Genomic DNA, 57,671 nt, shown 5'->3' with positions numbered 1-57,671 from the left:
GACGGACCGGACCTCGCGCACGCAGCGTCCACCTCTGAAGGCCTCGAAGCGATCTGGAACGAGCAGGGCTCTGACGCCTACCGTGCGCTGTTCCACGTGGGCATGGAGCCGGTCGGTATCGTACGCGCCATCGAGGCGCGGAGGGCGGCCCGCGACGCTCTCACAGCTCTGCCGCTCTCCCGTTCTACCAGGGGGCATGGGCGCCTGCTGCAGTACGCCCCGGAACTTATTCACTGGGCAGCCTGCCGGATCCTCCCGCGTGAGGAACTACACGACCCCACCTCGGATTTCCCCTGGGACGAGTTGATTCGTTCAGAGGTAGGAACTGCCGCCATCGCGGCGGCTGAGCAACTGGTCGAGCGCTACCGGCGGCTTGAGCCCGGTCAGCACATGTACTGCATGAAAGCCCCGCTGCTTGCCCTCTGGCGTCAGCTCGTGCATTGACGCCAGGAACGCCGGACATCTCACGGCCGCCGGATTCTCCAGTCCGGCCCGTGGGACGTCCACGGCGGGACCGACAAAGGCGAGTAGCGAACGGCATCTTCTGCCCGGAAGACAGCGAATCGTCCCTCTACTTCGTTGCGCAGCAACTGCCAATCCTGGGCTGCCGATTCCGGTGCGATTTCAGCCCTCAGCCGGGGCAGGCCAGAATCACCCGACCTCAGTGCCACTTCTTCGTCAACACTGCTCACGATCCACTGTGACGCGCGAACAGCACGCAGCAGAGACCTATGGCTGTAGACGTATCCCAATGCGGCCAGCCAGCGATGGATTTGTATAATCCGCAAAGACCCAGAGCAGGAATGGAGGGTCAGCCGCGTCACCTGCTCCAGGGTGCGCGGGCCGGGGAGCGGGCCGTGCCGGAACAACCCGTACCGGCCGGCGCCTGCCCAGCAGAACCTGCGGTCGGCCGCCAGCGCTGTCACTGCGGAAGTCACCGGGATGTCCCGGTTGAACCTGCGCTCCACCATGACTTTCAGCTGGTCGACCGGTCTCGGTGAGCTGGCCACGCATGCCACGGCGTACAGCAGGTCCTGCTGCCGTCTTCCGGCCGGACCTCGGCAGGCGCATTCGTCGGCCTCCCACACGCTGAGCGGAGCCGCACACCAACGGCAACAGCCTGCACCCGCCCGGCCCCCCGGACGCTGCCAGCCACAGTTCCTCGGAGAGCCGCCGCCAACTGTCGTACCGGCTTGCCCGAGCCCGATGACCGTCATTCACGGGTCCAGTCGACACCGATCGGCCGACCGATTCCGGTCGGAACGGGATCGGTCACGTCGAAGAAGTCGATGACGTCCTGGGCATCGATGCGTTTCAGGTTCCTGCCGGCCATAGCCTCCAACACATCGTGCGCCTTGCGCAGAACGTCACGTGGTTTCCGCAGGGATCGGTTGAACAGGCAGCTCACCGCCTCCTCGGTGAACGGATAGAGTTCGTCGCCCCATACCCGGGTCGCCTCCGGCTTGGTCTCCGCGCGCAGGTAGGGGCGCAAGAGTTGTGCGGCCTGTGCGGTATCACGCAACGGTGGCAGCTTGACGGTGCTTCCCGCGTTCTGCTCGGTGAGTGCGAACGACGGCAGGTCGGCGAGTTGCCAGGGATTTTCGAGGGTGATGGCCGCTCTGGGGTGCATGGTTACAACCATGGTGACCATATCGGCCATGGGCATCGTCTCGACAATCAGATCCCGGAATCGCTCAACTTCCAGCTCACGCTTAGCCTTCGCTGTACCGCTGTTCGCCAAGTCCTCCAACTGGTCACAGAAGACCAGTACGTGCTTCATTCCCGCTGCGGCGGCGAAGAGTAGGAAAGTAGCCATCTGCACGGCACCACTACGCGAACGTGTTGTCGGTGTAATTCCTGTCACATATTCCTCGGCTGCTGTTGAATCACTCTCGCACAGTGCGGCGATGAGCTTTTCGTCAGGCGGCCCGAGGGTGCGGCCGAGAAGCGACCGGTGCCCGGCGGACACGGCATCGGCTAGCTTCTTTGCGTCGCTGATTCCAGTGGTATCCACGATTCTTTCCCGGATTCTTCCGGCTAGCGTCATCCCGTCCGCAGCGCGAACCTTGATCGCGTTCTCCACTGCAGCAAAGAAAGCGGCCGAAAGCGTACGCACTTGCACTGTGTCGAATCCGGTCAGCAGACAACAGATCGGTACTTCAGCGGCGTCAACCTCGTCCAGCCCGGCCGACAGATAGACCTCTTTGCCAAAGTCGTCATTGATCCTGGTAGCCATGTGCTGCATGAGAACAGACTTGCCAAATCCGCGAGCGTCAGAGTCACCGTTGACAACGCCCTCCGACCACAAGTATCCGAATTTTAGTCCGCTGTAAGACATGCCAAGTACGAACTTCTCGACAACTTGCCTCAATTGTTCGGAATGTACATCTGGTTCGTATAGGAGCCCGTTCTCACGCGCCTCGTTTCCTCCGAAACGGGCCACTCCGGTGGCCGGGAAGGGGTTGCGTCTAAGCTCCCATTCACGCTTGATCCAGAGAACTGGCGAGACGAGACCACCGGTGTACGTCATGCGTTCATCCCATCAGGACTGTTCTCTTCATTGATCCGCATGACGTGGTAGACGCGGCAGCGGCCCGAACCTATCGGCAGGACAAGTGGGCGTGCGGAGCCAGGGGTACGCCCGTACGACGCCGCATCAAGGTGAACTCTGAACCCCAAGCCCGGCATCTCGCCGCGTGCCGCTGAAGCAAGTGCTGCGTCGAAGACGCTGTCGCTGATACGCCGTTCCCAGCAGACCGCCGCTCTGATGCGCCACACAGGCCGGTACATCTCCTGTCCGGCGGCCCCCCGCTCCGCCTTCCAAATGCGGGGTAGGGCATCCATCGCGATGCGGTGGTCCTCTGGGGTGGTCGCACGCCGGAAGCTTGTTGCCGGGCCCGACCCGGTCACCGTCGAGGTGGCCCACAGGCGGAGCGAGGACGGACCAGGTGCGTAGTAGCTGAAGTTGGCGAGTCCCAGGAACCTGGTCCATCTGCGCAGCACTTCATGGCTGATGTAGTCCAGCCGGCACCCAGCCGCGCCGAACGCCAACCTCACAGCGGCCTCTTCGCACAACGTCACCAGGCGTCGGCGGCGCTGTGCTGCGGACGGCTGCGCCACGGTGTGTGGCGTCCTCAGCTCGCTCCGCGCCCGCGTAGCCCCCATTTGCTGTCCCGGAATGGATCGGGCGGCGGCTCTGCTCAGAGCCTGTGACACATATGTGCGCAGCTCCGTGTCGATCACCTGCTCCGGTGCCGACCAGCCCAGTCCTCCTTCGTGAACTGCTGCAGCGACATTCATGACAAAGGCATCGAGGTAGGAGTCGTATTTTCTATATTCCTCGCCGTCCGTCCGTTCGCTGCGCAGCAGGGGAATGGTGAATTGATCATCCTGGCTGTCCGGGCGGGCTCCCACCAACCGCAGATATCCGTCGAACTGCGGATGAGCCTGAATCAGAGCACCCGCGAGGGCATTGAACCCCTCCGACTCACTGTGCTTGATGAGTTCCGTCCATTCATGACCTTCCGGAGTCATGGAGAAAGTGACCGAGCTGTGGGCCACTGCGGACGTGCGCGTGGACGGCAAGATGTGCCGCTCGATCCAGCCCAGTCGCATCAACTCCTTCAGCGCATCAACGGTGTTGTGCACGTATTCTCGCGGATCTGCCTCTCTGGCCTGCCACTTGGTCTCATCGTATGCACCTGTCGTGTCCTGTTCCAGGGCGTGACGGGCAGCTCGTCTCACAATGGCGACCCGGATCTGCTCGAACGTGCTTCCCTCCGCCACCGCCCTGGCGGCCGTCTCCACGTAGATCAGCTCCTGCAGTCGGGGAATCCCGACCCCTCCCACACTCATTCTTTCCCGCTCCTTTCGCCGTTCCTACGCAGGCCGCGTTTTCCGTGGCTCTCATAGTCCATGAGAGATCCGTATTGCTCTCATGGGCCATGAGAGCAACCAGAAAATACAGAATGCCCCAGTTGCCATTTTTCGGGGCCGCGCGCCACCTCGCCTCCATACAGTTCACCCCAATCCGCTCCCTGGAGGCCACTCCAGTGGAACGAAGTTTTGAATTTGAATGATGCATTCGATAGGAGGTGCCGCAGGCCCGCACGCATCGCAGCATCCGCCAATTCCTGGGCGGGTCCACAGGCCGGACGCAGTTCGCCCCGGCAATCGCCCCCATAGCACCGTGCCCGGCGAGCGCTCCGGCCCACTCGGCTGGCCCACCGCATTCCGGGCGACCATGCTTCACACACCACGAAGGAAAACAAATGACCATCACGGAAACCATGTCCGTCGCTGACGGCAGCATCTTTGTAGAACTTCCGGTCGGCTTCGACCAGGGATGGAACCGGCTTCCAGGAATCTGTGTCGACGGTCGCCGGATTACCATCAACCCTGCGGAGTACTTCTTCCGATTCGAATCGCATAGCTGGCTCGTCGCCGACTGGGATCTGGTGAAGTCGGAACTTCTCTCTGTGGAGGAGACCACCGAAAGGTCGGTCGAGCAGAAGGCGCTCGAATTCATCAGGCGCCACGCGGCTCCCACCCGGGACGCGGCACGGGTACTCTCAACGGCCCACGAGGTCTACAGCTACCTGTTCCGCGGGGAACATCTCACCGGCCTCGGTCTGCCCGGCGTCACGGCCGATCATCTGCGGATGCTCCGCGAGGCCGCGACGCTCATGGCTCTCAACAAGGTCGAACTCGACGGGCACATCTCGAATGTCGGGCCGTGCTGGTTCTTTCCCGCGGCAACGTCGGTGGTCTTCGGACTGGATGACGAAGTTGCTGCCTTGCTCGACGAGGTCTACCACGGAGCCTGGTTCAATGAGCACCGCCGTATCGAGTCGATCAAGGCTCATGCTGCATTGGGCGGTCGGCTGGTTCACGGCTGCCAGTCGGTACCCGACCAATCCGGGGGTGTGGTTGCCCCCTACGGCGCATCGATGTCGATTTTCCGCGACGATCTGACTGCGTTCAAGAGCGGCTGGCTGGCTCAGGTTTACAGCCACCGGATCGCAGCTGGCTGATCTCCGCGCGGGACTCACCGGTAGTCCCGCAACCGGAGTCCCGCCCCTCCTGCTCTATGGGTCCGCCCGAGGCGATCTTCTTCGGGCGGACCCACCTCCTCCTCACAGGCGCCGCACCTTTATTCACGGCGCATTGCCGTCCCTGGAGTCGCTCATGATCACGCTGACCTCTCCCTGGCACGCCTACGCTGCCCAGTCCCCTCGCGAACATGACGGACCGCTTTCCCCGCCCACTCGCTTCGAGTGGGGCACTCACCAGCAGACAGGCCCGGGAACCGAGGCGTTTGGCCGGGACCTGTGTCGCAGGACCGTGCTCGAGCTCGGCTGCGGAACCGGCCATAACGCTGCGCATCTCGCCGATCAGAAGGGCGCCCACGTCACCGCCGTCGACGTGATCGACCTCCAGATTCGCCGAGCCCGGAACTACTACGAGCACCTCTCACGCCTCACTCTGCTCACCTGTGATGCGATGCGTTTCCTCCGATGCGGAACCGACGTCTACGACGCGGTCTACTCGGTGTTCGGCGCCGTGGGCCTGATCGACCCGGCCGTTCTCCTGCCAGCCATTCACGCACGTCTGAACCGCCACCGGCCGTTGGTCTTCTCTGTACCGCACCCTGCCCGAACAGCCCGCAGGCCGGTCTCCCATCTGCCGCAGACTGGCTTTCTCACTCTCCCTGACGGCACCTGCAGGGCACTGCCGCGTTGGGAGCTTGATGTCCCCAAGTGGACAGCTGTGCTTGCCAGAGCGGGCTTTCGTCTCTGCCGTAGCTGGGAACTCCACAACCCTGCCAAGCCAGGCATCCCGACTACGCTCCTGATCAGCGCCCGTAGGCTCTGAACTCAATTCGTCTCGCACAGCATCTCCTCGCCCACCCAGGCCGCTGCTGCGAGTGATGGGTTTGTTGAGCCCCGGAGCTAGTCCGTTGCAGGCCGCCCGCCAAGCAAGCCCCAGATGCTTAACCGTGTCTTGTGTAGCGGCGTCCTACGGTGAAGCGTGCACGAAACAGAAGAGAGAGGGTGACCTACGCTTCCGAAGCTCAAGCACTCTTGGTGATCTTCGGGGTTCGCGGCCGCAGCGGACACGATCATGGGCTGGGAGCCCGGCCAGTCGGCCGGGGTGCGTCGCCGGTACCAACACATGACCAGCCACGTCCTCAAAGACACAGCTGCCAAGGTCTGCGGACGGCTCTGGACCCCGGCGGACCTGCGGCCTCCCGCCGACTGATCTCCGCAACTGCAACGCACGTAACGTCGAAGGGCCCCGCAGCAAGCTGCGGGGCCCTTCGACGTATTGCCCGGTGAGAGCAATGGCGGAGGATACGAGATTCGAACTCGTGAGGGGTTGCCCCCAACACGCTTTCCAAATGTTCGTATGGGGGTCCGGCGCAGGCCGTGGGTGTCCTGACCTGCCACGGAGTTGGGCAGCGGCCGAGCGATGGACACTGCTGTACGGGGATGAATGAGACCGGAGTCCGGTCAGTTGTTGCCCGTCACCATGGCTCTGCCGAAGTGGTGGTCGATGGCGGCCGGCTGACTCCGGCGGCTGAGGCGATGTCCCGGACGGTGGTACGGACCCGGCCGCGTTCGGCGCCAGGCACCGCTCGGCCACCGGCCGGCAGATCCGCCCAGGGCGCGGCTCCGCAAGTGCCATTGACTCTTGCGGGCGCCGCCCCCACCCTCCCGGCATGACCGCATCTCATCAGGCCCCATTCGCCCCGTGCGCCGGCGAGAGCTGGCGCTCGCCGTGGGAGATGTACGCGACACTGCGCGACGCGCACCCCCTCCACCACGTCGCCGACGGCGACTACTGGGTCCTTTCCCGCTACGCGGACGTGCTCGCCGCCGCCCGCGACACCGACCGCTACTCCTCCGCCGACGGCCTGACCATCACCTACGGCGAGCGCGAACGCCTCGGCATCACTGACGTCGCCCCGATGGTGATGCTGGACCCACCCGAGCACACCGCCTTCCACCAGCTGATCACCCGCGGCTATACCCCGCGCCGGGTCGCCGCCATCGAGCCGCACGTCCGTGCCTTCGTCCGGGCCCGCCTGGACCGCATCGCCGATCTCGGCGGCAACTGCGACATCATCGCCGAACTCTTCAAACCGTTGCCCAGCTACATCGTCGGCCGCTATCTCGGCGTCCCCGAACACGACCGCGCCCACTTCGACGGCTGGACCCACGCCATCGTCGAGGCCAACGCGCTGGGCGACCCTCTCACCGCCGCCGAAGCCGTCACCAGCCTCTTCGGCTACTTCACCGAGCTGATCGAACGCCGCCGCACCGAACCCGCCGACGACACCGTCTCCGACCTGGTCGGCCTGATGCCGTCGGACGACGCCGGCACCCTGCTGCGCATCCTCGGCTTCGCCTTCACCATGGTCGCCGGCGGCAACGACACCACCACCGGCCTGCTCGGCGGCGCCGCCGAACTCCTTACCGCCCACCCCGGCCAACGCCGCGCCCTCCTGGACACCCCCGCCCTGCTCCCCTCCGCCATCGAGGAATTCCTCCGGCTGACCTCCCCCGTCCAGTGCCTGGCCCGCACCGTCTCCGAAGACACCACCCTCCACGGCCGAACCGTCCCCGCTGGCCGCAAGGTTCTTCTCCTTTACGCAGCCGCCAACCGCGACCCACGCGCCTTCGGCCCCACCGCCCACCACCCGGACCTCACCCGCGAGGGCCCCCAGCACCTCGCCTTCACCCACGGCCCACACCACTGCCTGGGCGCCTCCGCGGCCCGCCTGGTCTCCCGAACGGCCCTGGAGGAACTCCTGGCGCGCTTCCCGGACTTCGAGGTCGACGCAGCAGCGGGCACCTTCGCCGACGGCAACTACGTCCGGCGGTACGCGTCCCTGTCGTTCGCTGCGACCGGGACCTGAGCGGTTTCGTACGGATCAACGGGTGACGATGCTCGGCGCTGGTCCGGTAGCCGGGTCACGTCGCCGTCACCCGGCCCGCGCTCTTCGTGCCGCACTGCTGCGGTCTGCTGCCCGGGACGACGATCGCCCACTTCGGTTGGATCGCCCCGGCGATGACCCGAACCGCACCACCGCGACGCTCATAGTCCGCGATCTGTCGGGGTACGGGCCTGCTGGTTGCAGCCCGGCATGATCCAAACGAGAGGCCCTAGTTCTCCCGATCCACCAAGAAAGGGCCGCTCCCGCCGAGTGCTGGCCGCTGGCCGGCGGGGCGAGCGATGTTCCGTCGCGTGCACCAGTGGAACACCCACCCGAAAGACAAGGGTTCAACCCTGGAGATCGCAAGGTCCAGGTCTTCTGTCATCGCTCTTCTGGTCCGTGCGAGCTCCGCCGAAGAGAGCCCTCGTGCTTCCTCTTCAGTCAGCATCTGTCCAGCGTCTCAGAGGGGACGGCGCGTCTATGTCTGCTCGTATCACCGCCATCCGCGAGGGTGGCGCGCTCATCCGCTGGCGCAGGCCAACCCGGCCACGCCGACCACCAGGTCGTCCACGACCACATCGAGCGGTGCGGCAAGCACTCGGTAGATCCGTCGCGGACGGCGGAGCCGGCCAGGGACTGCTGGTTCGAATGACCGGTCGGAGCGGAGTGTTGGCCGTCTCGAATCGATCTTCGCGAAGAGTTCATCTTTGTGCACAACCTTTCGCGGTCGCCCCAGGTCTGGTCTGTCGGATCAGCAGACCCACAGACCAGACTTGGGAAACACATGCGTATTCGTGCCACTGTTGCCGCGGTCTCCGGAGCCCTGGCCCTGTCCGCCCTCTCCGTGCCGGTCTCTCAGGCGAGCAGCCCTTCGTTCGCGCTGACGCGGGCGGCCGCCACCCCGGTGATCAGCAAGGTCGTTGTCAACAGTGGAAAGCCGATCGTGCTCGGTACCACTGCCACCAAGAAGGTGACAGTCTCGGTCACCGCGTCCCACTCCTCGGGCATCGAGGACGCTCTTTCCTACATATGGAGGGGCCGCGACAGCAACCCGAACCTGTACGACTTCGGGTTCCACCCGGACGGGAAAAGGGCCAAGTGCAAGGCCGCGAACACCACAACCTCGACCTGCACCCTCACCATCACGGTCGATCCCGGATACCTGTGGAACACCAACGCCACGACCTGGCGGGTCTACGCCGGCGCATGGGGCAAGGACGGGGCCTTCACCGAGAAGGACACGTTCTCCTCGGTCAGGTTCCAGCGGCTGTCGCGGCTGACGGTCAACGCCTCCCCGGAGCCCGTGAAGAAGGGCAGCACCATCACGGTCACGGGCAAGCTGGACCGGGCCAACTGGGACACCCGTAAGTACGCGGGCTACGCGTCCCAGTCGGTCAAACTCCAGTTCCGGAAGAAGAACAGCAGCGCATACACCACCGTCAAAACGGTGAAGGGCTCCAACACTGGCACGCTGAAGACCACGGTCAAGGCGGTGGAGGACGGCTACTGGCGCTGGAGCTTCGCGGGTACGGCCTCGACTCCCGCCGTCAACGCCACCGGTGATTTCGTCGACGTGAAGTAGTCCCGCGGCGCGCGGTAGCGAGAGAACCGACGGGCCCGGCAGGCCGGGCCCGTCGGCGTTTCCGCGAGGGGCGTTTTCGTCGAAGAAGCGCTGGCGCGCTCGGGATCCTAGATCACCAGTTCGGAAGATCGCGTACGCAGATGGTGCCTGGCCTGCGAAGTCGCTGACCTGCGCTGTTGTGCGAGATTCCCCGTGACTTTCTCTGGTCACCGCGACGTGCCCTCTCTTCGGGCGCGCGAGGGGCACGACAAAGGGGCCTGACGAGCAGAGGCGTGCGGGCAGCCACACGCCTGCCGGCTGATCTGCTCGCAGACCGCAGCAGCGCGTTGTGGGCAGAGTCCGGTCAAGTCGAGAGCCGTCCACTTTCAGCAAGACGACGGCATGGGCCCGAGCCCTTTTCACGGCCGTGGGGCCCACGGTGCCGGCACAGCGGTCGCGCAACCTCACGCTGATCTTGCCTGTCAAGCGGGCCGCTGCCTCTGCGGCGCTGGGCTGCCCGCCGTGGGAGCTGGGCCGTGCGCAGAGTGTGGCCAGCTGATGCTCAGGCGTGGGGCGCGACGCGGCCATGTTCTGCGGTGTGTGCCATGCGCTCTTGAACGGCCGGCAGACGACAACTGAGACCACGCACGTCGAAGGGCCCCACCGCGAGCGGTGGGGCCCTTCGACGTATTGCCCGGTGAGAGCAATGGCGGAGGATACGAGATTCGAACTCGTGAGGGGTTGCCCCCAACACGCTTTCCAAATGTTCGTACGGGGGTCCGGCGGGGGTCGGGGGTGTCCTGACCTGCAGCGGAGTGTCCGGTGCGGCCCCGTCCGGACGGGGCCGGACGGGGGTGAATGAGACCAGAACTGAGACCGGGATGGGAGCGCACCAGGGGATAAGGTTCACCCTGCTGATTGCGCGTCAGGCACTCTGCGCCTGTGGACGCCGTAGACGTTGGGGCGGCCGGCCGTGATCAGGGGGCCAGCCTTTTCTCGGTCTGCGGATGCACGGACGTAGATAGACTTGAGGAAGAAATGATCTCTGCCTCGCAGCCAAGAATTTCTGGGCGTGAGTGCTCAGCCTCGACTGTGGGCGCCCCGACTAGGGCTGTTCGTCTTCCTCCGGCTCTTGTTCCGTGTCCAGCCGTCGCCACAGCCGTTCCGCAATCTCTACCAGCGTCCCCTCCTCAGGAACCCGCCACTGCTTGGGTCCTTGGACAGCACTCCACTGTTCCCGCCATTCGGCCTGCTGCCAGATGTGGTTCACCAGTCCACTCGGCGAGTAGGGACGGCCATCCGCCTCCCAGAGGATTGGCCCCTTACGGTCGTTGACCCAGGTACCCCGACGTCGGCGCGGATCCTGGTCGAGCCAGGCGCCGATGGCCCGCTCTTCGGTGTCACTGGGGGCGTAGACAAGCGGGGTGCCGTCAGAGAGGAGATCGTGGTCCACGAGGAGGTGAATCGTCGGAGGACGTTTCGTACGCTTTTTGCCCGCTGCTGTCACGAACGCCGAGAGATCAGGAGAATCACTGCCGGCGTCGAGCGTCAGCAAGACTGCCTGGACCAGCTGCCTGGATTTCTCCTCGCTGGCGAAAGTGCTGGTGATATAGCTCTTGTTGGTGAAGAGCTTGTCGACCATGTCGATCAGGCTGGCCAGGACGCGTCGCACTTGGTGGGGAACATCTTGCAGAAGAGCTTCCCAATCGCTGTCGGGCTCCTGCAGCGCCTCGCTATCGATTCGCTGAAATACAATATGGGCAGCCAACAGAGCCCCGCTATCCGCGATAGAAGCCGCCCTCCCCGACATTTCTGAACGGAGCTTCGTGAGCTCATCCCGGATTGCTCGCAGGACCTGTACAGAACGCCAAATCTGGTACGCGCTCGCCTGTTGACCGAATAGGCGGGTATAGGCGCCGTCAGCGCCTTCCTTCCATAGCGCCTCAGTGGATCCCTTGACTCGGACCGCGAAGGTTGGATCCTGATATGCACATGCGAGGGCGGTGGCCGCTTCAGTGACCGAGCAGCCAGAATCGGGAGCCGGATCCATTTCTCCGCGTCGGAATACGTATTCCTTGTCGAGTGATAGCTTGAAGTCCTTCTGGATCTCGCTCTGGACCGGGTCGATGGCAATGAAGTCCCGACGCTCCATATGGTTCTGCGTGTTGGTGGCCTTGGTGATACTTTGCGCGAATCCCTCAGGCGTCCCCTGCACCGAGATGATCCGCACGGAGACGTAGGCGTCGGCTACCGCGTCCGGATCCTTTTCAAAGGCCCGGTTAGCTGAGGTGACGGTCTGTGCCCCGTTCACGACGCTCGCGTTGCGGAGAGTCAGGGAGATCGGCGCGCCAGTCGCACGCTTTGCGAAGAACTCTCGTTCGATGGTGTCGCACTGCACCGTGATGCCGTTGTGGCGGTAGAGGAAACCGTCGGGGTCCTCCAACATGCTGTCGACCAAAGTCTTGTTGACGCCCGTGAGCCCCAGCGACTTGCGGACGTTGCGGTCGTAGAGGCGCTCGCCGTTGACTGCATACCACTGGGCAAGCTCCGCGGCGCAAACCTCACCAACGATGGCCTGATAGGGGGTCTCGCGGTCGTGCCAGCCCTCGGTCATCTTCGCCGTCAGAGTGATGGGTTCTGGCTGCAGATCGTCCCGAATGGCGCGGTGAAAATCAACCTGGTCCACCACTCGGTATTCGACGGTGCGGCCGAGACCGCCGAATTCACGGGCTGCCTCATCCAGAATGTTGCGCGTCTCGGGTGAAAGCCGATCGCCTCCCATGAGAGCAACGACCAGATGAACCTTGCAGGTGGGAAGCTTGAGAACGCCATGTACTCGGTCCCCGAGCAGTCGCAGGCGCTCGTTGAAGTGATCGAAATCCCGGTTATCAAGTTTCTTAAGGCCGTGGATGAGCTTAAGTGCCGCCTCGGTATCGAATCCTGCTGTCCCCGAGTTCTTCCATTTGGCTTGGATTAGCCATAGTTCGGTTCCGGAAGCGGAGAAGGCTACAGAGTCGATTCCGAAGTCATCCCTGCCATCGATTACCCCAGCGGCTGCCTCGTCTGAGGGGCAGTCGGTCAGAATACGAGCTGCTCTCGCCGACAAAGCCCGAGAGAGAAGGGCGGTCTCACGCTCAGTAGGATCCTTCTTCTCGAAGTCATCCATGGAAATTCGGTCAGCGAACTCCCTTAGTAGGGCTTCACGAACCTGCCGCACCTCCAGCGGCATCCCCTGCGTCTTCCCCATCCTCGCCCCCGCTACCCCTCTGGTCTCGCTCTGGCCGCCCAGCGTACCTAGGCGATGCAGAGCGTGTGGGTGAAGCGTGTGGCGCCCAGTGTCGCAGGGCTTCGACAACGTCGGTGCTCGTGGCCGTTGGCAGCAGGTTCATGGGGCCCGAACCTAAGCATGGCTGCGCGGTGCCGCGGCTGATCGGTTCAACGACAGCTCGCGTAGACCCGTCAGGACTCGCCCGATAAGCATCCGCGCGGCCTGCTGGCCGCTGAAGCCTGGTTCACCTGGGTGCTGTCGGGGCGAGCGGGGACCTCCGCCCAGATGATCTTTCCGGGGTTTGGCCGGGTACGGGAGTAGCCTCAACGGCTGGGCATGGTCTGGATGAGGGTGAGTCTGCGGTCCCCAGGTGGTGCTGGCGTCATGGGCGCGAGGTGTCGGCGGTCGCGGGTTGGGGTCGCTGACTGCGAGGATGATGCCGCCGTCGGTGGCCCGCTCAGCTCGAACACGGACTACCACGACTGGAAGAGGCTGCTGGAGGACGCTGGGGTGCGTGACGCGCGGCTGCAGGACGCCTGTCACACAGCTGCTACCGGTCCTCATGCTGCTCGGCATCCCGGACCGCGTGATCGACCAGATCATGGGCTGAGAGGCAGGCACGTCCTCACGGATGCGTGCCTGGTACCTGCACGCCAGCGCCGGCATGGCAGAGCCCCACGCTGTGAGGCAGTGGCCGCTTTGGGCTGTGCCCGCCGTCGACCCGATGTTTCGGAGCGACCGGGTTGCTGGCTCTGGGACTTGCAGCCGTGGACCACGCAGTCAGCCTATGGCGCGCGGCTGGCCGCCGAAACGAAAACGGCGTCGTGGTTATGACGGCACATAGGTGGTGAGCTGGCAGCGCTCGGCGAACTGCCAGGGCGTCTTCGCTGCGGTGGTGAAGGCGGCGGGGCCTTCTTGGAGGTGGGTGAGGACGCCGAGGAGGAGGGTGTGGGAGACGGCCAGGAGAGGGCCGTGGCGTTGGGCGGTGTGGTGGAGGAAGGCGGCGCAGTGACGGGCGCGGGTGTGGAGGTCGGTGAGGCTTTCGCCGTCTTCGCAGCGTAGGGAGGGGTTGGCGAGGCGGCGGGCTCGCCAGGCGCGGTAGGTCGGCGGGTAGGTCTCGGCGGCGCGGCCGAGGACGATGCTCGGGGCGCGCCATTCGGCGAGAAGACCGGAGGTGGCCACGATCGGCAGGCCCGTGAAGTATGAGACGAGGGTGGCGGTCTGGCGGGCACGGGGGATCGGGCTGGTGACGATCGCGGTGATGCCTTCGGGAAGGGGGAGGGAGCGGCGTACCTGGTCGCGGCCTTCCTGCGTGAGGGTGGCCTCGTACGGGGCGTGGTAGCCGGGGCGGTGGCCTTCGTAGGCGCCGTGGCGCATGAGCCAGATGTCAGGCAAGGATCCAGCCTCCGTCGACGCGCAGGGTCTGGCCGGTGATGAAGCCGGCGTCCTCGGTGACGAGGAAGGCGACGGCCGCGGCGACATCGTCCGGGCGGCCTCTCCGCTGGACACATTGGCGGGCGAGCTGGCGGACGGTCATGGCTTGTGGGTCGTCGACGACGGTGTCCTCGGCGGGGACGCGGATGGAACCCGGGGCGACGCAGTTGGCGGTGATGCCGACGGGGCCGAGTTCGCGGGCGAGGGCGCGGGTGAGTCCTTCGAGGCCGGCCTTGGCGCTGATGTAGCCGGCGAGGTCGTGGCGGCCCGCGGTGGCGAGGACGGAGCCGATGGTGATGATCCGGCCCCAGCCGACGGCCGTCATGGCGGGGGTGAGTTCGTGGGCGAGGAGGTAGTGGCTGGTCAGGTTGGTGGCCAGGGCGTTGTTCCAGTGGGTCGGCGTCGTCTCCGGCCACGGGCGGCGGGGGTAGGCGCCGGCGTTGCTGACCAGGATGTCGACCGTGCCGAGTGCGTCGTGGGCTTGGTGGCAGAGGGCGCGTACGGCCTCGTCCTCGCGGAGGTCGGCTTCCAAGGGGACGGCGGTGCCTCCGCTGTCGGTGATGTGGGCGGTGAGTTCGGCTGCGGCCTGGTCGTCATCGAGGTGCGCGAGGGCGACGGTGGCGCCGTCGGCGGCGAGGCGGCGGGCGATGGCCGAGCCGAGGCCGCCGGTGGCTCCGGTGACCAGGGCGGTGCGGCCGTTCAGGGGGCCGGGCATGGCGACTCCAGCGGGCAGAAGTAGGTGATGGGGTCGAAGGCAGGGCTCATGGTCTCGGCGAGCCGGGCGAGGAGGACGAGCCGGTCCTTGGGGGCCAGGTCGGCCAGGTTGTAGACGCCGAGGATGCGCATGGCCAGGTAGGGGCGGAGCAGGTTCGCCAGGTTCGCGCCGGGCCAGAGGCGGTCGGCGACCGGCTGTACGAGCTGGTTCCAGTACGCGGTCAAGGCGGTTCGTCGGGGAGCCGAGAGGCGCGGGGTGTAGTCGATGTGGATGGTGCTTGTGGTGTGGTCGATGTCCGCTCGCCGGAGCTCGGGGGCGTTGGCCGGGATGTGGGCGAAGGTGGCGGGGTGGTCGGCGAAGGCGGTCGGGTTGTACGTGGGGACGAGCCAGCCGCCGAGGGTGGAGGCGTACCAGAGGAAGTTGGCGAACTCGCCGGGGATGCTGTTCAGCCCTGCGGTGTCGTAGTCGAACCAGGCGAGCGGGTGTGCGAGGTTGACGTCGGTGGGGTCGCCCTGGGTGAGGGCGGCCCAGACCGGTTCGGCCTTGGCGAAATGGGCGCGGAGCCAGCGAAGGGTGGCCGCCCAGTCCAGGTGGTGCCGACGGCCGTTGATGTTCAGGGTGTACGTGTCGAGGCGGGAGACCGGGACGTCAATGAGTCCGTCGGCGATCAGGAAGTCCTTGCCGGTGTAGTACGTGTCGAGTCGGCCGCCGGGTGCCGCGCGGTCCCAGTACAGCTTGCGGACGACGTGCGCCGGATCGGTCGGCCAGGCCGTGGCGAGGATGACCTCGCGGTATGCGGCTGTGAGCCGGTCCATGTAGGTGTGGAGGTCACTGCTTGGCTCGTCCGCGTTGAGGAGGTCGAGCAGGAGGCCCTTGTCGGTTCCGTCGGCAAGGCGTTCGTACGCGAGGAGGTGCCCGCCCGGGACGCGCAGGTGGGCGTGGAGGGCGGGTACGCGGTAGTGCTGGGCCAGGCGGGTGTGACCGCGGATCTCCTCGCGGGCCTCGACCGCATCGCGGGTGTACTTCAGGAGCAGCGGGCGGCCCAGGAGGTCGACGGGGCAGAGCAGGTTGCGGGTGAAACGTCGTACTGGACCGAGCCGGAGGGGAGGCCGGATGGTCATGGCCTCACCCCGTCGAGGAGTTCCAGGCCGACCTGGGCCAGTGCGGTGGGCGGGAAGGCATCCATGTGCACGTCCGTGTCCGGGGCGATGGCGTCGCGAACGGGGCAGAGGTCGCCCTGGTGCATGCGGTTGGACAGGTCGGTGGCGACGGCGTGATGGTGCGGCAGGCCGGTGCGCCACTTGCTGTGGCTGTGGCGTGCGTACAGGCCGATGACCGGCGGGCTGCCCCCGCTCCGGCCGCACGCCATCGCGGCGAGGTGGGTGAGGCCGGTGTCGTTGCCGACGATCAGGTGGCAGTGCGGGAAGAGGTCGGCGAGGTGGTCGGCCGGCATTCCATCAAGGCGGAGCACTTGTACGTGACGCTTGGGAGCCTCTGCGGTGATGCGGAGGCCGTCGCCCGGGTTGCCGCCGATGAGCAGCAACCGGGCCTGGGTCTGGTGGGCCTCGGCGATGTGCTCGGCGAGGGTGAGGTAGCGCTGGGCGGTGTAGTCCTTGCGCTCTGGCCAGCTGGTGGCGGTGATGGCGGCGATGTTCAGGTCGCCCAGCCAGCCCACCGAGCGCAGCTCCTCCACGAGGTTGTTCGGCTTGGTTGCGAGGATGGGAGCGAAGGGGGCCGTGGCGGGCAGGCGGATGCCGAGGCGACGCTCCATCGCCAGGTAGTGACGGGCAGGCAGGTCCGGGTGGGCACGGCCGTCGGTCGACCAGCAGGGCGGGACGGCCGGGTCGAGCACCAGGCTCACCGCTGCCATCGAGCCCTGTGCCTCGACCCCTGCGCGGTCTCCGATCACGGCCCGCCAGCCGCTGGGCACGGTGGTCTGGGGGCGCGGGATCAGCCCGGTGCGGGCGATCAGCCCCGCGTACGGCCCCGCCGCCCGGACGGCCACGCGAACCGAGCGCAGCCGCAGCCAGTCGAGGACCGCGCGGACCCCCGAGAGCGCGAGAAGGGTGTCGCCGAGCTTCCCCTCGAAAGCCACCACAACCTCGCCACACCCGCTCAGGCGGTGGACGAGCTCGGTGGAGGCGGCGAGCGGGAGCGGTGCGCCGATGGGAATGCCGTCCCGGTCGTACCCGAGTGGGGTGGTGTGGACGGCCTCGGCAGGGACGACCAGGGAACCGGGGTGGAACCGGATCCCCGCCGGGGCGACCGTGGTCATGCCGGGCCCTCGATCGTGGTGAGCGAGACCAGCGGCAGACCGAGGTCGGTGAGCAGGTCGCGGGCTCCGCGGGTGGTGTCCTCCACCAGGCAGGCCGCCGCCAGCGGGACGGCGCCGGCCTCGCGGAGGCGGCGGGTGAGGTCGGCCAGGGTCCGGCCAGTGGTGATCTCGTCGTCGACGATGACGATCTGCTGGCCGGGGGCGATGCCGTACGCGAAGACGTCGGTGCGCATCGCGTGGGGCTCGCTGAAGCGGACCGCGCCGTCGAGGGGGAGATGGAGCTTCCAGGCGATCTTGTACGGGAGGCGGGCGGCGCCGGCGAGAGAGACGGTCGGCAGGATGCCGCCGGCGTCCAGGCCGAGGAGGAAGTCCACGGAGTCGAGTCCCTCCGGCACCTGCTCCTGGAGCAGACGCCACAGGTCGGCCCCGGTGTGGGCCAGGGTGTCGGGGTGGACCGGGTGCTCCAGGCCGTCGAGGGAGTGGACGACGCGCTCGCGGCGGCTCGTGGCTCCGACGCTGAGACGTTCGACGATCCGGGCGGAGAAGGACGGCGCGGCGATGGTTTCGGGCATGGCGAAGCTCCTGTCGGATAAAAGAAGGAGAGAGAGGAGAGGGAGGCCGTTCAGGCGGCGAGCTGGGCGGCGTACCAGGTGAGAAGCTGATCGACGGCCGTGGTGACGGGCTTGAGAACGATCTCGGCGTTGCCGTCGTGCCAGGCACTGGCGATCTCGGCCAGGGAGGGCACCGACACAGCGGGCAGGCCCGGCATGCGGGAGGCTGCGGAGAGGATCCGGTCGGGACCGGACTCCCACTGGTTGTGCTCACGCAGGAGGAGGCGGCAGGCGAGCACGAGGTGCTTGTAGAGCTGCCGCAGGGTGGTCGGATCCGCATCAGCGCGCAGGCGGCGCATGGTCAGGATGACCTGCGGGAGTTCGCGGACGGCGGCGAACGCGAGCTCGTCTCGGCCGATCGTCGGCAGTTCGAGGCCGGGCGCGGTGTGCAGGACGGGGCTGCCCTGCTGGAGCTGGTGGAGGACGAATGCCAGGCGCGGGGTGAGGCGTCGGGCGGTCAGTTCACCAGGCGTGACGAGGGTGGGGCCGAGGGAGGCCGCACCGCCCAGGGCAGTGCGGTACTGCTCCAGGGCCTCGTGGACCCGCCCGATGGCCTCGTGTTCGGCGATCACCAGAAGGTCCAGGTCGGACCAGCCAGCGATCCAGCTGCCCTCGCCGGGGCTGCCGGTCAGGGCGACGAGCCGGACGCCAGGGCCGTATACCCGTACCGCATCCGTGAAGTCGGCCGTCGCCGAGGCGACGGCGGCCGGCAGGCCCAGCCCGTACGGGGTGGCCACGCGCAGCGCCGCAGTGACGGGCGGGGCGGCAATGCGCCGGAGGCGGGCGCGGAGGGCGGCGATGCTTCCCGTGTTGTCGATGACGTGGTCGGCGAGCGCAGCGACCTGATGGGCGCCACGACTCATCTTGATCTCGTCCTTCGCAGCGACGGCCTGGGCCGATGTCCCGGACCGCTCGACACGTACGGCAAAGGAGGCATCCAGATAGACGATCTGGAGCGTGTCGCCCATGAGCTGCTTGAGCTCGGCGATCGACGCGTCGTCGTGGACGGACTCGATAGTGAACAGCCGCATGTCGACGTGAGCGTCCGCGAAGCGGTTCAGCTCGCCGAGCAGCAGTTCGGCCTGCCGACGGGCCGACAGCGCGTACGGGTCCGCGAGGCCCTCCCGGTGAGCCGCCTGCCGCAGCAGGAAGCCGATCTTGAGGCGCTGGGCGCCGCACGTGCGCTGGACGAACTCGGCACTGGTGCTTTTACCGCACTCGCTCAGCCCACCGAAGGCGAGGACCCGGCGTAGGTGCCGGGTCGGCTTGACCTCCGTTGGGGCGGCGTCGTCCCGGCCGTAGAGCTTGAAGCGGGCTGGTACGGGAAGCCGACGGCGGCCGGCCACGACATCGGCGACCAGCGCGTCGAGGGCGGCGCACAGCTCCTCCCGCTGGCCGTGGAGGGCGGGGACGCGCCGGAGGGCCAGCTCGTCCCGGGCCGCCGCCCGCTCGCTGTGCCAGATCCGCAGCGTCAGGACCGACAGGCGGTCGACGACGGAGGCGAGCGTCTCGGTGTGCAGCGGCGCGTCGGCGCGGCCCGCGTCCGCCAGCGAGCCGAGGACCTCGTCGGCCCGCTCGGCGAGCGCGTTGCGCTCGGCGTTGAGCTGGTCGATCTCCCGCTTGCAGTCGGCGACCTGGGCGGCGGACAGTAAGGCGCCGCGCACCCGGTCCTCGGTGTTCCACAGGCGTCCGTTGACGGTGTGGAGCCGGGTGACGGTGTCGTCCAGGCGGTGCCGGTCCTTGTCCTGGAGAGTGGCGATGGCGCGGACCAGACCCGGCGGCAGGGCAAGGGGCGGGGAGTTCTGGGTCATCGGGGACTCCCGTCGGTGAGTCGTGGAAGGCCGACATGGCTGAGTACGTCGGCGTGGACGTCGTCCAGCGAGCGGCCCTCGCAGTCCACGACCGCGGTGTATGCGCCGTGGTCGACCTGGTGAAGCAGGACCGCGTGCAGCGTCTTCTGATAGGCCGGGTACACCCCGGTCCAGGGACGGCCCTCGCGAGCCCTGGTGATGACGTAGCTGCGTTCGGCGTCGAGGGACGGGAGCAGGAGGATCGCAGTCTCCGATGCGATGACCCGCGAACCAGCGATGCCCGTCACGGTCTTGAACGCCTCGCCGACCGTCAGCCCGTCCTTGACCACGCACGTCGCAGTGGCCACGGCGAGGAGCATGGGCAGGCCCCGGTCCAGCAGGCCAGTACGCCCGGCCTCGCGGGCGGCAGCCCGCTTGGCGTGACCGGCGAGCAGCATCTCGGTCAGCTCGACCGTCGTGGACATCTCGAACCACCACCGGGCGTAGTCGCCGGCCGCCACCCGCGACCACGGCTCGGGGTCGTGCTCGTGGACGGCTCCCAGCGGCTGGAAGCCGTCCCAGCGCCCGGCCAGCCGCACCAGGTGGGTCGTCTTGCCCACGTTGTCAGGGCCGTTGAGGCTGACGAAGTCCGGGACCTGCGCCATTGCTCACGCCTCGCGGATCGAGGTGTCGAGGACGGAGACGATCGCGTCCGTGTTCGCGGCGATGAAGTCGGCGAGCTCCGGCGGCATCAGGTTCAGCTCGCGGACGGCCTCGGAGGTGAACGGCACCCGGACCACCTCGTACCCGCCCCGCTCCGGCTTGGAGAACTCCGTCCCCGTACGCACGGCCAGGTCCATCGACTCCAGGCGCGCGGCGAAGATGTGCTGCACGCCGACGCCGCTCTCCAGCTCGTCGGTGATCAGGTGGACCAGCTCGGCGCGTTCCAGCTTGCCGCCCAACTCCTCGAACACCTCCCGGTGCAGAGCTGCCTCAATGGTCGCGTCGTCCTCCTCGACCCCTCCGCCGACCGACACCCAGTACGGTTCCCTCCCGGGCTTGGTGCGCTTGATCAGGATCAGCTCGTCGCCGTCGAGGAGGATGGCTCGGGCGTTGCGCTTGACGATGTCGGTCATGCCGTTTGCTCCTTCTGGTGGTGGTGCAGGAGAGAACGGGCGGAGGGCCGCCTGGTCGCGGCCGGCGCCTCTCCGGCTCGGTGAACTCAGCATGGTGCAGGTCGGTGACGGGGTGTGAGGTAGACGTGCTGCAGCAATGCCGCACCGCTGCTGAACGCAGCTGGCTACGCTGGGCGTTTCGGCGTTCCAGCGGGTGACGGACAGGGGGTACGACGGTGGTCACGGTGCAGCGATGGTCCGGCCGGGAAGCCCGGCTGTTACGCGACGCCCTGCGCATGAGCCTGCGGGACTTCGCCGCCTACCTGGGCGTGAGCGACCGAACTGTGTCGAACTGGGAAGGTGGCGGGGCGAGTTACCAGCCCCGTGGCGAATCCCAAGCCGTCCTCGACACCGCGCTCGGCCGCGCGCCGGACGACGCGAAGGCGCGGTTCGCCGCAGCATTCGGAGCGAACGACGCCGCTCCACCCGTCACAGGCCGGATCGGAGTCGACTCCCACAAGTTCCTGCCGGTCTTCATCGGCGTCGAGCGCGCTGGCCGGCTCCGCGCGCATATGACGCCGAGCGCGGGCGACCAGTGGCTGGAGTCCTCCTCGGCCCGCGTGGACCACCCCGAAGCGCAGGACTGCGTTCTGCACGTCTTCGCGTGCGGAGCCGCCGTCTTCCACCTCGTCCAACCGCACGAGCCTTCCGCGCTCACCGACCTCGCTGTCTGGCGCTACCGTTCGTACGCCTCCGACTTGCCCTGGGCGCGGAACAAGCTCCGCGACCTCCTGGAGGAGGACCACGACCGCGTCCCCAACCCCGAGTACGTCCTTTCCCTGTACTGGCTTGCCTCCGCACCCTGGACCGGAGACGCCTACGACACCGCCCTGCGCCTGCTGTCCACGCCCTCGGTCCTGGTCGACCGCGGCGCCCCGGGCGGGCCCGCGCCCCTGGACGGCACGGTCGAGGCATCGCTCCTCGCCACCGGCTTCGACCACCCGGACATCGTGTCCTTCGGCGTACGGGGAGTCTCCACCGGCTACGCCGGCTGGTCCGGCGTCGCCTACGCCTCCCACTCCCGCGAGCGCGGCCTCACCATCGACGAACTGGTCGCCTGCGAGCTGACCGTCCAGGCCCTGTGGTGCTTCACCCACCAGGTCCAGCAGATGATCGAGAACGGCCAGGACCCCTCCATGCCCGAGCAGTACGGCTGGCGCTTCCTGCGCGCCGCTACCTCCCGGCTCACCACCGCCCGCGCCCAGGAGACCGCACAACACGTCCTCATGCGGGAGGCCATCATGAAGACCAGCGGACTGGCCGAACGGCTGCGCGCCGCACAAGACGCTCTGCGCGAGAGCGTCGGCTGAGAACCCTGGGCAGGAGAGATACCGGATGGACATCAGCAGCGCCGCGCTGGTCGTGATCGACATGCAGAACGGCTTCGTGAACCACCACAGTCGCCACGCCGTGCTTGCGGTCTCCGACCTGGTCGCCCAGTGGTCCGCCGCCGGCCGACCCGTGATCTTCACCCGGTACTTCAACTATCCGGACAGCCCCTACGAGCGCTTCTTCCAGTGGCACCGGCTCCAGAAGGCGCCCGAGACCGACATAGTCCCCGAGCTCGCCGAGGCTGCCGCCCACGCACACGCGGTCGTCGACAAGACCGGGTACACGCTCCTCACCCCGGAAGCCGTCGAACTGATCCGCCGGTCCGGCTGGACCGACCTCGTCTTCTGCGGAATCGCCACCGAAAGCTGCGTCCTGAAGTCCGCCGCCGACGCCTTCGAGCACGGCTACGCGCCCTGGATCGTCACCGATGCCTGCGCCAGCGACGCCGGACTCGACGTCCACGACGCCGGCCTCCTCGTCGCTCGCCGTCTGATCGGAACCGGCCAACTCGTCACCACCGACCACGTGATCGGCCAACTCACTGCGTACGCCGGGGCCCCGGTGCTGGAATAGCCCCATGGCCGAAACGCTGTACGACACCGACCTGATCATCATCGGCGGCGGCCCGGCCGGCTGCGCCGCCGCCCGCATGGCCGCCAGCGTCGGTATGCGCTCGATCCTGATCGAACCGGACCGGCTGTGCCGCAACCTCTACCGGATCCCTGCCCTGAACAACGTGCTCGGCGGCTACACCAGCGGCACTGAGCTCGCCGACTCCATCGTCGCGGAACTGAAGAGCACGGAGCTGTGTCGCCTCGAACTCGGCAGACACGTCACCGCACTCCGCGCCGACGGCGACCAGGTGACCGCCGTGATCGACGGCAGCACCCGTCTCACCGCCCCGTACGCCATCGTCGCCACCGGCGTCGGCCCCCTCCAGCCCCGCGAAGTCGCCTGGATCACCGCCCCCGACGGCCTGAACCTGGCCCCGCTCTGGCAGGCCGAGGCGGATGACGCCGAAGGCCGCACCCTCCTCGTCCTCGGCGGCGACCGCCCGATCGGCACCTTCCTGCGCGCCAACCCGACCACCGACACTCGCCTGCTCGTGGCGTACCCGGCCGCCGACGCGTACAAGATCGAGGAGATCCGAGAAGACCCTCGCGTCACCCTCCTCCCCGTTGAGTACCTGACGCTGCGCTGTGGAGAAGGCGCCCAGGTGTCAGCGGAAGCGGTGGGCCAGGACGGTGTCCGGCGGACGGCCGCGGCGGACGCCGCCTACCTCAGCATCGGAAACGCGCCCACCGCCCCACCCGGCGACCTGAACCGTGGTGCGGACGGATACTGCCCGCCCACCGACCAGCATTCCCGCGTCATCGTGGCCGGCGACCTCCGCTCCGCCCGCTTCCAACGGATCATGACCGCCCTGGGCTCCGGAAGCGAGGCCGCACTACACGCTTACTACGCGGCTCGGGAGCTGCCTGCCAAGGGCTGACCACGTCAGTGCGGTACGGCGGCGAAGGAGGGCGTTCAGATCGGCATCGCTGCGCGTCATCCGCCCATGATGGCGAAGCAGCGACAAGCGGTACTGCTCGGTCTTTACGGTTCAGCGCTGTCGTGGGGAACCGTTCGCGGGCCTGGTTCCGATGTGTGCGGGGCGTCCTGGCGCGGAGACGGCGCGGGCGCCGCTTGCGCGCCGGTCCTGGGATTTCTGGGGATCAGCGGGGAGGTCGGCCATCCGCCGCAGCCGCCACACGAGCACGTCGCTCACGCGTTCCGCCGTGTCCAGTTCTCGTAGGGCAGCTGCCTGGGTGAGCAGGGTGGTGGGGTTGTGGCCGGTGATTCGGGCTTCGTGGAGGGTGGCTGCGAGAGCGGGCCAGCCGGGTTCGGCGAGGATGCGGTCGGCCAGTTCGGGCAGGGCGTGGCGTACGGCGGTGGCGTGGTGGCGTTGCCAGGAGGGGGCCAGGCGGCTGCCCTGCTGGTGGAGCAGGGCCATGGGGTGGCCGGCGGCGGCCGGGTAGGCGGCGCGAAGGTGTGCGGCGGCTCGGTGGGCGGCTTCGGCCTGCTGGGCGTGCTGTTTCCTGGCGTGCCAGTGCGCGGTGGCGGTGATCAGGAAGACCAGCATGTCGATGACCATCGCGGTGGTGGCGCCGTCTTCACCTCGGCCGAGGGCCGGGCCGCTATGGACGAGGTCGCGGGCGGCTCGGCGCAGAGCGTGGTCGTGGCCGCGTACGGCGCGGATGTGGGAACGGGAGGCGCGTTCGAACGCCGTGGCTGCTGCCTGGAGTTCGTGGCGGGTATGGGCGGCGGAGGTCTGGGCGAGGGCGTCGAGGACTTCGCCGGTGGCGGCGATCTGCGCGGCGATGACGCCGTCGTCACCGTGGTCGATGACGAGCAACGCCCGCCAGGCGGCGCTGGTGGTGCGCCGACGTGCGGACGCGGGCCCGATCACCGACGGCAAGGCAGGCTGCTGGGTGGGGGCGTCCGGGTTCTGGGTCCAGCGTTCGCGGATACGGGGCAGGGAGAGGTCCGGGGCGAGCTTGGAGCCGGAGTGGAAGACCGGCTCGCCCTTGCCGTTACGGTCGCCGGGGAGGGCGACGGTGTAGCCGAGAGTGTCGCCCGACGGCGCGATACGGCGTCGGACGAGCAGGCCGGTCGCGCCGAGGCGGTCAAAGAACTCCTCCTCGCCCGCCGCACCGGCCACCGAGCGACGGACCGCCTCCCGCAGCTCCTCGCGCGGGGTGCGCTGCTGGCCGCGGCGTTCGGCCTTGTGGCGCTCGGCGCTGGTAGGGCGCTTTGCGGCAGTGCCGTCCCCGGGTTTGATCCGGCGCAGGCCGTAGTCCGCTTCGATGAGGCGGGCCTCGGTCTGGGCGTGGCGAGCTTCGTTGTGCAGGCGGGGCCGTCGGCCGTCGTCGCGGACCAGGGTGGCGATGATGTGGATGTGGTCGTCGGCGTGCCGGACGGCCGCCCACCGGCAGGCGGCATCGTCGGGGGCGATGCCGGTGGCGACGACCATGCGGCGGGCGATGGCTGCCCAGTCGTCGTCGGACAGCATCGGGTCTTCGGGGCTGGCACGTACGGACAGGTGCCACACGTGCTTCTTGGGGCGTCGGTCGGCGAGCAGGGCGTTGACGGGCTGGTCGAGCAGCCGCTGAAGCTGCCCGTAGGTGGCCTGCGGGTCGCGGCCGGGGTCGGGAGTGAGCGGGTCGAAAGCCGCCACCAGGTGCGGGTCGGTGTGCTCTTCGTGGGTGCCAGGACCGTACAGGTAGCGGATCAGGCCGATCGTCTCGCTGCCGCGCTTGTGGATGCGGGGGATCACGCCGGGGCACCGCCGTCGCGATGGGTGAGCAGGGCATCGGCGGCGTCCTCCATCCGGCGGGCCGCGCTCAGGACGGCCTGGGCGGTGGTGTCGAGGTGGGGCGCGTCGGCGCCGGAGTTGAGGGTCTTGGCGACCTGGTTGAACAGGCCGTGGATGCGGCCCAGGTGCCGGCGCGCGGCGAACACCTCGTTGAGGACTTCCCGTTCGGTGGCGATCTCGGCGGCGGTGCGGGTCAGGTCGCGGGCGGCCTTGTCGACGGCGTAGGCGAGGAAGGCGGCGTTGGTCATCTGGCATGTAGCTGCTGCGTCGGTGAAGCGCTTGTATTCGGCGTCGTTCATGCGGCAACTGGGCTGGTGCAGGCGCTTGTGGGGCTTCGGCTGGCGGGCGCGCTGACGCCGCCGCGAAAGGGATTCGGCCTGCCGTCCCTCTTCAGGCTGCGGCCCGCCCTCGGCCGCAGCCGACTGGTCCGGTGCCCCCTGGCGCAGGACCGGTCCCGCCACCCCTGGGGCGGGAACTCCGGGAGCATTGCTCCCGGGACAACTTGCTCCGCCTGTTGCTGGGGTGGTGGTCGGCTGCTGCTGGGATGCGGCGGGTTCGTAGTGGGGAACGTGCACTGGTATCTCCGTCTCAGGCCGTCGTTGCGGTCTCGGAATCAGGAATCCGCGCGTGTGGCCCCGAGCTGGGACTTGAACTCGCGGACGACTCGTCCTGCGTCGTTGCTGGAGACGCTGTAGCCAGCGTCGCGCACGGCGTCCTCTACTCGGTCGCGTCCGACGCGGCCGGTCTCCTCGTACATGCGGCGGGTGAAGTCGAGGATGACTTCGTCGGAGGCGCTGGACTTGCGGCCGGACCGTTTCACCTTCGGCGGGTGGTGCTTGGCCGATGGGCTGTGTGAGGCACTGCCCGTGGGAGGCGGAACCGCTTCTCGCAGGCGGGCCATCGGGCCGGAGCGGGCAATGGGACTCGGGCGGAAATCCGGGCAGGGTTTCCCATCGACCAGGTCTGATGGGTGCGGGCGGGCGTGGTCTTCTGCCCGCCCGCCGCAGTCCGCCGGTGCGTCGGCTTCTGCCCGATAGGAACCGGGCCGTGCTGCGGGCAGGTCGACCGGCTGCCCGACGAGCGTGGCCCATCGCTCGGGCAGGTCGATGGTGGCCAGGGCGGCTGCTTGACGGCGGGTGGCGAGCTGACACAGCAGCTGCTCGTTGCGGAGTGGGTCGGCGTCGATGCCGGAGCGGGCGAGGGCCTTGGACAGACGACGCACGGTACGCCGGCCTGCCCGTTCGGTCCGCTGCCCGGGCGTCATCTCGGCAAGGCGGGCGGCCAGGGCGACTGCCCGCTGGGTGGCCCGGTCGCTGATGATCTGAGCGGCGCCCTGGTCCTGCTCGACGATCCCCAGACGGGCGAGCAGCCGCTCGCGGGCCTGCCGTGTGAGGACGGCGGCGAGTCCGCGGGAATTGGCGTCGGGAGTGCGCTGGCGGAGCTCGATGCCCATGGCCAGGTGCCACAGAACGGCTGCCATCACCGGGCCAGTGAAGGCGCGTACGGTGCCGCCGACCGGTCCGGCTTCGGCGTAGGCGGGGATGGTCTGCATAGCGGTGATCACCCAAACGAGGACCCCGGGCAGGCCGGCCGCCTGCCTCGGCCCGTGCAGGTTCTGCCGGGCCATCAGCGCCATCGAGAACAGAGCGAGTTCCGCGGCGGCAAACATCGCAGCGCGCTCGGCGGTGTTGCGCATGTCGAGGTAGTGGGCGGCGAACCGCCAGCTGGTGTCCGCGCTGTAGGCGGTGCACACGAGCGCCGCCACGGTGGCGGTGACGACGGCAGCCGAGAGACGCAGCTTCCCGTTGCGGGGGAGGTACCGGCTGCGTCGGGCCCTCAGTCCCGCGAGCAGAGCGCCGGCGGTGACGGCCAGGACGGCCGCGGGCAGGAGCAGGCTGTCGGCGTACAGGAGCGAGGTAGCGGCAAGTGTTTCGGATATTGCGGGCGGCATGTGCGGATCTACTCCGAGGGAGGGCTGGGAAGTCGATCACGGCGTTCACGGAGGGGGCGTACACGCGGGGCCCCCTCCTAAAGGGGGCCCCGCGCGTGATCGCTTGGGAGCGTGTACGGCGTGGACGCTCGCGTGATCGCTCTACCTGCGGTTTTGCGTTGAGCGTGAGCGCTGTGTGAGCGGTTCACGAGGGAGTGCGGGCGTGGGAGCCGCGTGTACGGTCGCGTGAACGCTTCGAGAGGGCTGGTGAGAGGGTCAGCCGACGGAGGTGAGGTGGCGGGCGGAGGCGTAGTAGCGGGCCTGCTGGCCGCCTCCGACGCCTCCGGCGATGCCGTCGGCCTTGGTAGCCAGGCCGCTGTCGACGAGGCGGCTGAGGTGACGTCGCGCCTTCTCGATGTCGGCTCGTTCGGGATCGCCGCCACCAATGAGGATGGTCGCCAGGTCGCGTGCGGTCAGCCCGCCTGGGGCGTTGCGCAGCAGGACGGCGGGGTCCTTGGTGGGGTCGACGGTTGTGGTGCCGCGTACGTGGTCGTGGGTGACGTCCAGCGGGCCGACTTCTCCGGTGGGGGTCTTGAGGTGGTGCAGGGTGACTGCGGGGTCGCCTGCCCGACCGGTGACGAACAGGACGCTGCCCGCGCCGGCGGTGATCCAGGTGGAGCCGTAGACCTGGTCCAGGCTGGGTCGCTGGCCACGTGGGGCATCGGCGGTGGCCTTGCGCTGGTGGTGCAGCTCCAGGATCTCCACGCCGTTGCGCAGGGCGCGCATGCGGGCGTTGTGGAAGGCGACCGCGAGGCTGTCGTCGACCATCGTGCTGACCGCGTCCTTGAGGCTGTCGATCACGATGGTGTCGGCCCGGTGCGCGGCAGCGAGGTCGGCGAGGAGGTCGGGCTCCTTGTCGAGGGTGGCGGGCAGCGGGCCCTCCCAGACCACTAGCCGCTCGCGCAGGATCTTCTCGTCGGTGGGGAAGACGCGGCGGGCCATGGCCTTCGCGATCTGTTTGGGCCGGTCCATGGCCAGGTAGAGCACGCGCCTGCTGGGGGCGACGGGCATCTCCAGGACGGTCTCCTGAAGGCCGAGGCGGGCGAAGATCACCTGGTGGGCCAGGGTGGTCTTGTCGACGCCCGGAGCGTCGACGATCATCAAACTCTCGCCGGGGGCCCAGACGGTCTTCTCGCGTGTGCCCCACAGCGGCTCGGTATCCGCGCCGCTCTCTTTGACGAACGACCACCCGTCTGTCGCGAAGCGCGACAGGCGCCCCTGCCCCGAGGCGAGCGCGCGCTCGCGTTCGGCGCGTACGTCCGCTTCGGCCTCGCTGCGGATTGCCTCGGGATCCGCGCCGGGCTCCTGGGCCCGCTGGAGGGTGCGTAGGGCGGAGGTCACCAGGCGGCGCAGGTCGGCCTTCTCGCGGACGATCTCCGCGTGGTACTCCGCACTACCGGTGCCGTAAGGCACGTTGGCGAGCTGGGACACATAGGCGGGACCGCCCACGCGTTGCAAGTCACCTTGCTGTCGGAGCAGCTCGGTGAGGACGATCGGGTCGGTCGGCCTGTCCTCGCGGTGCTGGACGAGAAGCGCGCGCCAGATGGTCTCGTGTGCGGGCCGGCAGAAGGCGTCGTCCCCGAGGATGGGCCGGAGCGCGTCGATGATGTCGGCTTTGTGCATACAGGCGCCGAGGACCGCGCACTCGGCGTCCAGGTTGAACGGAGGCCCCATCGGCATGGAGCCCTCGCCGAAGCGGGATGGCATCTGGGATGGCAGGGTCGTACCCTGGGGCATGGAGCTCCTTCACCCGGCAGGCCATTACGGGGCGGCAACCCCGGCCTCGGGTTTCGATCGTTCAGGGATGGATGGTTGTGCGGTGGAGCCTCTACTTCGGCCCCGGTGTTCGTAGCACCGGGGCCGCTTGCGTGCACGGATTCGTCCACCGCTGTACGGCGGAACACGACCATAGCCGAGATTTTCGGCAACGCAACGCCTTGCATTTCACTCCGCAACGATGTTTAGTTGTGGACGCTGGCCCCAGTGGACCCGATGTCGCGTGAAGGGGGGTGCGAGTGAGCAGCGAGGAAGGCGCGGAGCGCGCCGGCCCCGGCCGTCCGGTGCCGGAGGATCACGTCGCCACACGCATCAAGCTGGAACGCGAGGTCCGCGGTTGGAGCACGGTGAAGCTCGCAGAGGAGATGGCCGCCGTCGGCCATCCGATCAACCAGTCCGCGATCTGGCGCATCGAGAGCGGCAAGCCCCGTCGCAGGGTCAACCTCGACGAGGCGCTCGGCTTCTGCAAGGTCTTCGAACTCACCATGCAGGACCTGACCGGACCGCCAGGCGAACTGGCCACGCCCCGCATCCGCCAGCTCGCACGTGAGTACGTCCAGATGACACTGGAGTACCGCCACATGCGAGCAGCCATCGACCGGAACCAGATGGACCTGAGCGAGATCCAGAGGGAACTCGACGCCTACGGGGACAAGGGGCCCGAGTACAGAGGGCAGGTTGACGAACTCCTCCGGCTCGAAGAGCGGGCCCTGCAGAGGAGCATTCACCCGTCCCGGGCTCACCTGCGAAACCAAGGCCAGCCACCCACTGGCGACTAGCCAGCCGCTGCCCCTTCCCACGGCGCTACGAACGCCGAGGAGCATCACTCGCGGCGACCTCCGCCGCCGACGACCATCCACCGACCCATCCATCCCTGAACGACGCCACCGGCCAGGCCGCCGGGAGTTGCCGCTCCCGCGACGCCGCGAAGCCGGCGGGAGGAGTACCCCATGCCGCAGCCCGCCCTGCCCGTTTCCCAGATAGCCCAGCTCCTGGACGTCCCCGAAGATGCCCTGCGCACCCTGATGGTCGAGCGCCGATCCGTCGGCGACACGACCCTGGTAGCCCTCACCGTCGCCGAGGCCGCCCGCCGGATCGGCATCGGCCGCACCAAGCTGTACGAGTACGTCTCCTCAGGTGAGATCGCCTCGGTCAAGATCGGCAGCTTGCGCCGCATCCCAGCGGAGGCGGTGAACGACTTCCTCGCCCGCCGCCTGTCGGCGACCGACTTCGGGGCCGCCGCATGACGCGCGCCTCCGCACCGAAGTCCCGCCAGCCCAACGGCGCCTCGTCCATCTACCTCGGTAAGGACGGCCGCTGGCACGGTCGTATCACCGTCGGCGTCAAGGACGACGGCACCCCGGACCGCCGCCACGTCAGCCGCAAGACCCGCGCCGAGGTCACCAAGGTCGTCCGCGAGCTGGAGCGCCAGCGTGACAAGGGAGCCGTGCGCAAGGCCGGCCAGTCGTGGACCGTGAAGACGTGGCTCACCCACTGGGTCGAGAACATCGCCGCCGCGCACGTCTCGGAGAACACGATCGACGGCTACCGCGTGGCGGTCTACCACCACCTCGTCCCCGGCCTGGGCGCCCACCGCCTGGAGAAGCTCGACCCCGAGCACCTGGAGCGCCTCTACAAGAAGATGCAGGACAACGGCAGCGCCGCCGGCACCGCCCACCAGGCTCACCGCACAATCCGCACGGCGCTGAACGAAGCCGTGCGTCGCCAACACCTCACCTCGAACCCGGCCTCCATCGCCAAGGCCCCCAAGGTCGAAGAGGAGGAGGTCGAGCCGTACACGGTCGAGGAGGTCCAGCACCTGCTCGCCGAGGCCGCCAAGCACCGCAACACCGCCCGCTGGGTCATCGCGCTCGCCCTCGGCCTGCGCCAAGGCGAGGTCCTCGGTATGCAGTGGGACGACGTCGACTTCGAGCTCGGCGTCATCCGCGTACGCCGCGGCCGCCTGCGGCCCCGCTACAAGCACGGCTGCGGCGACCGCTGCGGACGCAAGCCCGGCTACTGCCCCCAGAAGATCAACACTCGCCGCGAGACGAAGAACGCCAAGTCCCGCGCCGGCCAGCGCCCCATCGGTGTCCCCGAAGAGCTCCTCCAGCTCCTGCGCCGACACAAGGAGGACCAGGCCCGTGAGCGAACTGTGGCCCGCGACCTCTGGGCGGAGAAGGGGTACGTCTTTACCTCGCCCACCGGCGAGCCCCTGAACCCGAACACCGATTACCACAAATGGAAGGAGCTCCTGAAAGCCGCTGGCGTCCGCGACGCCCGCCTACACGACGCCCGCCACACTGCGGCGACGGTCCTGCTCATCCTCGGCGTCTCCGACGCGGTCGTCGACGCCATCATGGGCTGGGAGCCCGGCAAGTCCGCCCGGATGCGCCGCCGCTACCAGCATCTGACCAGCCGAGTCCTCAAGGACACAGCCGCCAAGGTCGGCGGCCTCCTGTGGGGCACGGGCCAGGCGGAGGAGGGAAGTGCTGCGCCGGAGGCCGGCCAGAGCCCTATCCCCGCCGAGCTGACGGTTCACGTCGCCCGCCTCGGTGAGCGCCGCGTCCCCTTCCTCCACCGCGAGCACGCAGACGAGGTCGTCGCACGCTGGAGCGAGGACTGGCCCGACCACTCTGCCAAGGTCGAGGAATGGGACCGCTGGCGCTGGGAACACCAGGGCCCCAGCGGCGCGAGTGCCATCCGCGACCGCGTACCAGAGCGGACCGTGGTCTTCCATGCCCGAGCTCGGTTCCTCCCCGGCGGGGAACGCGCGACAACCGCCGTCCCAGAGCAGTGGTCGGTGCCGACCTGGGACTTCGAGACCCATCGCTACACCGACTGCGCCTCGGTTTGGCGCACGGCCCGACGCCCCGGTACGGGGCAGGAGGTCGAGGCCCAGGTGCGAGGCACGGACAAGACAGCCGTCGGGGTGGCCTTCGCCGAAGCGTGTGCACAGGCTGTGGATCGCGCGCGGCATCCAGGGAAATACGGGGACACTGACGACTGGTAGTGCCCCGGGTTGCCGCCCGCCGTGGCGAATCAATGGAGTGCCGGCCAGGTGATGCCGGGGTATACATCGGGCCCACTCGCGAGTGAGGCCCGGCAACCGCCCACAGGTTGCCGGGCCTCAGTGCGTACATCAGTCGACGAGATAGTGGGCTTCGACGTAGGCGACGGTGGAGCCGTAGGGCTCTCCCACCGGCTTCAACATGTACCGGCGGAAGACCGCGGCGGCGGCACGGCGGACGCCGCGGTTGCGGGCCTCAGCGTTGTCCCATGACTGGGCGAGGGTGCGCTTGACTACCTGGTCGATTTCCTCGGCTAGGTTCTGCTCCGTGACGGTGAGGCCGGGCGGCGCGTGGTCGCGGATGATCCGCGACAGGACACCCACGTGGTCATCGTCCAGTACGACGGCTTCGTCGGGGTGCTTCTCAACGTTCACGATGGCACTGGCAACCCGGAGTGCTTCCGCCAGGAACTCCAGGGCGTCCTGGGCGTTCTGGATGATTCGGTCCCGCAGCTGTCTGATCCGCTCTGCCAGGGCGGTGTACTTCGCGGACCCCGGTTCGACGCCTTTCTCAAGGGCGGCCTTGATGTGGTCCAGGATCTCCGCCGCAGACGGCGGCCTCTTGTCCTCGCTGTCGTCCTTATCGGGCTTGGGACGGACGAGGGCCAGCAGCTCCTTGAGGATCGTGATGCCCTGGGCATCCAGGACGAGGGCTTCTTCCTGGGAGGCGGCCACCGAGAAGGAGTGGACGTGGGCGTTGATTATTTCCAGGACCATCGGCCCCAGCTCGCCCAGTCGCTCCCTCCTTTCCTCGTCGGAAGACTTCTTGAACAAGGTCGTGTACGCAGACCCGAAGAGCCCGAACCCGTCCTGGTACTTGGCGACCCGCTTGTCCGAGTTGATGAGTGGGTACAGGCGGGCCAGAAGCCGGTAGTTCTTGCTGAAGACCTCGGCGGCGGCAGGATCGGCGTCCAGGAAGCTGTTGACGACGCGTACGGACTCGTATCCGTGGGCTGTGAGGTCGAGGCCGTCCACGTCCGCGAGGAGGTCCTCGATGCGGGCGAAGGTGGTGCGGAACTCGGCGACCAGATCGGTCAGGTCGGTGACGAACCCGCCTCCCTTGCCAGCAGACCCCTCCGAAGTGGGGTCGACGACGGCACGCTGGACCTCTTCGGCCAGGCTGATGTAGTCCACGACCACGCCAGTGGTCTTCACAAATCCGGCCGGGGACACCCAAGTGCGGTTCGGGCGGGTGATCGTCTGGAACAGGTTGTGAGCCTTCATCGGCTTGTCCAGGTAGAGGACACCCTCGTTGGGGGCGTCGAACCCAGTCATCAGCTTGGCCGTCACGACCAGGAAGCACAGCGGGTCATCCGGAGTGAGGAATCGTCGCTTCTGGTCTTCCTCGTCGACCTCGGAGAGCCGGTAGGGCCGCATGGCCGCTTCTTCGGTCTTGGCGTCCGAGACGTGGATATTCACCTCTGCGGTGATCCGATCGTGCTTGCCGACCTCGGCTAGTACTTGCGCCGCCTCGTAGCCGGCCAGCAGCTCGTTGATCTTGTCCATGTACGCCACGGCCAGCTCACGGTTGTAGGCGACGACCTGCGCCTTGAGGCCGTTGCGATAGGTGCTGGCCAGGTAGTGGTCCACGATGTCCTGGCAGACCGTGTGGATGCGTTCCGGGTTGGCAAACACCGAGGTGAGGCGCCCGAACTTGCGGGACAAGATTTCACGGTCGGGGTCGTCGAGGTCGAATTCGTCGGCGAACTGGTCGAACTCGGCCTGTAGAGCCCGGTCGCTCATCTCGAAGGTGACCGGGTGCGGGTCCAGCATGACTGGAACGGTCGCCTCGTCCTGGAGAGACCGGGACACCGAATATCGGTGCAGCACCCTGTTCGGGTCGGTCTCCTCGCCGAAGAGGGCGAAGGTGTTGGTGGCGAGGTTCCTGATGGGTGTGCCGGTCATGCCGAAGAACTTCGCGTGCGGCAACGCTGCGCGCATCTGCCCCGCCAGGGACTCTTCCTCGGATGACTGGGTGCGGTGTGCTTCATCGACCAGCACGATGATGCTGCGGCGGGTCGACAGGTTCTTGCCGGCGTCGGCGAACTTGTGGACAGTCGTGGAGATGACGCCGCGCACATCGTCAGCCAGCAGGGAACGCAACGCCTTGCTGGTGGAGGGCTGGTGGAAGTAGGCGTCGCCCATCGCGGAGGTGAAGACCCCGGAGGTTTGCCGCACGAGCTGGGTTCGGTCCGAGAGCAAGATGATCGTGGGCGACTCGGTGCGGGTGTCAGCCAGCAGCAGAGAAGCAGCGAACACCATCAGCAGCGTCTTCCCGCTGCCTTGGTGGTGCCAGACCAGACCTTTCTTGCCGTCGGCCAGGACCCGCCTGTGGATCAGATGGGCGGCCTCCATCTGTGGGTAGCGGGGCAGGTACTTCTTGTCCGCCCCGCCTCCAGAGGTGTCGAAGAGGGCGAAGTTGGCGAGCATGTCCAGGACCGTGGCCGGGTTGAGCAGCAGTTCGACGGAGCGCTGCACGTCGGCCCGCCCGGACAGGTTCTCGTCGTCGTCAGTGGATCGGAACGGTTGCCACAGGTTCAGGGGCGCACCAGCGGCACCGAACCGCAGCTTCAGCCCGTCGGAGGCGACAGCGAAGACATTGGAGGTGAAGAACCATGGATATTCGGTGGCGTACACGTCGTTGATCTCGCGTGCGGCCTCGGCCCACCCTGACTTAGCGGTCGGTGACTTCACCTCTACGACAACGAGGGGTAGGCCATTGGCCCAGTACACGAGATCGAACCGGCGGGGGGTCTTGCCAGGGATGGTTATGGTCACCTCGTCCGACACGACCAGGGTGTTGGTGGTCGGGTGCTCGAAATCGATGACCTTCAAGGCGTGCCACACACCGTCGGCGTCCCGGAACTCCTTGTGACCCCGAAGTAGGTGCAGCACCTGCTCGTTGGCTCGCACCAGCCCGCCTTCGACGGCGTTGACCGTGGCGACGATCTCCTCCACCACCGCGTCCGGGTCGTACCCAGCGATCACCTTAGGATTAAGCCGGACGATGGCATCCCGCAGGTGGCTGACGAGCACCGTCTGTGTCGTCTCACGCGGCAGCGACCTGCCAGCTGTGAAGTTCCAGCCCATCGGCAAGGACCATTGGATCATCAAGTTCTGGAACTCGCGCTCCCGAATGCCCTTTGCCACGGCTCAGACCTCCAACTCGGCAGACATGATGTCGATGGAGCGGTCCAGCAGCCCCGCTAGCAGCCCGGCCCGGGCTTCACGGAGGCGGGCGGCCTCTGTGCGGGTTGCCGCGACGAGCTCGCTCATCGAGTCGAGTTCTGTCGCAATGCGCTCCTGGTCGGCGACGTTCGGGAGACGCACTAGCATCTGGACCGCCCGCCTAGACCCGATGTGCTTGATGTTGGTTCCGCCAGCGACGTCACGGAATTGCCCGGACTCGTACGCCCACAGGCACCAGTGCTTGACAAACGCCGGAATGCTGACGCCTTGGATGGCGCGATAGCGAAGCAGGGTGTTCTGGAAGCAGACCGGAGCTGGGAGCTCGTCCCGCCACATGGCTGGCATTCCCACTGCGGTCTCGCTCGCGCTCCCCTCGGAGACGAGGACGTCCCCGTACCGGAGCCCGAAGGTTTCACGCTCGCTCGGGTTGAAGTCCATCTCAAGTACGTCGGAGAGGTCAAGGGTTCCGTAGCCGACGTTGGCAGACCGTAGGTAGGAAGTCATATGCGGGCCGGTGGCGCGTTGCGGTGAGCGCTGGCGTCCCATCGTGATGCTGAATGCTTCGTCCGCGCGGACTTCATCAGCTGAACTGTCGGTCATCGAGTCGGCGCGAAGGCGGCGAAGAACGTCTCGAAGCGCATCTGCCTCCATATCGAGCGCGGTGACCTGGTCATCCACCGCGTCAAGCACGTCGACGATCCGCGCTTGTACCTCGCGAGTGGGGATCGGGAGTTGGATCTGCAACAGTTGCTCTGGGTTGAGACGCTTGCGCCGTTGGACTGTCCCGCTCACTCGGTTTTTCATCTCTGCCCACAGTCGCGGTGAGCCGCAGACATGCCTCATCCAGTCGGGCATCAGTTCTGAGCCGAGCGTGAACGTCGGGAATTCGTTGCTGACGACAAATCCGTCGTACTCGGCAGGTACTACAGTGATTGGTCCTTCCCACGCAGTCAGTTTTCGCATTACGACTTGGTCGGCGCGCAGCACGTTCATCGCCGCGTACTCTGTATCTCCACCGTCGAGTTCACCCTTAGCGATAACTCCCTTCCCTGCATTCAGGACCCCAGCTAGGCGGTAGGTAGTTCCAGGCTTCATCGGTGTGCGCTGGATGTCGAGGCGCATCAATTCCCCGAGCGGACGAAGCGGATAGCCGCTACTCTCCAAAGCCTTCGATCCCTGCGGCGGAACGGCTACCTTGCGACGCGCGGGAGTCTCCAGGTCGCCGAGGCTGATTTGCTGCCAGTCACTCATCGAAGCCCTCGATCCCGGCGGCAGAGAGGACCTCGAGCATGTGCTGCTCGGTCTTCTGGCGCTCGGTGCGGGCGATGTTGTAGGCGTCGATGAGGGTGCCGAGGTCCTCCTGCACGGCGGCAGCCTGCTTGATGTAGCGGCCGATGTTGAGGTCGTACCCGTTCGCCACGATCTCTATGGTGGGGACAAAGCGCGCCGAAAGGCCAGCCTCTCCGTCACCGTCGGAGCCTGAGTGGTAGGCCGTCACGACGTCGGTGATGTCTGCGTCAGTGAGAAGGTTGCGATTCTTGGCTTTGGTGAACCGTGCGGAGGCGTCGATAAACAGCACGCCTCCCTGCCGATCCGAGGTCTTGGTGCCAGGGGCGCGGAACACGAGGATGCAGGTCGGAATCGTCGTGTTGTAAAAGAGGTTCGCCGGCAGCCCGATTACGGCCTCCAAGAGGTTGTCGTCCAGGACGCGCCGGCGGATAGCTGCTTCCTGGCCAACTCGGAAGAGGACGCCGTGCGGCAGGACGACGCCGGCACGGCCCTTCTTCGGGTCCATGCTGGCGATCATGTGTTGCACGAAGGCCCAGTCTGCCGACGACTGCGGGGAGACCCCTCCGATGGCGCGCGGGTCGTTGGTCCAGGGCTTCCACTTCAGGCTGTAGGGCGGATTGGCGACAATCACGTCGAATTGCTTCACGGACCCGTCCGGCTTCTTGAAGCGCGGGTCTCTCAGGGTGTCGCCGACCTCGACCTTGAACTCGGTCAGATTGTGCATGAACAGGTTCATGCGGGCCACACCTGCAGTGTCCGTTACCGCCTCCTGCCCGTTCAGGCTGAGGGAGTACCCCCGCCCGCCACGGGCCTTCAGAAGGCTCGCGGCGGCAATGAGCATGCCGCCAGACCCGCAGGTCGGGTCGTACACCGACTCATAATTCTTGGGGGCCAGCAGCCTGATGATCAGCTCGACGACCTCACGAGGGGTGAAGAACTGGCCAGCGCGCGTGCCGGAACCGTCGGAGAAGCGCTTCAGCAGGTACTCGTACGCTCCGCCGAGCACGTCGTGGGACATGTTGCCCTCGTGCATCTTGGGGGAGCGATCCATCGCCCGCATGACCGACGCCAGCACCTCCCCTGGCAGCACCGTTTCGGAGGTCCAGGTCATGGATCCGAACAGGCGGGAGAACTTGTCAGGGTTCGCCGACTCGATGGCCTGGAGGGAAGCTCGAACCCGCTGCCCGAGGCCGTGCTGGGCGACGGTGGCGAGGATGGATGACCAAGAAGCGCGACGCTCCTGGACGGTGCCAGCGTGGATGAACGGAATCTCGAACGACTGGTGGTCGCGGTACTCGATCTCGCGGGCTTCCTCGGGGGAGAGACCGTCCAAGCCCTCGTACTGGGCCAGGAACTCCTGGTGGTTGTGCTCCCAGGTGTCCGACAGGTACTTCCAGAACATCAGCGGGAAGACGACCGAGGAGTACTGCGCTTCGGGCATTGCCACGCGCAGCTCGTCGGCGGCGTCCCACAACCGGTTCTCGATCTCCTGCTGGGTCACTGCCATCAGTCGGGGGTGTCCTTGCTCGTGTCTGGGGGGGAGCGGTCTAGAAGCCGCGGAGTCTCCGTTGGGCATCCTATTTTGGCCGTCTGACAATGAGGCCGTGGTCGACCTCTCTGCTGGCCGGTTCAAAGGGCCGACTCGGGCTGGGTGCGGCCCGCACGTTGCCGTGAAGCCTCATGTTGGTCGCCCAGGAGGGTCTTGGCCTCGATGCGGTCGACGATCACGATCCTGGTGTCCTGGCCGTCTGCAGGGAGCAGCCGAAGCCCGTCCGCGGAAGTCCACGACTGTCCGCCCCATGCAACTGAGACCAAAACTGAGACCACCAACGTCGAAGGCCCCCGCAGCAAGCTGCGGGGGCCTTCGACGTATTGCCCGGTGAGAGCAATGGCGGAGGATACGAGATTCGAACTCGTGAGGGGTTGCCCCCAACACGCTTTCCAAGCGTGCGCCCTAGGCCACTAGGCGAATCCTCCGCGGCAAACAATACAAGACGTTGAGGAGTGCTCGCGAACCCGTTCCCCCGGAGATCGGTTCGGGCTCGTTCCGAGGTGGGTCCGAGGTCGTCCCGGGCGGTTCCGGAAGGTGGGGGAGTGGACCGGCGGGGGTGGGGATCGGCTAAGGTGGGCGTCAGCCCCTCACGTGGCGCTATCTGACTGAACTCCCCCAGGGCCGGAAGGCAGCAAGGGTAGGTCGGCTCTGGCGGGTGCGTGGGGGGCCCTTGTGTTTCCCGGAGCTTCCCGGGGCCTTCCCGATGGTGCTTCGCACGGTCCGGGGCCGGTTGTCGGTGCGCCCGGATAACCTCGTATGTGTGTCGTCCCTTGCGCTGTACCGCCGCTACCGCCCCGAGTCGTTCGCCGAGGTCATCGGTCAGGAGCATGTCACTGACCCGCTCCAGCAGGCCCTGCGGAACAACCGGGTCAATCACGCGTACCTGTTCAGCGGTCCGCGCGGCTGTGGCAAGACGACCAGTGCGCGCATCCTGGCCCGCTGTCTGAACTGCGAGCAGGGGCCGACGCCCACGCCCTGCGGGGAGTGCCAGTCCTGCCGGGACCTCGCGCGCAACGGGCCGGGGTCCATCGATGTCATCGAGATCGACGCAGCCTCGCACGGTGGCGTGGACGACGCCCGTGATCTGCGGGAGAAGGCGTTCTTCGGGCCCGCCTCCAGTCGTTACAAGATCTACATCATCGACGAGGCGCACATGGTCACCTCGGCGGGGTTCAACGCCCTGCTGAAGGTGGTCGAGGAGCCGCCGGAGCACCTCAAGTTCATCTTCGCCACGACCGAGCCCGAGAAGGTCATCGGCACCATCCGGTCGCGTACGCACCACTACCCGTTCCGCCTGGTGCCGCCGGGAACCCTGCGCGAGTACCTCGCCGAGGTCTGCGGCAAGGAGAACAGCTCCGTCGAGGACGGTGTGCTGCCGCTCGTGGTGCGGGCCGGGGCCGGGTCCGTGCGTGACTCGATGTCGGTGATGGACCAGTTGCTGGCCGGCGCGGGCGACGACGGTGTGACATACGCCATGGCGACCTCGCTGCTCGGTTACACCGACGGCTCGCTGCTCGACTCGGTCGTGGACGCCTTCGCGGCGGGCGACGGTGCCGCGGCGTTCGAGGTCGTGGACCGGGTGATCGAGGGCGGCAACGACCCGCGCCGGTTCGTCGCCGACCTTCTGGAGCGGCTGCGCGACCTGGTGATCCTGGCCGCCGTTCCGGACGCCGGGGAGAAGGGGCTGATCGACGCCCCCGCCGATGTCGTCGAGCGGATGCAGGCCCAGGCGTCCGTTTTCGGCGCCGCCGAGCTGAGCCGCGCCGCCGACCTGGTCAACGAGGGGCTCACGGAGATGCGCGGCGCGACCTCGCCGCGTCTCCAGGTCGAGCTGATCTGCGCCCGGGTGCTGCTGCCCGCGGCCTTCGACGACGAGCGCTCCCTGCAGGCCCGGCTCGACCGGCTGGAGCGGGGTGCCTCCTTCGCGACCACGGGACCGGGGCCCGCCATGGGGTACGTACCCGGGCCGGAGGCACTGGCCCACGCCCCCGTGCCCACGGCACCCGCCGTACAGCCGGGCACCGGGCCCGCCGTCGCGCGTGCGGCGGTACGGGGCGAGGCCCCCGCACAGGCCCCCGCACCCGCGCCCGCACCGGCCCAGGCGGCACCGCCCGCCCCCGAACCGGTCCAGGCCCCGCAGCCCGCCGCCCCCGTCGCCTCGCAGTCGCCGGCCGAGGCGGCCCCGGCCGGCGCGGGCGGCCAGCGGCCCGGAGCCTGGCCCACTGCCGCCGCGCCGGAGTCGGGCCGGCGGCCCGGTGGCTGGCCGACCGCTTCCGCCCCGGGCCAGTCGCCCGTCCCGCAGTCCGCTCCGGCCGCCGCGCCGGCCCAGGCCGCGCCCTCGGCACCGGTGCCCGCCGCCGAGCCGGGCCCCGGCATGGCCCAGGGCGCCGGCCAGGTGCGGAACATGTGGCCGGACATCCTGGAGGCGGTGAAGAACCGCCGCCGCTTCACCTGGATCCTGCTCAGCCAGAACGCCCAGGTGACCGGCTTCGACGGCACCACCCTGCAGATCGGTTTCCTCAACGCAGGCGCGCGGGACAACTTCGCGAGCAGCGGCAGCGAGGAAGTGCTGCGGCAGGCGCTCGCCGAGCGCTTCAACGCGCAGTGGAAGATCGAGGCCGTCGTCGATCCGTCGGGCGGCGCCGGAGCACCTGCGCAGACCAGCGGCGGGCGCCCCGCCGCACCGCCCGTGCAGCAGTACCAGGCCCCCGCGCCCCAGCAGGGTTACGAACCCCGGCCGGCCGCTTCCCCGCAGCACCAGCAGCCACAGCAGTCACAGCCGGGGCACCAGCAGCCGGGCAGCGCCTCCGCCGACCCCGCGCCGCAGTCGTACTCCGCACCGCCGCAGCAGCAGTACTCCGCGCCCGAGCCCCCGCGCGCGGTCGCCCCCGAGGACGACACCCCGGAGGCCGACGACCCCGACCTCGTCGACTCGGCGCTCTCCGGGCACGACCTGATCGTCCGCGAACTGGGCGCCACGGTCGTCGAGGAGTTCACCAACGAATAGACAACGAATAGAAGCGAATAGACAGAAACGAAGTCTTCTGGACACGAATGGACGGGGCGCGCTCAAGGCCCCGCCGCCGCTCCCCGGGGTGTCCACGTACCGGCGTCCGTCAAGAGGGCCGTGCCCCGGCGGCTAGGCTGCACCCCGTGAAGGTCCTCGTCATCGGCGGCGGCGCCCGCGAACACGCCCTGTGCCGCTCTCTGTCCCTCGACCCCGACGTCACCACTCTGTACTGCGCTCCCGGCAACGCCGGTATCGCGGAGGTGGCCGAACTGCACCCGGTCGATGCCCTCGACGGCGACGCCGTCGCGCGCCTCGCCACCGACCTGGGCGCCGAGCTGGTGGTCGTCGGCCCGGAGGCGCCGCTCGTCGCCGGGGTCGCCGACGCCGTGCGCGCCGCGGGCGTCCCCTGCTTCGGCCCCTCCGGCGAGGCGGCCCGGCTGGAGGGCTCCAAGGCGTTCGCCAAGGACGTGATGGCCGGGGCAGGCGTCCCGACCGCCCGTAGCTACGTCTGCACCACCCCCGCCGAGATCGACGCCGCTCTCGACGCCTTCGGCGCCCCGTACGTCGTCAAGGACGACGGTCTCGCCGCCGGCAAGGGCGTCGTCGTCACCGATGACGTCGAGGCGGCCCGCGCCCACGCCCTGGCCTGCGACCGCGTGGTCATCGAGGAGTTCCTCGACGGCCCCGAGGTGAGCCTCTTCGCGATCACGGACGGCACCACCGTGCTGCCGCTCCAGCCCGCGCAGGACTTCAAGCGCGCCCTGGACGACGACGAGGGCCCGAACACCGGCGGCATGGGCGCGTACTCCCCGCTTCCGTGGGCCGACCCCAAGCTGGTCGACGAGGTCATGGAGTCGGTGCTTCAGCCGACCGTCGACGAACTCCGTCGCCGCGGCACCCCGTTCTCCGGGCTGCTGTACGCGGGCCTCGCGATCACCTCGCGCGGCGTCCGGGTGATCGAGTTCAACGCCCGTTTCGGTGACCCCGAGACCCAGGTGGTCCTGGCCCGTCTGAAGACCCCGCTGGCCGGTGTCCTGCTCGGCTCCGCCAACGGCACGCTCGACGAGCTGCCCCCGCTCAAGTGGCGCGACGACGCAGCCGTCACCGTGGTCATCGCCTCGCACAACTACCCGGGCACGCCGCGTACCGGCGACCCGATCGAGGGGCTCGACGACGTTGCGGCGCAGGATGCCCCGCACGCGTACGTCCTGCACGCGGGCACCAGGCGCCAGGGCGACACGATCGTCAGCGCGGGTGGCCGGGTGCTGTCCGTGACCGCGACCGGCAAGGACCTCGCGGGCGCCCGGGAGCGTGCCTACACGGCGGCGGCCCGCATCCGCCTCGACGGCTCGCACCTGCGTACGGACATCGCTCGGAAGGCCGCGGAGGGCTGAGTCCGGCGCCTTTCTGGGAGGGCTGAGTCCGGCGCCTTCCCGAAGGGCCGTCCGGTTTCCCCGAGGGGCCAAAGGGCCGCCGGGCCTCTCCGAAGGCCCGTCCGGCTCCCCAGGTGGGCCAAGGGGCCATCGGGCTTCCCCGGGAGGGCCGTGCGGGTCCCCCGGCGGGGCAAAGAGCCGCCGGGCTCCTCGAAGGGCTACCGGGGGCAGTTGTTCCCCACCGGGGCGGCTGTTGCCACGGACACCGCCCCGAAACGCTCTGACGAGCACCGACGCGCCGCTGCCCCAAGGAAAGCGGCGCGTCAGCACCTTTGCCCAAAGCCATTCCATCGAGTGACGGCTGCGCCATCCGGATGACGCCCGCCGAGGCCCCAACTAGGGTGCGGCGCAAGCATTCCGGCACTTGGCCCACTGGCATTGCGATGTCGGTGACGGGTGCCACAGTGGGGGAGTGAGCAACACCGCCGTGGGGGCAGAGGGGGTGACGTCCGGACGTGTCCGATACCGGTGCAAGTGAGGAGCTGGGTGCGCTGAGCGCGCGTGCCCGGGCTCATGCTCTGCTGCGCATCCGCGGCAGGGCGGCAGCCGTGGCGATCCTGCCGGCGGCGGTGGCCGTCGTGCTGCTCGTGGCGGGCGCCCAGGGCCTCGCCGTGGGCAGCGGCTGGGACACGGCGCGCTGGGCCGTGACGGCCTGCGCGGTCGTCGTGCTGCTGCTCGCCGCGGCGGTCGCGGTCGCGATCGTACGGGCGAGGCCGGCGGTCAGTCCGACCGTCCCGCTCCCGGAGAAGGCCGCCCCGGATCTCTACCGCCTGGTCAGGGACCTCGCCGACCGGCTCGGGGTTCCCGCGCCCTCGGCGATAGCCCTGACGCCCGACTGCGACAGCTGGCTGGAGGACCGCACCCACCCCTCGGCGCGGCCCGCGCCGGGCACCGGCCCGGATTCCGCGGTCCGTTCCCGCCGCCGGGTCCAGGCGGCTCCGGTGCTGGTCATCGGCTCGCCGTTCCTGTGGTGGATGCGGGTCGCCGAGCTGCGGGCGGTGCTCGCCCCGGTCGTCGCGGGCACGGGCCCGGCCGCGCATCCCGACATAGCCGCCGCCCGTCGCTTCGTACGCGGGCTCGACGGCGCGGTCGCCGACGCCGCCGCGCCCGTGCAGGGACCGCTGGCCGGGCTGCGCAGAGTGCCCCGCGCCTTCGTCGGCCGGATCGCCAGGCTGCTGCTGCGCAGCTGCCGCAGCCATGCCGCCGAGATGGAGCGGGGCGTCGCCGCCGCCGCGTCGGTCCGTGCACAGGGTGTGGATTACGGTCTGCGGATCGTCGCCCAGGAGCAGGTCGGCCTCGCCTACGCGGGCTGGGACCGGCTGCTCACCAGGGTCGCCCTGCCCGCCTGGCGGATGGGCCGCTGGCCGTCCCGGCTGGACGCGGGCGTGGTGTCCGCCCTCACCGAGCTGTCCCGGCGCGACCGGCTCGCCGACGGATTCGCCTCGCGGCTGGGTGAGCGCCCCGCCTGCGACCTCCTGGAGGAGCCGGGCGCGGCCGACGAGGCGGCATCGCTGCTGGCGGCCCGGCTGTTCCACGGCGGCCCGGCCCGCACGGGCCCGGACTGGTCGCCGGTCGACTGGCAGCAGTACCCGGAAGAGGTCGTCGACCGTAAGTGGCGCACCGAGGCCGCCCGCCTGCACCGCGTCCTGGACTCGATGGCCCCTGCGGCACCCGCATCTCCTGGGCGCCTCGCATCTCCCGGTCCCTCCGCGTCCCCCACGTCCCCCGCATCTCCCGGGCCCGCCACGGCCGCGACGGACGGGGCCCCTGGCGGTTTCCACGGCCTCGGCGAAGCGCATGTCCACCCGGATGCTCCCTCCCGCCCCGCCGCCTGCCCCGTCGACGCCGGGATGCCCACGCTGGCCCGCGTCGTCGAGCATCTGGCCGGCCGGACCGGGGGCGGTGAGGAGCTCGCCGCGAGGATCAGCGCCGCGGTGGCCCGCGAGGAGGCCGTGGCCCAGCAGCACCGGTCCGGTGAGACATCGAGCCCGTCAGGCGCCCCGGCAGGCGCGGGCGCGGACGTCCTGGGCCCCTGGGGCCCCGACGCCCCCTGGGGCCCCGACCCCCTCCCGCTCTTCCCGCTCCAGCCGCCCCGTACGGGCACGGAGCTGCTCGCCGACCATGTCGCGGCGATGGTCTGCTGCGCGGCGGTGGACACGGCGGGCGCGGCGCCCGGCCTCGACTGGCTGGACGGTCCCGCGCTGCTGATCGACGGCGAGCGCCGGGCCGACCTCGGCAGTCCGGTCCTGAGCCTGGTCGAGGACGGGGACGCGGAACCGCTGCGGTCCTGGCTCGCTTCCATCGGCGTACGCACCGACAAGCCCGTCCGCCTCGTCTGAACCAGCAGCCCCGGCAGTCACACCACAAACGCCCCAACACCCGGAATGGCACGTTCCGTTCACATCAATTCGCGACGAACGGTGACGGACCGCATGCGTTATGTGATGTGCTGGGGATCAACGCTGACAGTCGGCGCAGTGCTGTTGGCGCACCGATGACGCATGACCAGCGGCGATCGGCGATCGATGATCCACGATCGACGATTCGCGATCGACGATCGGCCATCCACCATCGACTGCTGTCTCGGGGGACCTGAGGGAGGGAAACGGTATGGGGACGGAGCAGATTCGGCGATGGGAGTCGGGTGCCCTCGCGCATGCCGTCTCCGACCCCTTCGGCCAGGGCCCGCTGCCCTGGCTGCGCGGCAGCGAGAACTACTTCGACGACACCGGCCATGTCGTCCCCTGGTACGCCGACCCCGCCCTGACCCGCGGTTCCACGGACGGCGGCACGCGCACGGCCGACGATGTGCACCGCCAGATCAAGGGCTTCATCTCCACGGGCGCCGCGGCACCCGGCGAGGCGATCGACTTCCACGTCACCGTGGACCCGCCCCAGCAGTTCTCCGTCGACATCTACCGCATCGGTCACTACGGCGGCGACGGCGCCGCCCAGATCACCACGAGCCCCCGGCTCGCCGGCATCGTCCAGCCCGCGCCGCTCACCGCCGACCGCACGGTCTCCTGCCACCACTGGTGGCAGTCCTGGCGGCTCCAGATCCCCACCTACTGGTCGATCGGCGCGTACGTCGCCGTGCTCACCACGCTGAACGGATACCGCTCCCACATCCCGTTCACGGTCCGCGACGACCAGCCGGCCGATCTGCTGCTGGTCCTGCCGGACATCACCTGGCAGGCGTACAACCTCTACCCGGAGGACGGCCGCACCGGTGCCAGCCTCTACCACGCCTGGGACGAGCAGGGCTGTCTCCTGGGCGAGGAGGACGCCGCGGTCACCGTCTCCTTCGACCGCCCCTACGCGGGCGCCGGTCTGCCGCTCCACGTCGGCCACGCCTACGACTTCATCCGCTGGGCCGAGCGGTACGGCTACGACCTCGCGTACGCCGACACCCGCGATCTGCACGCCGGCCGCGTCGATCCGGCCCGCTACCGGGGCCTGGTCTTCCCCGGCCACGACGAGTACTGGTCGGTGCCGATGCGCCGCACCGTCGAAAGCGCCCGCGACGGCGGCACCTCACTGGTCTTCCTCTCCGCCAACACCATGTACTGGCAGGTCAGCCTCTCCCCGTCGCCGTCCGGCGTCCCGGACCGCCTGCTCACCTGCCGCAAGCGGCGCGGCCCCGGCAAGCCCGCCCTCTGGCGCGAGATCGACCGCCCCGAGCAGCAGCTCCTCGGCATCCAGTACGCGGGCCGGGTCCCCGATCCGCACCCTCTGGTCGTACGGAACGCCGAGCACTGGCTCTGGGAGGCGACGGGCGCGGGCGAGGGCGACGAGCTCGACGGCCTGGTCGCGGGCGAGGCCGACCGCTACTTCCCCCGCACCGCACTCCCGGAGCACGAGAGCCGCATCCTGCTCGCCCACTCCCCGTACCTGGACAGCGAGGGCGTCAAGCGCCACCAGGAGACATCCGTGTACCGGGCCCCGTCCGGGGCGATCGTCTTCGCCTCGGGCACCTTCGCCTGGTCCCCGGCGCTGGACCGCCCCGGCCATGTGGACCCGCGCATCCAGCGGGCCACCGCCAACCTCCTCGACCGCATCTGCAAGCGCGACTGAACCGCATCTGCAAGCGCACTGAACCGCAGCGGCAAAAGCGGGTCTGCACCGCGGCTGCACGCGTGACTGAACCGCGGCTGCAATCCGAGCGCCGTCGAACCGCGGCTGCAGTCCGAGCGCGACTGAACCGCGGCTGCAAGCCAAGCGCCGCCGAACCGCCCATGGGGCCACGGAAGTCGGCGCCACGGACGCCCCGCCCCACTCCGCCGCGCTCCGGTACGGGAGAATCGGAACGACTCCTGGATCAACCTACGCGGAGGCAGCGTGTCCGGATTTGTAGAAAAGCCCGAGCCAGTGCAGGTCCCGGGGCTCACCCACCTGCACACGGGCAAGGTGCGCGACCTGTACCGGAACGGGGCGGGCGACCTCGTCATGGTCGCCAGCGACCGCATGTCCGCGTACGACTGGGTCCTGCCGACCGAGATCCCGGACAAGGGCCGGGTGCTCACCCGGCTCTCGCTGTGGTGGTTCGACCAGCTCGCCGATCTCGTACCGAACCACGTCCTGTCCACGGAGCTCCCCGCCGGAGCCCCCGCCGACTGGGCCGGCCGCACCCTGATCTGCAAGTCGCTGCGGATGGTCCCGGTCGAGTGCGTCGCCCGTGGCTACCTCACCGGCTCCGGCCTCGTCGAGTACAAGGAGTCCCGCACAGTCTGCGGTCTCCCGCTGCCCGAGGGGCTCGTCGACGGCTCCGAGCTCCCGGAGCCGATCTTCACCCCCGCCACCAAGGCGGCCGTCGGTGACCACGACGAGAACGTGAGCTTCGAGGAGGTGGCCCGCCAGGTCGGTACGGAGACCGCCGAGCTGCTGCGCCGCACCACGCTGGACGTCTACGGCCGGGCACGTGACATCGCGCGCGAGCGCGGCATCATCCTCGCCGACACCAAGTTCGAGTTCGGATTCACGCCCACCGCCGACGGCGGCGAGGAGCTGATCATCGCGGACGAGGTGCTGACCCCGGACTCCTCGCGCTTCTGGCCCGCGGCCGGCTGGGAGCCGGGCCGGGCCCAGCCCAGCTACGACAAGCAGTTCGTACGCGACTGGCTGACCTCACCGGCCTCCGGCTGGGACCGCGGGAGCGAGCAGCCGCCGCCGGCGCTGCCCCCGGAGATCGTGGACGCGACCCGGGCGAAGTACCTGGAGGCGTACGAACTCCTCACCGGCACGTCCTGGTAGGGAAAACCCCCGACAGAACACGAAGAAGCCCCCGGCCGGAAGGCCGGGGGCTTCTTGCTGAACCGAGCGGACGACCAGGTTCGAACTGGCGACCTCAACCTTGGCAAGGTTGCGCTCTACCAACTGAGCTACGTCCGCAAGCGCCGAAGCGCGAGAACCACTATACCCATCCGCGCTGCCGTGCGAGACGCACCGCGGCATGCCGATTCTCCGCGCCGAGCTTCGAGGCGGCCGCGGAGAGGTAATTCCGTACCGTTCCCGGCGACAGCGACGCCCGCTCCGCGATCTCCGCGACGGGTGCCCCGTCCGCCGCCAGCTCCAGCACCTCGGTCTCCCGCGCGGTCAGCGGAGAGTCCCCGGCGGAGATCGCGTCGGCCGCCAACTCCGGGTCCACGTAACGGTTTCCGGCGTGCACGGTGCGGATGATCCCGGCCAGTTGCCGGGCGCTGACGGTCTTCGGAACGAAGGCCCGCACCCCCGCCTCCAGCGCCCGCTTGAGGTGTCCGGGCAGCCCGTGGCTGGTCACGATCATCGTCCGGCAGCCGGGCAGTTCGGCCCGCAGGGATGTGGCGACACTCACACCGTCGGCGCCCGGCATCTCCAGATCGAGGACCGCCACATCGGGCCGGTGGGCCCGGGCCATGGCCAGTGCCTCGGGGCCGGTCGCGGCCTCCGCGACCACCGCGAGGTCGTCCTCCAGGGCCAGCAGCGCGGCCAGCGCGCCCCGGATCAGGTGCTCGTCGTCGGCGAGCAGCACCCGTACGGTCGTCATCGTCGTTCCTCCTGAAGTGCGGGTGCCTCCCGGGCGGCAGGCGGCTTGCCGAGGCCGGCCGGGGGCGCCGCCGGCCCGAGCGGGATCGTGGCGATGAGCCGGAACGTGCCGTCCCCCGCCGGGCCCGCGTCCAGCGAACCGTCGACCACCCGCAACCGCTCCCGCAGCCCCGCGAGCCCGGAGCCGCCCGGTCCGGAGCCGTCACCCGCCCCGGCGCTCCCGTCCCGCCCCGCGTCGGCCGCCGCCGCCCCGTCGTTCTCCACCAGCAGCACGACCTCGTCCGCCGAGGTGCGGAGCCGGATCGTGCAGTGGCGTGGATCGCCGTGCCGCAGCACATTGGTCGCCGCCTCCCGCACGACCCAGCCGAGCGCCGACTGCACGGGCGCGGGCAGCCGGTCGCCGACGTCGCCCGTCACCTCGCACCTGATCCCAGCGGCGCTCAACACCCCTCGGGCGCCCGCCAGCTCCGTACTCAGATCGGCCTCCCGGTAGCCCCGTACGACATCGCGCACCTCCTGCTGCGAGGTGCGGGCTATCCGCTGCACCTCGATCATCTGGTCCACCGCCTCCGGCCGGCCGCGCTGGGCCAGCTCCACGGCCAGCTCGCTCTTCAGCGCGATCACGGCGAGATTGCGGCCCAGTACGTCGTGCAGGTCCCGTCCGAACCGCAGCCGCTCCTCGGCGACCGCGAGCCTGGCCTGGAGATCCCGGGCCTCCTCGGCCTGCCACATCACAGCCAGGCTCCAGGCGCTGGGCCGTACGGCGATCAGTGTGAGCACGCAGCCGAAGAGCATCGTCGGCACCACGCCGGCCAGTGCCGCGCCCCGCACCCCGACCGCGGCGAGGACGCCGACGCCCAGCGCGGCGACGGTGAGCGACTGGACCAGGAAGGTGCGGACCGGGGTCACCAGGACCTGCGTTATCGCGGGCGCCACCGGAGCGTTCATGGTCATGACGAGCAGCCCGCTGTCGGTGACCCCGTCCACCCCGGCCATCGTCGCCAGCAGCCCCAGGCTGACCAGCAGCAGCACCAGGGGCGGCAGTTGCCGCCGCCGGGGGAGGACGGCGGTGCCGAGGTAGTGCGCGTACGACAGCCGGACGTTGCGGTTGCTCAGCAGACACTGCACCAGGCTCACGAGCAGCAGTGCCACGCCCAGGGCGATCGGCAGCGGCGCATGGCGGATGTCCGAATCGAAGGGGGCCAGCTGCCACGACAGGGTGAAGAGCCAGGGCAGCACCGAGAGGGTCAGCCGCGAGTAGAGATCGATCCGCTCCAGCTTGGTGCGCTGCTGCCAGTTGCGGCGCCAGCCCCGTACGAGCACCACGGTGTCTCCCCTCAGCGTCGCGGATCCCAGCGGAACCGCCGTTGCACAGCAAACACGGCGAATCCGGTCCAGGCCAGCCCGGTCATGGCGGCCACGAGCAGGTCGGAGCCGTCGGCTCCGCCCAGCCAGCCCGTCCGTACGAGCGTCATGACCCCGGTCACCGGCAGCAGCTCGCACACGGACGCCATCGGGTCGGGCATGACCTCCAGCGGTACGAAGAGCCCCGAGCCCATCATCGAGAGGAAGAACAGCGGGAGGGTGGTGAGCTGAGAGGTCTGCACGGTGCGGGTCACCGCGGAGGTGGCCGCGGCCAGTGCCGCCAGCAGCACCACGCCCAGCAGCAGGCCCGCCAGCAGCAGTTCGGGCCGCTGCGGCGCGGCGAGGCCGAAGAAGGCCGTTCCCGCGACCACGATCACCACGGTCTGGGCCAGCGCCAGCGCGACCGACGGCAGGGCGGTCCCGACGAGGATCTCCGGGTCGGTGACCTCACCGGTGCGCAGTCGTTTCAGAACGAGATCCTCGCGCCGTGCCACGTAGGACGAGACCAGGTTCATGTAGACGGCCTGGATCAGCACGATGCCGATGCCACCGGTGAGCGCCGCCCCGGCGACGGAGAGGCCGGTCCCGTCGAGAACGGACTGCTTCAGCGCCGACTTCATCGCCAGGACCATGGCGGCGGGCATCAGCAGCGAGACGAACACCGCCGTCCGGTTGCGGGCGAGCAGGGAGACCTCGGCGCGCCCGAGGGCGGTCAGCCGGCCCCGGAGCGTCGTGCCGGCCGTCGTGCCGACCGCGGTGCCGGCGCCGGTCGCGCTCGTCGTCGTGCTCGTCATCACGCAGCCACCTTCGCGTCGTCCGTTTCGCCGTTCGTTTCGCCGTACGTTTCGTTGTCCGAGGCGCTCTGGGCGATGTCGAGGAACGCCTCTTCGAGCGAGGCCGAACGGGCATCGAGACCCAGCAGCCGGACGTCCGACTCACGTGCCCAGGTCAGCAGTTCGTCCAGGGACTCCTGCAGACGGTGGGTACGGATCTCGATCCGGCGGCCGTCGGCGGCGGCCCGCAGCCCGAGCGGAAGCCGGGCCGCCGGAACCTCCTCCGGCAGCTCGAACCGGATCCGGGAGGGACGGGCGGCGGTCACCTCGGCGGTGGTGCCCGCCGTCACGATCCGCCCCCGGTGCATGATCGCCAGCCGGTCGGCGAGCGTCTCGGCCTCCTCCAGGTAGTGCGTGGTGAGCAGCACGGTGGTGCCGCCGTCCCGCAGCTCGCGCACCAACTCCCAGGTGTCGCGCCGCCCTTCGGCGTCGAGCCCGGTGGTCGGCTCGTCCAGGAACAGCACCTCGGGCCGGCCGAGCAGGGCCATCGCCAGATCGAGCCGGCGCCGCTCACCGCCGGAGAGCTGCTTGACCCGTACCCGCCCCCGGTGGGAGAGCCCGACCAGCTCCAGCGCCTCGCCGGTCGGGCGCGCGCCGCTGGTGCAGCCCGCCCACATCCGTACCGTCTCGGTGACCGTCAGCTCGGAAGGGAAGCCGCCCTCCTGGAGCATCACCCCGATCCGCGGGCGCACGGCGGCACGCTCCCGGTACGGGTCGTGGCCGAGCACCCGGACCGTGCCGCCGTCGGGCACGGCCAGACCCTCCAGCAGCTCGACGGTGGAGGTCTTGCCCGCGCCGTTCGTACCGAGCAGCGCGAAGAGCTCACCGCGCGCCACCGAGAAGGAGACGCCGGCCACGGCCTCGAATCCGCCCGCGTAGCGCCGTCGCACTCCGGTCGCCTCGATCACCGCATCGGAACGGGACGCGGACGCGGAGGCGGCGGCGGCCGTGACGGGTGCCGCGGTCCGGTCCGCGCGGTTGCCGCGGTTGCCTGGGATGTCGTCGCTGGTCATGACCACAGAATTCCGCGGGATCGGCGACGGGATCAGTGCGAGTTGTCATTACTGCTCATGACAAACGTCATGTGTGGCCGGACACGACGAAGGCCCTGGTCGATATCGACCAGGGCCTTCGTTTCGATCAAGAGCGGACGACGAGATTCGAACTCGCGACCCTCACCTTGGCAAGGTGATGCTCTACCAACTGAGCCACGTCCGCATTGCTGCCGCTCATTGTACTCCCCGGAAGGAGTTTCATCGGGCGGTGCGAGCACCACCCTACCCGATCCACCGGAGTGGTCGATAAGAGCGATGCAGAGCGGGTGACAGGAATTGCACACTGCGCCTTCCCCCTGGAAGGGGGATGTTCTGCTACTGAACTACACCCGCACGCTGCGTGGGGTTCGGCTTTTCGGCCTTGCCCCTCGGCGTGCTCCAGACTTTAGCCGACCTGCGGGGGTGTAGCGCAAGTCGGTGTCCGCGGGGTGTCGCCCAAGGGGGTGCCGGGGGGCCTGTCGGAGGGTCAACTCGCTTCGCGGAACGCCTCGTAGACCTTCTTGGGGATCCGGCCGCGGGCCGGCACCTCCATCCGGTGCGAGCGGGCCCAGGCGCGTACGGCCGCCGGGTCGGGGGCGAGCGAAGTGTGCCGGTACGACACGGGGGTCTTGCCGTGCTTGCTGGCGTTTGTCTGCTTTCGGCCCGCCGCCATGTACGGCGCGAGGGCCTTGCGCAGTTTCTTTGCATTGGACGTATTGAGGTCGATCTCGTACGACTTCCCGTCCAGGGCGAAGGTGACCGTTTCCGCCGCTGCTCCCCCGTCGATGTCGTCGGAGAGCGTGACCACTACGCGCTGAGCCACGGATATCGGTCCTTTCCTACGGTATCGGCGCGTCTGGCGTGCGCTGATGCCGGCCTTCCGGCTGCTAGGCGGATGCGGTGTCGACGGTTGCCGACTGTTTAGGGCAATGCTGCATTCCCCGGTAATCATTTGTACAGCGGTTGGTGCCGCATTGTGAAGCCCACCCAATTAACTCCGCGTGTCAGCCTTCTATGTGTGCTGCCGGTGAGGATTATTTTTGCAGGACTTTCCCTGTGTGTTGTCGCGTCCGATATCTGGGCGTGATCAAGGTTCTCGATATCTACCCGCGTAGAATTTCTGGCCAGGTACGCTGAGGGGACCTGCGGGGGTCTGGGGAGCCCCCCGGAGAAACAGCCGCACCACACCACCACCGGGAGTGCCAGTGGCACGCGTCGTAGTCGACGTCATGCTCAAGCCCGAGATCCTCGACCCGCAGGGACAGGCGGTGCAGCGCGCACTGCCCCGTCTCGGCTTCGAGGGAATCGCGGACGTACGTCAGGGAAAGCGTTTCGAGCTGGAGGTAGAGGGGCCGGTCGACGACGCCGCCCTCGGCCGCATTCACGAGATGGCCGAGACTTTCCTCGCCAACACCGTCATCGAGGACTTCACCGTGAAGGTGGAGAAGGCCGAGGAGCCGAAGTGACCGCTCGCATCGGAGTCGTCACCTTTCCCGGCACGCTCGACGACAAGGACAGCCTGAGGGCCGTACGGGTCGCGGGCGCCGAGCCCGTATCGCTGTGGCACCGCGACAAGGACCTGCACCAGGTCGACGCGGTCATCCTGGCGGGCGGCTTCTCCTACGGCGACTATCTGCGGGCCGGAGCCATCTCCCGCTTCTCGCCGGTCATGGAGACCGTCATCGAGCAGGCGAAGGCGGGGATGCCGGTCCTCGGCATCTGCAACGGCTTCCAGATCCTGACCGAGGCGCATCTGCTGCCCGGCGCGATGCTGCGGAACAACCACCTGCACTTCATCTGCCGCGACCAGAGGCTGCGCGTCGAGAACGCGGAGACCGCCTGGACCTCGGACTACTCCGCGGGCCAGGAGATCTCCGTACCGCTCAAGAACATGGACGGGCGTTACGTCGCCGACGAGCGGGTGCTCGACGAGCTGGAGGCGGAGGGCCGGGTCGCCTTCCGCTACCTGGACGTGAACCCCAACGGCTCGCTGCGGGACATCGCCGGCATCACCAACGCGGCGGGCAATGTCGTCGGCCTGATGCCGCACCCGGAGCACGCCGTCGAGCCGCTGATCGGAACCGGCCGCACCGACGGTCTCGGGTTCTTCACCTCGATCATCAAGAAGCTGGTCAACGCATGAGCCTGGATACGGTCAAGCACGCGGCCGAGACCCCGGACGTCGCGCAGCCCTGGAAGGAGCTCGGCCTCAAGGAGGACGAGTACGCCCGGATCCGCGAGATCCTGGGCCGCCGTCCCACCGGCGCCGAGCTCGCCATGTACTCCGTGATGTGGTCCGAGCACTGCTCGTACAAGAGCAGCAAGGTCCACCTCAAGCAGTTCGGCGAGAAGGTCCCCGCCAACGACGCGATGCTCGTCGGCATCGGCGAGAACGCCGGTGTGGTCGACGTCGGTCAGGGTTACGCGGTCACCTTCAAGGTCGAGTCGCACAACCACCCCTCGTACATCGAGCCCTACCAGGGCGCGGCCACCGGCGTCGGCGGCATCGTCCGCGACATCCTCGCCATGGGTGCTCGCCCGGTCGCGGTCGTCGACCCGCTGCGGTTCGGCGCGGCCGACCACCCCGACACCAAGCGCGTCCTGCCGGGCGTCGTCGCGGGCATCGGCGGCTACGGGAACTGCCTGGGCCTGCCGAACATCGGCGGCGAGGTCGTCTTCGACGCCTGCTACCAGGGCAACCCGCTGGTCAACGCCGGCTGCATCGGCGTGATGAAGCACGAGGACATCCACCTAGCCAAGGCCTCCGGCCCCGGCAACAAGGTGATCCTCTACGGTGCCCGCACCGGCGGCGACGGCATCGGCGGCGTCTCGGTGCTGGCCTCGGAGACCTTCGAGTCGACCGGCCCCGCGAAGCGCCCGGCCGTCCAGGTCGGCGACCCGTTCCAGGAGAAGCTCCTCATCGAGTGCACCCTGGAGATCTTCAAGGAGAAGCTCGTCGCGGGCATCCAGGACCTCGGCGGCGCCGGGCTCTCCTGCGCCACGTCCGAGCTGGCCTCCGCCGGATCCGGCGGCATGCGCGTCGAGCTGGACACCGTGCCGCTGCGCGACTCCTCCCTCTCGCCCGAGGAAATCCTCATGAGCGAGTCGCAGGAGCGCATGTGCGCGATCGTCGAGCCGCAGTACGTGGACCGCTTCCTGGAGATCTGCGAGAAGTGGGACGTCATCGCCACCGTCATCGGTGAGGTGACCGAGGGTTCCCAGCTGGAGATCTTCTGGCACGGCGAGCAGATCGTGGACGTGCCGCCGCGGTCCGTCGCCCACGAGGGCCCGACGTACCACCGTCCGTTCGCCCGCCCGTCCTGGCAGGACGCGCTCCAGGCCGACGACGCCGGCAAGCTGGCCCGCCCGGCGAACGGCGCGGAGCTGCGCGAGCAGGTCCTCAAGCTGGTCGCCTCGCCGAACCAGGCGTCGAAGTCCTGGATCACGGACCAGTACGACCGGTTCGTGCAGGGCAACACTGTGCTCGCGATGCCCGACGACGCCGGCATGGTCCGGATCGACGAGGAGTCGAACCTGGGCGTGGCCATGGCGACCGACGGCAACGGCCGGTACGCCAAGCTCGACCCGTACACCGGTGCGCAGCTCGCGCTGGCGGAGTCGTACCGCAACGTCGCCGCCTCCGGTGCCAAGCCGCTGGCCATCTCGGACTGCCTGAACTTCGGTTCGCCCGAGGACCCGGACGTCATGTGGCAGTTCGCCGAGGCCACCCGTGGTCTGGCGGACGGCTGCCTGGAGCTGGGCACCCCGGTCACCGGCGGCAACGTCTCGCTGTACAACCAGACCGGTGAGACGGCGATCCACCCGACGCCGGTCGTGGCCGTGCTCGGTGTGATCGACGATGTCACCCGGCGCACGCCGGTCGCCTTCGCGGAAGAGGGCCAGCTCCTCTACCTGCTGGGCGACACGCACGAGGAGTTCGGCGGCTCCGCCTGGTCCGAGGTCGTCCACAACCACCTCGGCGGTCTGCCGCCCAAGGTCGACCTGGGCCGCGAGAAGCTGCTCGGCGAGATCCTGATCTCGGCGTCCCGCGACGGCATGATCGACGCGGCGCACGACCTCTCCGACGGCGGTCTGATCCAGGCGGTCACCGAGTCCTGCCTGCGCGGCGGGAAGGGTGCCCGGCTGGTCGTGCCGGACGGGCTGGACGCGTTCACCTTCCTCTTCTCCGAGTCGGCGGGGCGCGCGGTCGTCTCCGTGCCGCGGAGCGAGGAGCTTCGCTTCAACGACATGTGCGGTGCGCGGGGTCTGCCCGTCGCCCGGATCGGTGTCGTGGACGGCGAGGAGATCGAGGTCCAGGGCGAGTTCGGCATTTCGCTGAACGAGCTGCGTACGGCGCACGAAGCGACCATTCCGGCGCTGCTCGCCTGACCCGCGGGTTCTGACGAGAACGGCCCCGCCCTGTTCATGGGCGGGGCCGTTCTCGTGGGCGGGGCCGGAAATGGCCGACGCAATTGTGTATTCAGCGGGAGAGCGGCGGTGCCGTGGTGAATGCGGTGGCATTTACCTCCGCGTCCTCCGGCCTCTCCGCCTCCTCCGCGTCCTCCGGCCTCTCCGCTTCCTCCAGCTTCTCCGCCTTCTCCGGTTTCTGCTGGACACCGGCCGGAAGCCGGGTCGCCAGAACGGCCGCCAGGATCATCACCCCGGTCGCCGACCAGAAGACCACGCTCGTCGAGGAGACGAACGCGTCCAGCGCCTGCCGACGGGCGTGGCCGGTCAGCTCGCCGATGGTGCTGGTCGTGCCGCCGGGGCCACGAGCCGCGTAGACCCTGCTGAGTACGGTGCCGAAGACCGCGGCGCCCAGTGCCCCGCCGAGGGTCTGGAAGAACCGGACGCCGGTGGTGGCCACGCCCAACTGCGCGGCCGGCGCGGTGTCCTGGACCAGCTGGATCAGCTGGCCGATGAGCTGGCCGAAACCGACGCCCATCAGCAGCAGCGCGGCGCGGACCGTCCACAGGCCGGTGTCCGTGGAGAGCGTGGCGAGCAGGGCCAGGGCGGCGGACGCGCAGACGGTGCCGCTGACGACGAAGGTCTTCTGCGACCAGCCGGCCGTGGCGAGCCGGTCGGAGAGCAGTCCGACGGCGGTCATGCCGATCGCCATCGGGATCAGGTAGAGCCCGGCCGACGAGGCGGCGATCCCGCGTACGACCTGGAGATAGATCATCACGTAGACCATCGAGCCCATCATGGCCGCGCCGACCAGGCCCTGGATGGCGAAGCCGTACCGGATCTCCCGGACCCTGAACAGGCCGAGCGGCAGCACCGGTTCGGCCGCGGTGGCCTGGCGGCGTACGAAGAGGGCGAGCGCGGCGACGGTCGCCACGAGGAGTCCGACGATCAGCGGGGACGACCAGGCGTGGTCCTTGCCTCCCCACTGGGTGACCAGCAGCAGCATGGTGGAGAAGGCGGCGGCGAGCCCGGCGCCGAGGAAGTCGATCGTGCGACGGGTGCTGTGCGCGGGCAGTCTCAGCACCCGGACCGCCGCGGCCAGGACGGCGACGCCGATCGGCAGGTTGACGTAGAAGATCCACCGCCAGTCGGCGTGGTCGGCGAGTGCTCCGCCGAGCCACGGCCCGAGCGCCATCCCGGCCCCCGCGACGATCCCGCCGATGCTTCCGCCCTTGCCGCCCTTCTC

General features: G+C 68.7%; 43 protein-coding genes, 4 tRNA genes, 1 other RNA gene and 1 pseudogene (2 of these 49 cut by a window edge). 21 read left to right on the top strand and 28 right to left on the bottom strand.

Annotation, left to right across the window (positions count from 1 at the left end; genetic code table 11):
- Positions 1-444, top strand: the 3' end of a protein-coding gene (locus ACGF8B_RS00470; RefSeq protein WP_392733435.1) for a hypothetical protein. The gene continues 450 nt to the left of window position 1, outside the view; the window shows 444 of its 894 coding nt (coding positions 451-894); its start codon lies off the left edge, out of view; it ends in the stop codon at positions 442-444.
- Between the two features lie 769 nt (positions 445-1,213).
- Here the strand turns inward: ACGF8B_RS00470 and ACGF8B_RS00465 are convergent.
- Positions 1,214-2,236, bottom strand: coding sequence for a hypothetical protein (locus tag ACGF8B_RS00465; RefSeq protein WP_392733433.1), 1,023 nt, complete (start codon positions 2,234-2,236; stop codon positions 1,214-1,216).
- 290 nt (positions 2,237-2,526) lie between these two features.
- The gene (locus ACGF8B_RS00460; protein ID WP_392733431.1) at positions 2,527-3,855 is read right to left on the bottom strand and encodes a hypothetical protein; all 1,329 of its coding nucleotides are present in this window, start codon (positions 3,853-3,855) and stop codon (positions 2,527-2,529) included.
- A 416-nt stretch (positions 3,856-4,271) separates the two neighbouring features.
- Here ACGF8B_RS00460 and ACGF8B_RS00455 point away from each other — a divergent pair, with 416 nt between their 5' ends.
- The 4 genes from ACGF8B_RS00455 to ACGF8B_RS00440 all read left to right on the top strand — a co-directional run bounded on the left by ACGF8B_RS00455 (position 4,272) and on the right by ACGF8B_RS00440 (position 9,521).
- On the top strand, positions 4,272-5,033 hold the full coding sequence (locus ACGF8B_RS00455) for a hypothetical protein (RefSeq protein WP_392733430.1): 762 nt from the start codon (positions 4,272-4,274) through the stop codon (positions 5,031-5,033).
- Positions 5,034-5,187: 154 nt separating this feature from the next.
- Positions 5,188-5,874: a class I SAM-dependent methyltransferase gene (locus ACGF8B_RS00450; RefSeq protein ID WP_392733428.1), complete on the top strand. Its 687-nt coding sequence runs from the start codon at positions 5,188-5,190 to the stop codon at positions 5,872-5,874.
- Between the two features lie 847 nt (positions 5,875-6,721).
- A complete protein-coding gene (locus tag ACGF8B_RS00445; RefSeq protein ID WP_392733426.1) occupies positions 6,722-7,921 on the top strand; it encodes a cytochrome P450 in 1,200 nt (399 codons plus the stop codon).
- An 802-nt stretch (positions 7,922-8,723) separates the two neighbouring features.
- Positions 8,724-9,521 (top strand): DUF5707 domain-containing protein, encoded by a 798-nt coding sequence (locus ACGF8B_RS00440; protein WP_392733424.1) that lies wholly within the window; start codon positions 8,724-8,726, stop codon positions 9,519-9,521.
- A gap of 1,084 nt (positions 9,522-10,605) precedes the next feature.
- Here the strand turns inward: ACGF8B_RS00440 and ACGF8B_RS00435 are convergent.
- A complete protein-coding gene (locus tag ACGF8B_RS00435; RefSeq protein ID WP_392733422.1) occupies positions 10,606-12,666 on the bottom strand; it encodes an AIPR family protein in 2,061 nt (686 codons plus the stop codon).
- 546 nt (positions 12,667-13,212) lie between these two features.
- Between ACGF8B_RS00435 and ACGF8B_RS00430 the strand changes: the two are divergent.
- Positions 13,213-13,375, top strand: a pseudogene (locus ACGF8B_RS00430) (site-specific integrase); the annotation flags it as partial.
- Between the two features lie 221 nt (positions 13,376-13,596).
- Here ACGF8B_RS00430 and ACGF8B_RS00425 read toward each other — a convergent pair.
- From ACGF8B_RS00425 to ACGF8B_RS00390, 8 genes are read right to left on the bottom strand one after another with little or no spacing between them, the layout of a single operon-like run.
- Positions 13,597-14,163 (bottom strand): histidine phosphatase family protein, encoded by a 567-nt coding sequence (locus ACGF8B_RS00425; protein ID WP_392733420.1) that lies wholly within the window; start codon positions 14,161-14,163, stop codon positions 13,597-13,599.
- Positions 14,156-14,917 carry an SDR family NAD(P)-dependent oxidoreductase gene (locus ACGF8B_RS00420; protein ID WP_392733418.1) on the bottom strand — a complete coding sequence of 254 codons (762 nt, stop codon included), beginning with the start codon at positions 14,915-14,917 and terminating at the stop codon, positions 14,156-14,158. Before ACGF8B_RS00420 ends, ACGF8B_RS00425 begins: the two co-directional genes overlap by 8 nt.
- Positions 14,902-16,038: a hypothetical protein gene (locus ACGF8B_RS00415; RefSeq protein ID WP_392733416.1), complete on the bottom strand. Its 1,137-nt coding sequence runs from the start codon at positions 16,036-16,038 to the stop codon at positions 14,902-14,904. Before ACGF8B_RS00415 ends, ACGF8B_RS00420 begins: the two co-directional genes overlap by 16 nt.
- Positions 16,035-17,192: a glycosyltransferase family 9 protein gene (locus ACGF8B_RS00410; protein WP_392733414.1), complete on the bottom strand. Its 1,158-nt coding sequence runs from the start codon at positions 17,190-17,192 to the stop codon at positions 16,035-16,037. The genes ACGF8B_RS00415 and ACGF8B_RS00410 overlap by 4 nt, the downstream gene beginning before the upstream one ends.
- On the bottom strand, positions 17,189-17,764 hold the full coding sequence (locus tag ACGF8B_RS00405; protein ID WP_361488524.1) for a phosphoribosyltransferase family protein: 576 nt from the start codon (positions 17,762-17,764) through the stop codon (positions 17,189-17,191). Before ACGF8B_RS00405 ends, ACGF8B_RS00410 begins: the two co-directional genes overlap by 4 nt.
- A 50-nt stretch (positions 17,765-17,814) precedes the next feature.
- Complete coding sequence (locus ACGF8B_RS00400; RefSeq protein WP_392733412.1) at positions 17,815-19,614, bottom strand: DUF4254 domain-containing protein; 1,800 nt, start codon at positions 19,612-19,614, stop codon at positions 17,815-17,817.
- Positions 19,611-20,258 carry a hypothetical protein gene (locus ACGF8B_RS00395; RefSeq protein ID WP_392733410.1) on the bottom strand — a complete coding sequence of 216 codons (648 nt, stop codon included), beginning with the start codon at positions 20,256-20,258 and terminating at the stop codon, positions 19,611-19,613. The genes ACGF8B_RS00400 and ACGF8B_RS00395 overlap by 4 nt, the downstream gene beginning before the upstream one ends.
- Positions 20,259-20,261: 3 nt before the next feature.
- Positions 20,262-20,729, bottom strand: coding sequence for an NUDIX domain-containing protein (locus ACGF8B_RS00390; protein WP_392733408.1), 468 nt, complete (start codon positions 20,727-20,729; stop codon positions 20,262-20,264).
- A 275-nt stretch (positions 20,730-21,004) separates the two neighbouring features.
- Here ACGF8B_RS00390 and ACGF8B_RS00385 point away from each other — a divergent pair, with 275 nt between their 5' ends.
- The 3 genes from ACGF8B_RS00385 to ACGF8B_RS00375 are packed head-to-tail and all read left to right on the top strand — an operon-like array spanning position 21,005 to position 23,592.
- Positions 21,005-22,078 (top strand): helix-turn-helix domain-containing protein, encoded by a 1,074-nt coding sequence (locus ACGF8B_RS00385; RefSeq protein ID WP_392734414.1) that lies wholly within the window; start codon positions 21,005-21,007, stop codon positions 22,076-22,078.
- Between the two features lie 25 nt (positions 22,079-22,103).
- Positions 22,104-22,673 carry a cysteine hydrolase gene (locus tag ACGF8B_RS00380; protein WP_361488536.1) on the top strand — a complete coding sequence of 190 codons (570 nt, stop codon included), beginning with the start codon at positions 22,104-22,106 and terminating at the stop codon, positions 22,671-22,673.
- A gap of 4 nt (positions 22,674-22,677) precedes the next feature.
- Positions 22,678-23,592, top strand: a complete 915-nt coding sequence (locus ACGF8B_RS00375) for an FAD-dependent oxidoreductase (protein ID WP_392733406.1) — start codon at positions 22,678-22,680, stop codon at positions 23,590-23,592.
- 111 nt (positions 23,593-23,703) lie between these two features.
- Here ACGF8B_RS00375 and ACGF8B_RS00370 read toward each other — a convergent pair whose 3' ends face one another.
- The 4 genes from ACGF8B_RS00370 to ACGF8B_RS00355 form a co-directional block, all read right to left on the bottom strand.
- Entirely contained in the window at positions 23,704-25,416 is a 1,713-nt protein-coding gene (locus ACGF8B_RS00370) for a mobilization protein (RefSeq protein WP_392733404.1), read from the bottom strand.
- Entirely contained in the window at positions 25,413-25,754 is a 342-nt protein-coding gene (locus ACGF8B_RS00365) for a plasmid mobilization relaxosome protein MobC (protein WP_392733403.1), read from the bottom strand. Before ACGF8B_RS00365 ends, ACGF8B_RS00370 begins: the two co-directional genes overlap by 4 nt.
- A gap of 314 nt (positions 25,755-26,068) precedes the next feature.
- Entirely contained in the window at positions 26,069-27,406 is a 1,338-nt protein-coding gene (locus ACGF8B_RS00360) for a hypothetical protein (protein WP_392733402.1), read from the bottom strand.
- A 255-nt stretch (positions 27,407-27,661) separates the two neighbouring features.
- Positions 27,662-29,182 (bottom strand): DnaB-like helicase N-terminal domain-containing protein, encoded by a 1,521-nt coding sequence (locus ACGF8B_RS00355; protein ID WP_392733400.1) that lies wholly within the window; start codon positions 29,180-29,182, stop codon positions 27,662-27,664.
- A gap of 278 nt (positions 29,183-29,460) precedes the next feature.
- Here ACGF8B_RS00355 and ACGF8B_RS00350 point away from each other — a divergent pair, with 278 nt between their 5' ends.
- The 3 genes from ACGF8B_RS00350 (at position 29,461) to ACGF8B_RS00340 (ending at position 32,234) form a co-directional block, all read left to right on the top strand.
- The gene (locus ACGF8B_RS00350) at positions 29,461-30,000 is read left to right on the top strand and encodes a helix-turn-helix transcriptional regulator (protein WP_392733399.1); all 540 of its coding nucleotides are present in this window, start codon (positions 29,461-29,463) and stop codon (positions 29,998-30,000) included.
- Between the two features lie 171 nt (positions 30,001-30,171).
- Positions 30,172-30,468, top strand: a complete 297-nt coding sequence (locus tag ACGF8B_RS00345; RefSeq protein ID WP_392733397.1) for a helix-turn-helix domain-containing protein — start codon at positions 30,172-30,174, stop codon at positions 30,466-30,468.
- Positions 30,465-32,234, top strand: a complete 1,770-nt coding sequence (locus tag ACGF8B_RS00340) for a tyrosine-type recombinase/integrase (RefSeq protein ID WP_392733395.1) — start codon at positions 30,465-30,467, stop codon at positions 32,232-32,234. Before ACGF8B_RS00345 ends, ACGF8B_RS00340 begins: the two co-directional genes overlap by 4 nt.
- 129 nt (positions 32,235-32,363) lie before the next feature.
- On the opposite strand, the gene ACGF8B_RS00335 is transcribed toward ACGF8B_RS00340, so the two are convergent.
- The 4 genes from ACGF8B_RS00335 to ACGF8B_RS00320 all read right to left on the bottom strand — a co-directional run bounded on the left by ACGF8B_RS00335 (position 32,364) and on the right by ACGF8B_RS00320 (position 38,747).
- Complete coding sequence (locus ACGF8B_RS00335; protein WP_392733393.1) at positions 32,364-35,441, bottom strand: type I restriction endonuclease subunit R; 3,078 nt, start codon at positions 35,439-35,441, stop codon at positions 32,364-32,366.
- Positions 35,442-35,444: 3 nt separating this feature from the next.
- Complete coding sequence (locus ACGF8B_RS00330) at positions 35,445-36,731, bottom strand: restriction endonuclease subunit S (RefSeq protein ID WP_392733391.1); 1,287 nt, start codon at positions 36,729-36,731, stop codon at positions 35,445-35,447.
- Positions 36,724-38,277 carry an N-6 DNA methylase gene (locus ACGF8B_RS00325; RefSeq protein WP_392733389.1) on the bottom strand — a complete coding sequence of 518 codons (1,554 nt, stop codon included), beginning with the start codon at positions 38,275-38,277 and terminating at the stop codon, positions 36,724-36,726. The genes ACGF8B_RS00330 and ACGF8B_RS00325 overlap by 8 nt, the downstream gene beginning before the upstream one ends.
- Before the next feature lie 382 nt (positions 38,278-38,659).
- Positions 38,660-38,747: transfer RNA gene (locus ACGF8B_RS00320), tRNA-Ser, on the bottom strand.
- Between the two features lie 153 nt (positions 38,748-38,900).
- Between ACGF8B_RS00320 and ffs the strand changes: the two genes are divergently transcribed.
- From ffs to ACGF8B_RS00290, 6 genes are all read left to right on the top strand, one after another.
- An RNA gene (gene ffs, locus ACGF8B_RS00315) (signal recognition particle sRNA small type) lies at positions 38,901-38,997 on the top strand.
- An 85-nt stretch (positions 38,998-39,082) separates the two neighbouring features.
- Complete coding sequence (locus tag ACGF8B_RS00310) at positions 39,083-41,329, top strand: DNA polymerase III subunit gamma and tau (protein ID WP_392733387.1); 2,247 nt, start codon at positions 39,083-39,085, stop codon at positions 41,327-41,329.
- 146 nt (positions 41,330-41,475) lie between these two features.
- On the top strand, positions 41,476-42,726 hold the full coding sequence (gene purD, locus ACGF8B_RS00305) for a phosphoribosylamine--glycine ligase (protein ID WP_392733385.1): 1,251 nt from the start codon (positions 41,476-41,478) through the stop codon (positions 42,724-42,726).
- Between the two features lie 494 nt (positions 42,727-43,220).
- The gene (locus ACGF8B_RS00300; protein WP_392733383.1) at positions 43,221-45,104 is read left to right on the top strand and encodes a hypothetical protein; all 1,884 of its coding nucleotides are present in this window, start codon (positions 43,221-43,223) and stop codon (positions 45,102-45,104) included.
- A gap of 271 nt (positions 45,105-45,375) precedes the next feature.
- The gene (locus ACGF8B_RS00295; RefSeq protein WP_392733381.1) at positions 45,376-46,839 is read left to right on the top strand and encodes a N,N-dimethylformamidase beta subunit family domain-containing protein; all 1,464 of its coding nucleotides are present in this window, start codon (positions 45,376-45,378) and stop codon (positions 46,837-46,839) included.
- Between the two features lie 264 nt (positions 46,840-47,103).
- On the top strand, positions 47,104-48,015 hold the full coding sequence (locus ACGF8B_RS00290) for a phosphoribosylaminoimidazolesuccinocarboxamide synthase (RefSeq protein WP_392733379.1): 912 nt from the start codon (positions 47,104-47,106) through the stop codon (positions 48,013-48,015).
- Positions 48,016-48,080: 65 nt separating this feature from the next.
- Here the strand turns inward: ACGF8B_RS00290 and ACGF8B_RS00285 are convergent.
- The 8 genes from ACGF8B_RS00285 to ACGF8B_RS00250 all read right to left on the bottom strand — a co-directional run bounded on the left by ACGF8B_RS00285 (position 48,081) and on the right by ACGF8B_RS00250 (position 52,841).
- A tRNA-Gly gene (locus ACGF8B_RS00285) sits at positions 48,081-48,153 on the bottom strand.
- 22 nt (positions 48,154-48,175) lie between these two features.
- Entirely contained in the window at positions 48,176-48,787 is a 612-nt protein-coding gene (locus ACGF8B_RS00280) for a response regulator (protein WP_392733377.1), read from the bottom strand.
- Positions 48,784-50,109, bottom strand: a complete 1,326-nt coding sequence (locus ACGF8B_RS00275) for a sensor histidine kinase (protein WP_392734412.1) — start codon at positions 50,107-50,109, stop codon at positions 48,784-48,786. Before ACGF8B_RS00275 ends, ACGF8B_RS00280 begins: the two co-directional genes overlap by 4 nt.
- 14 nt (positions 50,110-50,123) lie before the next feature.
- Complete coding sequence (locus ACGF8B_RS00270; protein WP_392733375.1) at positions 50,124-50,945, bottom strand: ABC transporter permease; 822 nt, start codon at positions 50,943-50,945, stop codon at positions 50,124-50,126.
- A complete protein-coding gene (locus ACGF8B_RS00265; RefSeq protein WP_392733373.1) occupies positions 50,945-51,997 on the bottom strand; it encodes an ABC transporter ATP-binding protein in 1,053 nt (350 codons plus the stop codon). Before ACGF8B_RS00265 ends, ACGF8B_RS00270 begins: the two co-directional genes overlap by 1 nt.
- A 132-nt stretch (positions 51,998-52,129) precedes the next feature.
- Positions 52,130-52,202, bottom strand: a tRNA-Gly gene (locus tag ACGF8B_RS00260).
- Between the two features lie 98 nt (positions 52,203-52,300).
- Positions 52,301-52,372 (bottom strand) — tRNA-Gly (locus tag ACGF8B_RS00255).
- A gap of 133 nt (positions 52,373-52,505) precedes the next feature.
- Positions 52,506-52,841: an Lsr2 family protein gene (locus ACGF8B_RS00250; RefSeq protein ID WP_266689661.1), complete on the bottom strand. Its 336-nt coding sequence runs from the start codon at positions 52,839-52,841 to the stop codon at positions 52,506-52,508.
- 382 nt (positions 52,842-53,223) lie between these two features.
- On the opposite strand from ACGF8B_RS00250, the gene purS reads away from it, so the two are divergent.
- The 3 genes from purS to purL are packed head-to-tail and all read left to right on the top strand — an operon-like array spanning position 53,224 to position 56,407.
- Positions 53,224-53,484 (top strand): phosphoribosylformylglycinamidine synthase subunit PurS, encoded by a 261-nt coding sequence (purS, locus tag ACGF8B_RS00245; protein ID WP_124720043.1) that lies wholly within the window; start codon positions 53,224-53,226, stop codon positions 53,482-53,484.
- The gene (purQ, locus tag ACGF8B_RS00240) at positions 53,481-54,161 is read left to right on the top strand and encodes a phosphoribosylformylglycinamidine synthase subunit PurQ (RefSeq protein ID WP_392733370.1); all 681 of its coding nucleotides are present in this window, start codon (positions 53,481-53,483) and stop codon (positions 54,159-54,161) included. The genes purS and purQ overlap by 4 nt, the downstream gene beginning before the upstream one ends.
- Positions 54,158-56,407: a phosphoribosylformylglycinamidine synthase subunit PurL gene (purL, locus tag ACGF8B_RS00235; protein ID WP_392733369.1), complete on the top strand. Its 2,250-nt coding sequence runs from the start codon at positions 54,158-54,160 to the stop codon at positions 56,405-56,407. The genes purQ and purL overlap by 4 nt, the downstream gene beginning before the upstream one ends.
- 91 nt (positions 56,408-56,498) lie before the next feature.
- Here purL and ACGF8B_RS00230 read toward each other — a convergent pair whose 3' ends face one another.
- Positions 56,499-57,671, bottom strand: the 3' portion of a protein-coding gene (locus ACGF8B_RS00230) for an MFS transporter (protein WP_392733367.1). It continues 390 nt past the right edge of the window; 1,173 of the gene's 1,563 nt are visible here — the last part of the coding sequence; the start codon falls outside the window, past its right edge; its stop codon occupies positions 56,499-56,501.

Origin of the sequence: Streptomyces sp. NPDC047917 (assembly GCF_043204345.1) — a bacterium.
GTDB lineage: Bacteria > Actinomycetota > Actinomycetes > Streptomycetales > Streptomycetaceae > Streptomyces > Streptomyces sanglieri.
Note: the sequence above shows the minus strand (reverse complement) of the source record. Positions and strands in the feature narration are given on the sequence as shown.

Excerpts from the sequence above, each read along its gene's own strand:
- ACGF8B_RS00410 (WP_392733414.1), bottom strand. The coding sequence starts at position 17,192 with ATGACCACGGTCGCCCCGGCGGGGATCCGGTTCCACCCCGGTTCCCTG.
- ACGF8B_RS00280 (WP_392733377.1), bottom strand. The coding sequence starts at position 48,787 with ATGACGACCGTACGGGTGCTGCTCGCCGACGACGAGCACCTGATCCGG.
- ACGF8B_RS00440 (WP_392733424.1), top strand. The coding sequence starts at position 8,724 with ATGCGTATTCGTGCCACTGTTGCCGCGGTCTCCGGAGCCCTGGCCCTG.
- ACGF8B_RS00405 (WP_361488524.1), bottom strand. The coding sequence starts at position 17,764 with ATGCCCGAAACCATCGCCGCGCCGTCCTTCTCCGCCCGGATCGTCGAA.
- ACGF8B_RS00360 (WP_392733402.1), bottom strand. The coding sequence starts at position 27,406 with ATGCCGCCCGCAATATCCGAAACACTTGCCGCTACCTCGCTCCTGTAC.
- ACGF8B_RS00380 (WP_361488536.1), top strand. The coding sequence starts at position 22,104 with ATGGACATCAGCAGCGCCGCGCTGGTCGTGATCGACATGCAGAACGGC.
- ACGF8B_RS00355 (WP_392733400.1), bottom strand. The coding sequence starts at position 29,182 with ATGCCCCAGGGTACGACCCTGCCATCCCAGATGCCATCCCGCTTCGGC.
- ACGF8B_RS00385 (WP_392734414.1), top strand. The coding sequence starts at position 21,005 with ATGAGCCTGCGGGACTTCGCCGCCTACCTGGGCGTGAGCGACCGAACT.
- ACGF8B_RS00435 (WP_392733422.1), bottom strand. The coding sequence starts at position 12,666 with ATGGATGACTTCGAGAAGAAGGATCCTACTGAGCGTGAGACCGCCCTT.
- ACGF8B_RS00450 (WP_392733428.1), top strand. The coding sequence starts at position 5,188 with ATGATCACGCTGACCTCTCCCTGGCACGCCTACGCTGCCCAGTCCCCT.
- ACGF8B_RS00460 (WP_392733431.1), bottom strand. The coding sequence starts at position 3,855 with ATGAGTGTGGGAGGGGTCGGGATTCCCCGACTGCAGGAGCTGATCTAC.
- ACGF8B_RS00395 (WP_392733410.1), bottom strand. The coding sequence starts at position 20,258 with ATGGCGCAGGTCCCGGACTTCGTCAGCCTCAACGGCCCTGACAACGTG.
- ACGF8B_RS00420 (WP_392733418.1), bottom strand. The coding sequence starts at position 14,917 with ATGCCCGGCCCCCTGAACGGCCGCACCGCCCTGGTCACCGGAGCCACC.
- ACGF8B_RS00465 (WP_392733433.1), bottom strand. The coding sequence starts at position 2,236 with ATGGCTACCAGGATCAATGACGACTTTGGCAAAGAGGTCTATCTGTCG.
- ACGF8B_RS00330 (WP_392733391.1), bottom strand. The coding sequence starts at position 36,731 with ATGAGTGACTGGCAGCAAATCAGCCTCGGCGACCTGGAGACTCCCGCG.
- ACGF8B_RS00345 (WP_392733397.1), top strand. The coding sequence starts at position 30,172 with ATGCCGCAGCCCGCCCTGCCCGTTTCCCAGATAGCCCAGCTCCTGGAC.
- ACGF8B_RS00295 (WP_392733381.1), top strand. The coding sequence starts at position 45,376 with ATGGGGACGGAGCAGATTCGGCGATGGGAGTCGGGTGCCCTCGCGCAT.
- ACGF8B_RS00445 (WP_392733426.1), top strand. The coding sequence starts at position 6,722 with ATGACCGCATCTCATCAGGCCCCATTCGCCCCGTGCGCCGGCGAGAGC.
- ACGF8B_RS00390 (WP_392733408.1), bottom strand. The coding sequence starts at position 20,729 with ATGACCGACATCGTCAAGCGCAACGCCCGAGCCATCCTCCTCGACGGC.
- ACGF8B_RS00365 (WP_392733403.1), bottom strand. The coding sequence starts at position 25,754 with ATGAACGACGCCGAATACAAGCGCTTCACCGACGCAGCAGCTACATGC.
- ACGF8B_RS00375 (WP_392733406.1), top strand. The coding sequence starts at position 22,678 with ATGGCCGAAACGCTGTACGACACCGACCTGATCATCATCGGCGGCGGC.
- ACGF8B_RS00400 (WP_392733412.1), bottom strand. The coding sequence starts at position 19,614 with ATGACCCAGAACTCCCCGCCCCTTGCCCTGCCGCCGGGTCTGGTCCGC.
- ACGF8B_RS00270 (WP_392733375.1), bottom strand. The coding sequence starts at position 50,945 with ATGACGAGCACGACGACGAGCGCGACCGGCGCCGGCACCGCGGTCGGC.
- ACGF8B_RS00415 (WP_392733416.1), bottom strand. The coding sequence starts at position 16,038 with ATGACCATCCGGCCTCCCCTCCGGCTCGGTCCAGTACGACGTTTCACC.
- ACGF8B_RS00325 (WP_392733389.1), bottom strand. The coding sequence starts at position 38,277 with ATGGCAGTGACCCAGCAGGAGATCGAGAACCGGTTGTGGGACGCCGCC.
- purL (WP_392733369.1), top strand. The coding sequence starts at position 54,158 with ATGAGCCTGGATACGGTCAAGCACGCGGCCGAGACCCCGGACGTCGCG.
- ACGF8B_RS00455 (WP_392733430.1), top strand. The coding sequence starts at position 4,272 with ATGACCATCACGGAAACCATGTCCGTCGCTGACGGCAGCATCTTTGTA.
- ACGF8B_RS00265 (WP_392733373.1), bottom strand. The coding sequence starts at position 51,997 with ATGACCAGCGACGACATCCCAGGCAACCGCGGCAACCGCGCGGACCGG.
- ACGF8B_RS00340 (WP_392733395.1), top strand. The coding sequence starts at position 30,465 with ATGACGCGCGCCTCCGCACCGAAGTCCCGCCAGCCCAACGGCGCCTCG.